General features: G+C 57.4%; 42 protein-coding genes, 1 pseudogene and 1 riboswitch (1 of these 44 running past the window's edge). Of the genes and pseudogenes, 34 read left to right on the forward strand and 9 right to left on the reverse strand.

The features are described from left to right. The coding region (locus FE784_RS23680; RefSeq protein WP_139604738.1) for an FIMAH domain-containing protein at positions 1-2892 on the forward strand (2892 nt) is incomplete at its 5' end. Positions 2893-2990: 98 nt separating this feature from the next. Here FE784_RS23680 and FE784_RS23685 read toward each other — a convergent pair. Next, entirely contained in the window at positions 2991-4043 is a 1053-nt protein-coding gene (locus tag FE784_RS23685) for a response regulator (protein ID WP_139604739.1), read from the reverse strand. After that, positions 4036-5634: a sensor histidine kinase gene (locus tag FE784_RS23690; RefSeq protein ID WP_139604740.1), complete on the reverse strand. Its 1599-nt coding sequence runs from the start codon at positions 5632-5634 to the stop codon at positions 4036-4038. The genes FE784_RS23685 and FE784_RS23690 overlap by 8 nt, the downstream gene beginning before the upstream one ends. On the opposite strand from FE784_RS23690, the gene FE784_RS41080 reads away from it, so the two are divergent. The 16 genes and pseudogenes from FE784_RS41080 to FE784_RS42030 form a co-directional block, all read left to right on the forward strand. Further along, on the forward strand, positions 5629-5805 hold the full coding sequence (locus FE784_RS41080) for a hypothetical protein (RefSeq protein WP_176706464.1): 177 nt from the start codon (positions 5629-5631) through the stop codon (positions 5803-5805). The two genes, FE784_RS23690 and FE784_RS41080, sit on opposite strands and share 6 nt — an antisense overlap. Positions 5806-6074: 269 nt before the next feature. Further along, on the forward strand, positions 6075-7400 hold the full coding sequence (locus FE784_RS23695) for an extracellular solute-binding protein (RefSeq protein WP_176706465.1): 1326 nt from the start codon (positions 6075-6077) through the stop codon (positions 7398-7400). Beyond that, on the forward strand, positions 7358-7663 hold the full coding sequence (locus tag FE784_RS23700; protein ID WP_139604742.1) for a hypothetical protein: 306 nt from the start codon (positions 7358-7360) through the stop codon (positions 7661-7663). The genes FE784_RS23695 and FE784_RS23700 overlap by 43 nt, the downstream gene beginning before the upstream one ends. 121 nt (positions 7664-7784) lie before the next feature. After that, positions 7785-8684, forward strand: a complete 900-nt coding sequence (locus FE784_RS23705) for an ABC transporter permease (RefSeq protein ID WP_139604743.1) — start codon at positions 7785-7787, stop codon at positions 8682-8684. A 14-nt stretch (positions 8685-8698) separates the two neighbouring features. After that, entirely contained in the window at positions 8699-9571 is an 873-nt protein-coding gene (locus FE784_RS23710) for a carbohydrate ABC transporter permease (RefSeq protein WP_246132146.1), read from the forward strand. A 50-nt stretch (positions 9572-9621) separates the two neighbouring features. Beyond that, on the forward strand, positions 9622-10977 hold the full coding sequence (locus FE784_RS23715; RefSeq protein ID WP_139604744.1) for a neutral/alkaline non-lysosomal ceramidase N-terminal domain-containing protein: 1356 nt from the start codon (positions 9622-9624) through the stop codon (positions 10975-10977). Positions 10978-11717: 740 nt separating this feature from the next. Then, positions 11718-13460: a sensor histidine kinase gene (locus FE784_RS23720; RefSeq protein ID WP_176706466.1), complete on the forward strand. Its 1743-nt coding sequence runs from the start codon at positions 11718-11720 to the stop codon at positions 13458-13460. Next, on the forward strand, positions 13457-15028 hold the full coding sequence (locus tag FE784_RS23725) for a response regulator transcription factor (RefSeq protein ID WP_139604746.1): 1572 nt from the start codon (positions 13457-13459) through the stop codon (positions 15026-15028). Before FE784_RS23720 ends, FE784_RS23725 begins: the two co-directional genes overlap by 4 nt. A gap of 194 nt (positions 15029-15222) precedes the next feature. Next, on the forward strand, positions 15223-16113 hold the full coding sequence (locus FE784_RS23730) for a carbohydrate ABC transporter permease (protein ID WP_139604747.1): 891 nt from the start codon (positions 15223-15225) through the stop codon (positions 16111-16113). A 31-nt stretch (positions 16114-16144) separates the two neighbouring features. After that, positions 16145-16993, forward strand: a complete 849-nt coding sequence (locus FE784_RS23735) for a carbohydrate ABC transporter permease (RefSeq protein WP_246132147.1) — start codon at positions 16145-16147, stop codon at positions 16991-16993. 24 nt (positions 16994-17017) lie between these two features. After that, entirely contained in the window at positions 17018-18370 is a 1353-nt protein-coding gene (locus FE784_RS23740) for an ABC transporter substrate-binding protein (protein WP_139604748.1), read from the forward strand. A 13-nt stretch (positions 18371-18383) separates the two neighbouring features. Beyond that, positions 18384-19781: an FAD-dependent oxidoreductase gene (locus tag FE784_RS23745; protein WP_218103799.1), complete on the forward strand. Its 1398-nt coding sequence runs from the start codon at positions 18384-18386 to the stop codon at positions 19779-19781. Between the two features lie 112 nt (positions 19782-19893). Beyond that, positions 19894-21171 (forward strand): nickel pincer cofactor-dependent isomerase, group 22, encoded by a 1278-nt coding sequence (locus FE784_RS23750; protein WP_139604750.1) that lies wholly within the window; start codon positions 19894-19896, stop codon positions 21169-21171. Between the two features lie 89 nt (positions 21172-21260). Further along, positions 21261-22235 (forward strand): 4-hydroxythreonine-4-phosphate dehydrogenase PdxA, encoded by a 975-nt coding sequence (gene pdxA / locus FE784_RS23755; protein WP_176706472.1) that lies wholly within the window; start codon positions 21261-21263, stop codon positions 22233-22235. A 181-nt stretch (positions 22236-22416) separates the two neighbouring features. Further along, a complete protein-coding gene (locus tag FE784_RS23760) occupies positions 22417-23973 on the forward strand; it encodes a four-carbon acid sugar kinase family protein (RefSeq protein WP_139604752.1) in 1557 nt (518 codons plus the stop codon). Further along, positions 23951-24049 (forward strand): annotated as a pseudogene (locus FE784_RS42030) (DUF1304 family protein); the annotation flags it as partial. The gene FE784_RS23760 and the pseudogene FE784_RS42030, both read left to right, overlap by 23 nt. 898 nt (positions 24050-24947) lie before the next feature. Here the strand turns inward: FE784_RS42030 and FE784_RS42450 are convergent. Beyond that, positions 24948-25076, reverse strand: coding sequence for a hypothetical protein (locus FE784_RS42450; protein WP_281287150.1), 129 nt, complete (start codon positions 25074-25076; stop codon positions 24948-24950). Positions 25077-25750: 674 nt separating this feature from the next. Next, positions 25751-25888: riboswitch (glycine riboswitch) on the forward strand. 349 nt (positions 25889-26237) lie between these two features. On the opposite strand from FE784_RS42450, the gene gcvT reads away from it, so the two are divergent. From gcvT to FE784_RS23785, 4 genes are all read left to right on the forward strand, one after another. Beyond that, entirely contained in the window at positions 26238-27341 is a 1104-nt protein-coding gene (gcvT, locus tag FE784_RS23770; protein ID WP_139604753.1) for a glycine cleavage system aminomethyltransferase GcvT, read from the forward strand. A gap of 150 nt (positions 27342-27491) precedes the next feature. After that, a complete protein-coding gene (gene gcvPA, locus FE784_RS23775; protein WP_139604754.1) occupies positions 27492-28844 on the forward strand; it encodes an aminomethyl-transferring glycine dehydrogenase subunit GcvPA in 1353 nt (450 codons plus the stop codon). A gap of 56 nt (positions 28845-28900) precedes the next feature. Then, entirely contained in the window at positions 28901-30358 is a 1458-nt protein-coding gene (gene gcvPB, locus FE784_RS23780) for an aminomethyl-transferring glycine dehydrogenase subunit GcvPB (RefSeq protein ID WP_139604801.1), read from the forward strand. A gap of 148 nt (positions 30359-30506) precedes the next feature. Continuing rightward, positions 30507-31358 carry a lipoate--protein ligase family protein gene (locus FE784_RS23785; RefSeq protein WP_139604755.1) on the forward strand — a complete coding sequence of 284 codons (852 nt, stop codon included), beginning with the start codon at positions 30507-30509 and terminating at the stop codon, positions 31356-31358. 428 nt (positions 31359-31786) lie between these two features. On the opposite strand, the gene FE784_RS23790 is transcribed toward FE784_RS23785, so the two are convergent. Further along, positions 31787-33652, reverse strand: coding sequence for an alpha-galactosidase (locus FE784_RS23790; protein ID WP_139604756.1), 1866 nt, complete (start codon positions 33650-33652; stop codon positions 31787-31789). Positions 33653-33925: 273 nt separating this feature from the next. On the opposite strand from FE784_RS23790, the gene FE784_RS23795 reads away from it, so the two are divergent. Next, a complete protein-coding gene (locus FE784_RS23795) occupies positions 33926-34810 on the forward strand; it encodes an AraC family transcriptional regulator (protein ID WP_139604757.1) in 885 nt (294 codons plus the stop codon). Positions 34811-35797: 987 nt separating this feature from the next. On the opposite strand, the gene FE784_RS23800 is transcribed toward FE784_RS23795, so the two are convergent. Further along, on the reverse strand, positions 35798-37165 hold the full coding sequence (locus FE784_RS23800; RefSeq protein ID WP_176706468.1) for an extracellular solute-binding protein: 1368 nt from the start codon (positions 37163-37165) through the stop codon (positions 35798-35800). 740 nt (positions 37166-37905) lie between these two features. Between FE784_RS23800 and FE784_RS23805 the strand changes: the two genes are divergently transcribed. From FE784_RS23805 to FE784_RS23830, 6 genes are all read left to right on the forward strand, one after another. Beyond that, the gene (locus tag FE784_RS23805) at positions 37906-39207 is read left to right on the forward strand and encodes an ABC transporter substrate-binding protein (RefSeq protein WP_176706469.1); all 1302 of its coding nucleotides are present in this window, start codon (positions 37906-37908) and stop codon (positions 39205-39207) included. 155 nt (positions 39208-39362) lie between these two features. Then, positions 39363-40349: a hydroxyacid dehydrogenase gene (locus tag FE784_RS23810; protein ID WP_139604760.1), complete on the forward strand. Its 987-nt coding sequence runs from the start codon at positions 39363-39365 to the stop codon at positions 40347-40349. A gap of 23 nt (positions 40350-40372) precedes the next feature. After that, positions 40373-41698, forward strand: a complete 1326-nt coding sequence (locus FE784_RS23815) for a Gfo/Idh/MocA family protein (RefSeq protein WP_139604761.1) — start codon at positions 40373-40375, stop codon at positions 41696-41698. 108 nt (positions 41699-41806) lie between these two features. Next, positions 41807-43690 (forward strand): glycosyl hydrolase family 28-related protein, encoded by a 1884-nt coding sequence (locus tag FE784_RS23820; RefSeq protein ID WP_218103800.1) that lies wholly within the window; start codon positions 41807-41809, stop codon positions 43688-43690. A 61-nt stretch (positions 43691-43751) separates the two neighbouring features. Next, positions 43752-44732: a hypothetical protein gene (locus FE784_RS23825; protein ID WP_139604763.1), complete on the forward strand. Its 981-nt coding sequence runs from the start codon at positions 43752-43754 to the stop codon at positions 44730-44732. A gap of 48 nt (positions 44733-44780) precedes the next feature. Continuing rightward, positions 44781-45926 (forward strand): SGNH/GDSL hydrolase family protein, encoded by a 1146-nt coding sequence (locus tag FE784_RS23830; RefSeq protein ID WP_139604764.1) that lies wholly within the window; start codon positions 44781-44783, stop codon positions 45924-45926. Positions 45927-46055: 129 nt separating this feature from the next. Here FE784_RS23830 and FE784_RS23835 read toward each other — a convergent pair whose 3' ends face one another. Together FE784_RS23835 and FE784_RS23840 are read right to left on the reverse strand one after the other, a co-directional pair. Further along, complete coding sequence (locus FE784_RS23835) at positions 46056-46814, reverse strand: spermidine synthase (protein ID WP_246132148.1); 759 nt, start codon at positions 46812-46814, stop codon at positions 46056-46058. A 135-nt stretch (positions 46815-46949) separates the two neighbouring features. Next, positions 46950-47897: an AraC family transcriptional regulator gene (locus FE784_RS23840; protein WP_139604766.1), complete on the reverse strand. Its 948-nt coding sequence runs from the start codon at positions 47895-47897 to the stop codon at positions 46950-46952. Between the two features lie 901 nt (positions 47898-48798). Between FE784_RS23840 and FE784_RS23845 the strand changes: the two genes are divergently transcribed. The 5 genes from FE784_RS23845 (at position 48799) to FE784_RS23860 (ending at position 53369) form a co-directional block, all read left to right on the forward strand. Further along, the gene (locus FE784_RS23845; protein WP_139604767.1) at positions 48799-49782 is read left to right on the forward strand and encodes a sialidase family protein; all 984 of its coding nucleotides are present in this window, start codon (positions 48799-48801) and stop codon (positions 49780-49782) included. Between the two features lie 91 nt (positions 49783-49873). Further along, entirely contained in the window at positions 49874-50047 is a 174-nt protein-coding gene (locus tag FE784_RS41085) for a hypothetical protein (protein ID WP_176706470.1), read from the forward strand. A gap of 212 nt (positions 50048-50259) precedes the next feature. Beyond that, on the forward strand, positions 50260-51597 hold the full coding sequence (locus FE784_RS23850; RefSeq protein ID WP_139604768.1) for an ABC transporter substrate-binding protein: 1338 nt from the start codon (positions 50260-50262) through the stop codon (positions 51595-51597). A gap of 758 nt (positions 51598-52355) precedes the next feature. After that, entirely contained in the window at positions 52356-52868 is a 513-nt protein-coding gene (locus FE784_RS23855) for a hypothetical protein (RefSeq protein WP_139604769.1), read from the forward strand. 69 nt (positions 52869-52937) lie between these two features. After that, positions 52938-53369 carry a hypothetical protein gene (locus FE784_RS23860; protein ID WP_139604770.1) on the forward strand — a complete coding sequence of 144 codons (432 nt, stop codon included), beginning with the start codon at positions 52938-52940 and terminating at the stop codon, positions 53367-53369. Positions 53370-53402: 33 nt separating this feature from the next. Here FE784_RS23860 and FE784_RS23865 read toward each other — a convergent pair whose 3' ends face one another. Together FE784_RS23865 and dat are read right to left on the reverse strand one after the other, a co-directional pair. Beyond that, positions 53403-53756 carry an MmcQ/YjbR family DNA-binding protein gene (locus FE784_RS23865; RefSeq protein WP_139604771.1) on the reverse strand — a complete coding sequence of 118 codons (354 nt, stop codon included), beginning with the start codon at positions 53754-53756 and terminating at the stop codon, positions 53403-53405. A 41-nt stretch (positions 53757-53797) separates the two neighbouring features. After that, a complete protein-coding gene (dat, locus tag FE784_RS23870; RefSeq protein ID WP_246132149.1) occupies positions 53798-54628 on the reverse strand; it encodes a D-amino-acid transaminase in 831 nt (276 codons plus the stop codon). Positions 54629-55176: 548 nt separating this feature from the next. Between dat and FE784_RS23875 the strand changes: the two genes are divergently transcribed. Beyond that, positions 55177-57671, forward strand: the 5' portion of a protein-coding gene (locus tag FE784_RS23875) for an adenosylcobalamin-dependent ribonucleoside-diphosphate reductase (protein WP_425465563.1). It continues 58 nt past the right edge of the window; only the first 2495 of its 2553 coding nucleotides appear in the window; the start codon lies at positions 55177-55179; the stop codon falls past the right edge of the window.

Below are 57671 nucleotides of genomic sequence, written 5' to 3' on the forward strand. Positions count from 1 at the left end.
AATTTGTCGGGGATTTCCGGAGAAATCGATCAGGCGACCGTCCGGCTCCGGCTTACCGGCAATATGACGGTGGCCGGCATGACGAACGAGGCGGAGTGGATCGAGGACGACAGTTGGTCGGAGTCGGCCATAACGTGGAACAACAAACCGCCCGGTAGCGGCGTAGTGTTGGGAGAGTGGCGGATTCCGACTTCTCCGCGGCTGCTGACCGGAGGCGGCGTCTTGCAGTCGCTCGTCGATTTGGTGGACCGCGATGGCAACGGGAACGAAGGGGCGCCGGGGTACAATCGGCTCTGGCTGGATCATTTCATCGACGCGGCCGATGTATTGGACGGCTATGACTTGTATCCGGTCGCCGATCTGTACCAAAACGTCAAGTTCCGCAAGCTGTTTTCCGGGTTGTATCCGCTGTTGCTCAGCGAAATCTATACGCCGACGATCGGCGATTACGGGAAAACCGGCAATCCGGCCAGGGAAGTGAAGCTGAATACGATGGTCAAGGCGTTTGAGCATTTTGGCGATCCGATTTTCGCGCAGGTCGCCTATATGTTGAACAACCACAGTACGGCCGGGCTTCACGGGGACATTTGGTCGAGCGATCCCGACGGACTGGCGGATCAAATCGCCGACCGGATCGAGCAATACGGACCGCTGAACCTGCCAAGCGTGAATATGACCGGCTACGGCTTCAGCGCCTTGCGGGACGGCGACAACCCGACCGGCTCATATGGTCTGGTGTACAAATTCCCGGCGCTTGACATCGTACAGCAGAGCGCAAGCGTCAAGCTTTTCGAAGACTCAGGGACCGTGCAATTCGAGGCGACCGCTCCGGGAGAGACGCTGACGTTTTCGTTTGACGTGGCCGCGGCGGATGAATACGAGCTGGCGATATTGCCGTTCAAAGCTGCCTCTTACGGGATCTATCGCATTTCGGTCGACGGGTCCGCCATTGGCCAGCTGGATTTTTACGGTGGCAACGGCACCGGACCGGAAACGATCTCCACCTTGTGGCTGACGGCGGGCAGCCATACGATCTCTTTTGAAGGCATCGGCAAGCAGCCGTCCGCCACCAACTACAAGATGGGGGTCAAGGATCTGATTTTGCTGGACGAGGCCGCCCGGCATCAACGCGACGAGCAGCAGTCGGCGGAAAATACGCTGCGCGATCTGTGGATGTATTACGGCCGGACCGTGTACCACGGTCATCGGGACACGCTCAATCTGGGCTTGCACGCCTTCGGTCTGGATCTCGCGCCAGATCTGGGTTACCCGGAGTTCGCCAACGATGCGGACCCGCATCGTCATCAATGGGTCAATAATACGGTGAGTCATAACACCGTTGTCGTGGACAAAACGAAGCAGCGCAGTCAGTGGGTGGCGACGCCACGGCACTTCGACGACAGCGGGCAAGTCAAGCTGATCGACGTCGAGGCGCCGCAGGTTTACCCGGGCACGGAGCTATATCGGCGTTCGACCGCGATGATCCGGGTCGACGAGGCGAATTCGTACGCGGTTGATTTTTTCCGCGTCGAAGGGGGGAGCGACCATCATTTCAGCTTCCACGGACCGGATGCCGCAGTGACGACGGAAAACCTGAACCTGACGCCGCAGCCGACGGGAACGTACGCCGGAGAGACGGTCGGGTACGGCGAATGCCCGGGCTGCGCCACCGGGAACTATACGGGCAGCGGATTCCACTATTTGAAGCAGGTGCGTCGGGATAACAATCCGGCGGCGGTAAGCATCGACTGGCAGGCCAAGGATACGTGGAACGTGCTGGGGAACGGAGCCGGCGCGCAGACGGACGTCCATCTGAGGCTGACGATGCTTGGGGAAACGGATTCAGTGACGTTGGCCGCAGGCGTGCCGCCGCAAAACAAGCCGGGCAATCCCCCGTCATTGACCTATATGCTGGCGCACCGGCAAGGCGCGAACCTGAAAAGCGCGTTTACTTCCGTGCTGGAGCCGTACAAGGGGACGCCATTCGTTCAAGCTGTCGAGGCGGTTCCCGTCAAGGCGGCCGGCGTGCTGATCGACGAGACGGACGATATCCGGGTGCGGGCGGTGAAGGTATCGTTGGCGAACGGCAGGGTCGATTACATCGTCAGCGCGCTCGACCCTACGGTGGAGTATACGGTGGACGACAAGCTGGCGTTCAAAGGATTTTTTGGCGTATATGCCGAAAAGCAAGGACAGCGGGTGTTCGGCTATGTGCATGACGGCTCGTATATCGCTCCCTTGTCGTCCGCGCCGGTTGACGCAACGGGGCGGCTGGAAGGCGCGATCGTCGACTTCACCCGGGAGCTTGCGCTGCAAAACCATCTGGATGTGTCGTTCGCCACATACGGGCCCGCGGCGAGTACGCTGGCCGGCCGGTGGATCTATGTGCAGAACGACGGGGTTCGCAACGCGGCCTATGAAATCCGCGGAGCGGAGACGCTCGGCGGCGGCATTGTCCGGCTTCAACTGGGGGATGCGACGCTCGTTCGCCAGTTTGTCGACGCCGCCGATTTTGCGCAAGGGTATGTGTACGATGTAGGGGTTGGACAACCGTTTTATATCCCGCTGACCGTAAGCGAGGGTACGGCGTCCGAGTCCGAAAGTCCGAACGGAGAGCCGGAGGCGTTATGGAGAGCGCTTGAGGCGCTGGTGCCGAGCTTGCGGGAAAGCGGCGAGCTCGAAGAGACGCTGAGCCGGCAGTTGGTTTACCGGCTTGGCATTATTGGCCTATTGAAGCAGCAGGGGGCCGGGCAATCCGCCATCGCCTACCTGGAGGATTTTACGGCCTATATACAAGCGCCGGCCTTGCTGCAGCAAGGGCTGATCGGCGTACAGGCGGTAGCGGAGCTGAATGCCGCCGCGGCAAAATTGCTGGCAAGCTGGCGGAGCTAGGAAAACCCGGTAGCGCGGCTTCGCCATAGTCATGTACGGAAACGAAAGCGTATCGCAGCCCAGCTTGTCCGGAAAGCGTCGGACAAGCCGGGCTGCTGTCATTCCTCCGAACGGCCGGCCAACCCCCGGGTTTGCCCGGGCGAGAAGCCGTATTTCTTTTTGAACAGCTTGGTAAAATGGGAATAGTCGCCGTATCCGACCTGCTGCGCGACCTCGTACACTTTGGCGGACGGGTCCCGCAACAGCCGCACCGCGCGCTCCATGCGCAGCTCGGTCAAATAGTCGGTGTAGCTCACGCCCAGCTCCGCCTTGAAGCATTTGCTGAAATGCGAAGGAGAGACGCCGACATGCTCGGCGATTTCCGACAAGGACAACGTTTCCTCCGTATAACGGTCGTCGATGTAAGCGACCGCTTTCATGACGAGGTGGTGCACACCGAAGTTGCGCGAGCTTCGGAAGGCGTCGATCAGTTCGCGCACATGGCCCTGCCAATCCGTTCTGTCGGCCTGTCCGGGAAGGGGCGCCCGCGCTTGAACGGGCTCCCATTGCCCCTCGGCCAGGCGAGCCAACTCGGCATGAAGGCTCATCATCAGGGCCGTCATGTATGGCCTCGTCCGGTTTTCGGCTCCGCGCGGGGAAGGCACATCGCGCTCCAGCTCGGCCAGCAGTCCGAACGACCGCTCCTCTTGCAGCATCCAGACGGCATGAGCCAAATGGCCGATCCGGCTTCGCTGCGCGATCAGCCACCCGTTGATGTCCAGCGCCTCTTGCCGGGCGAGGCGTATTTTGTCGCCGGTCCGGCCCAGGGCGGCGACCACATCGGCGGGAACGAGCGGCTTCAGCAAGTAGTCGACGACACCGAAGCGAAGCGCTTGCCTGGCATATTGGAATTGATCGTGGCCCGACACGATCAACAGCTCGATCGCGTCTCCGCGCGCTCGCAAAGCTTGCGCCAGCTCCAGGCCGTCCATGACCGGCATGCGGATATCCGTGATGACCAGATCGGGCCGCAGCTCGCCGATCCGCTCCAGTCCTTGCGCGCCATCCTCCGCCTCGCCGATGACGGCAAAGCCGGGGGCTTTGCTTTCTATAATTTTTCGCAAGCTTCGTTTGACCGTTTCTTCATCGTCGATCAGCAGCACGTTAAACATGTTCCCGCCTCCAAGGCAATTTGATTTCCACTTCCGTGCCGTCTGCGTCGGACCGTCGAATCAGCAGCCCGTATGGCTCGCCGAACGTCAGCCGCAGCCGCGTGTGGACATTCCACAAGCCGATGCTTTTCCCCTCGGAACGGTTTTCCTTCGCAATGTCCTCCGTCGTCATGGTCGTAAACATCCGGTTGTACGCTTGCATCGTATCGGGCGGCATTCCTTTCCCTTTATCGACGATCGTCAACACATACAGGCCGTCGCGCCGTTCGCCGAACAGGCCGACATAGCCGGGCTTTAGCCGATGCTCCTCGTAGCCCCGCGAGTACGCATTTTCCACGATCGGCTGCACCGTCAAGCGGACGGCGTCCACGGCGGACAAATCCGCTTCGCGGATACGAATATCCGGCCGGAGGTAAGGATAACGCTCCTGCTGGATGTTCAAGTAAAGCGCGACGTGATTCATTTCGTCGCGCAGCGAGACGATTTTGTGCGGATCGCCCGCGCTGTAGCGGAACATGCCGGCAATGGAAGCGATCATATGGCTGACGTCGTCGGCTTCCGCTTCGATCGCCCGGCTGTTGACCGCCTCCAGCGCGTTGTAAAGAAAATGGGGCGTAATTTGCGTTTGCAGCGCGAGCAGCGTCGCTTCCATATGTTTGATGGTCAATTGCTTTTCCTTCAGCTCGGCAATGTGCACCACCTCGATCAGCCGTTTCAGCTCCGCCACCATCGTGTTGAAGCTGCGGTTGAGGCTGCCGATCTCGCCGGCTTTTCCGTCGGGGGCCCGCACGTCCAGGTCGCCCTGCTCCGCGCGGTTCAGCAGCTTCTTGAGCAGCAGCAGGGAGCGGGTGATCGAAACGGTAAAGCTTCCGATCGTCGCGGCCGCCAGTCCGATCAGGAGCAGGCCGATCACGACCGTCGCCTGGCGCAGCCGGGAGAAGTCGCCGGTCAGTTCCTCCACCGGCACCTCCATCAGCAGCGTCCAGTCCGTAACCGGCGAGTAATCGTAGACGAGCAGCTTGTCCGTTCCGGAGGAGCTGTCGGTGAAATGCCCGCTTTGCTTGCCGGCAAGAACGGTGGGAAACGGCTTTGGCGCCTGCGTGCCCCATCTGGCCGCATCCGGATGGTATACGATCTCGCCAGGCGCGTTCATCGCCCAGACGAAGTGGGTCGGACTGAGCGTCCCATTGTCCAGCATGTCCGAAATCGCCCGGTATTTGAGATCGATAATGAGCATGCCGCTTGTTTTGTAGTCCGACATGTCGATAAACCGGCGGGCGACGGACAGCACGGGCGTCGAGTCGATCCAGCGGATGCCCATGATCCTGAAGTTGTTGTCATGAAATGGCACGTTCCGGTACAGCTCGTATCCTTCTATCGCCACATTTTTTTGAAAGGAGGTGGCCACCTTTCCGCTCGCCGAGACGATGGAGACGCCGGACAGATCGGAACGGCCGTACAGCAAGTTCGGGAAAATTTCGTTGGACATGCGCTGGGTCAATGCATATTCGTCGTAAGGGTCCATCGTGTCGACCTTCAAGAAGCTTTGGATCAGCGGGTGTACGGCCAGCGGGAAGGTCGCATTTTGCAAATCGATGAAATAGTTGTCCAGCCTGTCGTTGATTTTTGCCCGATCATTTTCGCGCTGTACCGGATCGCGCTTTTTTCCATCGCCGCCGTCGATTCGTCATACCAGAGCGTGCCGAACACGGCCAGCGGGGCGCATATGAACAGCATCGCCAAAACGACGAGCCGGGTATGAATCGACAAGCGGGCAAGCAGGTTGCTCACGGGTCTTGCCGGAACGGGCAAAACGATTGTCGGTCAGGGTGGCAATTCCGTTGCTGTTCCTTACTATTCGTCATAAAGGCGCCCATTCCTTGACCGCGGCTGAAAGCGCTTAACGGTTTCCCATGAAACCCCGCACGCGAACAGCAAAAACCATATTCAAGGCCGGACGGTTCCTTTATGATAAAGCTGACCCGAAGTGCTAGCCTTCCGTGTCGACCAGAACAAGGGGGAACGATTGCCATGCAAATCAATCAACGGGGTTGGCGGGCGACGGCCGGCGCGGCTGCGGTTTTGGCCGCGGCCACGCTGCTGGCCGGCTGCGGCGGCGAAGTCGATTCGCAAAGCTCGCCGGATGCCAAGCCGACGGAGAAGGAACCGAGAGTCATCACGTTTCTGATGAGCGATCTGCAGAACGCCTACGCCAAGGACATGCAGCCCGGCGATCCGTATGTCAAGGAGCTTTCCCGGCTGTCCGGCTATTCGCTGAAGTATGAATTTCTCGACCATAACAGCTACAGCCAGCAATTGACGCTGCGCTTCGCCTCCGGCCAGTTGCCGGACGTCATCTTTACCGCTTCGATCGATAATCCGAGCCATCCCAATGCGGTGGAGAACGGCATTTTTACCGAACTCGGCCCGTTGATCGACAAGTACGGCCCCAACCTGAAAAAGCATATTCCGAAGGAGGCGTGGGATAGCCCGAACGTCAGCAAGGACGGTAAAATATATGCCATTCCTTCCTTCTCGGCGGCTTATCCTTCCTCCCGCGTCATCTATACCCGTCAGGATTGGTTGGATAAGCTGGGCATGAAGACGCCAAAAAGCTTGGACGATTTTCTCGCTTACTTCGAGGCGGTCAAGCAAAACGACGTGAACGGAAACGGCGACCCGAACGATGAAATTCCGTTCTACGCGAGGGAAAACCTCGGCTACAGCGAAGCGTTTTTCGGCTACTTCGGCGTCTTTCCCGGCATATGGACTTACAAGGACGGCCAAATGAGGCCGGATCTGATCGATCCGCGCATGAAGGACGCGGTCTCCTTTTACAAGCTGCTTTACGACAAAGGGTACATGAACCGCGACGTGTTCACCACCAAGTCGGGCGACTGGTTTAACAATATTAGCGCCGGCAAGGCGGGCATGTGGCTGCATGACGTGCAAAATTTCATGTCCTCCTTCAATCCGGACACCAAGTTTCCGAACCAGTCCGGCGTCAAGCTCGATATGCTGGGCGGGCCGGTTCGCGCGGACGGCAAAAGCTACCTGTATCCGGAATCGACCGGCATCAAAAACGTATTTGTCATTCCGTCTTCGGTCAAGCATCCGGAGGAAATGATTCAATTTTTCGACTGGGCGTGGTCGGACGATGCGCAGAAGGAGAAGTTTTTCTCTTTCGGCATCAAGGACGTCAATTATACGGAGAAGGACGGCCAGGTGAGTGGGATTCGGCGGCGCCCGTCAACGCGGATAAAAACGCGATCAGCATCTACCAGCTTGTGCTCAATCCGGTGGGGGACGCCAGGTTGTCCGATCAGCTTATTTCGATCAACCGGTACAAGGATTTGATTGCCAAAGGGAAAAAGCTGGCCAACGACGACGCCATGGCGAACGACGCCCTGCACATGCCGGTGTTGAACACGATGAAAACCCACCCCGAGCTTGGCGCGGGCGGCGGGTCACTGTTTATGGACATGGTCGCCAAGGTCGTAACGGGCAAGGAGGAGGCCGGCCGGGCATTCGACACGTTTGTCGCCGAGTGGAAACGGCGCGGCGGAGACGAAGCGATCAAGGAAGCGACGGCCTGGTACGAATCGTTCAACGGCAAATAGCTCGCGGCGCAGGCCACACATACGTTCGATCTCATTCGAAAGCCAGGTGAACACGGCGGGGGAGGAAAGCGCTGCCGACGGCCCGCTTCACCGGGCTTTCGCACATAAGGAAGTGGGGAATATGCCGTTCAAACCGGGGACGCAAACGTCCCGGGCGCTGCTTGTGATCGCGCTGCCGGCCATTTTGCATTTGCTGCTGTTCAAATATATCCCGTTACTCGGCAATGTGATCGTCTTTCAGGATTACAACATTTTTCAAGGGATTCGCGGCAGCGATTGGGTGGGACTCAAGCATTTTGTCAATATGTTCACCTATCCGGAGTTTTATCATATTTTGCGCAATACGCTGCTGCTCAGTTTGTATTCGATCGCCTTCGGATTTCCTGCTCCTTTGATTTTGGCTTTGCTGCTCAACGAAATCCGCTCGTCGCGGTTTAAAAAACCGATTCAGACGGTTTTGTATTTGCCGCATTTTTTATCATGGGTGATCGTGGGCGGGCTGTTTCTCCAATTGCTTCATTATGACGGACTCGTCAACCGGATGGCGAACGGGCTCGGCTTCGCATCGGTCGATTACTTCACGGAGCCCGTCTATTTCCGCGGCCTGCTCGTCTCGATCGGGATTTGGAAAGAAATCGGCTGGGGCATGATTATTTACTTGGCCGCGCTGGCCGGAATCAACCCGAATTTGTATGAGGCCGCCATGGTGGACGGAGCCGGACGGTTTCGCCAAATGTGGAGCATCACGCTGCCTTCGCTGCTGCCCGCCATCGTCGTGCTGCTGCTGCTCCGCGCCGGGCAAGTGCTCGATGCGAACGTCGAGCAACTGTTGGCGTTTTTGAACCCGCTTGTGCGCGATGTCGGCGAGGTCGTGGATACGTACGTCTATCGTGCCGGTTTGCTCGGGGCCCAGTTCAGCTATACGACGGCGATCGGCGTGTTCAAATCGGTTATCGGTTTCATTCTGATCGTGGGGCTTAATTATATAAGCAGAAAATCGACCGGGGAAAGCATTTATTAGGGGTGTGGACGCAAGTGACGGCTGCAAGCGGGAAGGACCGATGGTTTCCGATTTTGAATCATACGTTTTTTGTGGTTGTCGGGCTGGCGATGGTGGCGCCGATGATTCATTTGCTGGCGGTTTCTTTCAGTTCCACGGAATTTGTCAATGCGAAGCAGGTTTATTTTTGGCCGAGGGGCTTGAATTTCCAAGTATACGATTCCATTTTCCAACAAAAAAAGCTGTGGAAATCGCTTGGGGTGAGCGTCTATATTACGGCGCTCGGGACATTGATTGCGCTTTTTTTTACGTCGACGATCGCTTATGCGCTGTCCCGGCCGCAGATGCCGGCCCGAAAGCTGATTTTGCGGGCGGTTGTGCTGACGTTCGTTTTTTCCGTCCCGCTGATTCCGTCCTATTTGCTCGTACGGACGCTGCAGATGGACAATACGTTGTGGGCGCTGATGATTCCGGGAGCGCTCGGGGCGTTCAACATTATTATTATGAAAACCTTTTTTCAGGGCTTGTCCGCGGAGCTGTTTGACGCGGCGCAGATGGACGGCTGCAGCGAATACGGCATTTTTGCCCGGATTGCCATTCCGCTTTCGATGCCCGTCATCGCCACGATTGCGTTATTCCATGCCGTTGGCCAGTGGAATTCGTATTTCTCCGCGCTGATCTATATTCGCACGAAGGACATGTACCCGTTGCAGGTGCTTTTGCGCAATATGGTCATGGAGGGGCAGGTGCAGGACTCGATGTCGGCGTCCGAGATGGCGAGCTCGTTTACGCCCGAGCAAATGAAAGCGGGGGTCGTGTTGTTTGCGACTTTGCCGATTGTGGTCGTATATCCGCTGCTTCAGCGCCATTTTGTCAAGGGTGCGATGCTCGGCTCTTTGAAGGAGTAGACGGGCCGGAAACAAAAAGCGACGATCTGAACGCGGGAGGAGAGAGAGGTATGAAATTTGCCGTTGCCAAACAAAGCATTACCCCGTCCCGGCCGGTGTTTATGGCCGGCTTCGGCGGGAGAACGCATAAAAGCGAAGGGGTGCTCGACGACTTGTTCGTCAAGACGGTATTGCTGTCGGCGGGGCGGGACTTGCTGATCGTCGCTTTCGACGCGCTGGGAGCGGACCGGGGGTTCGTCCGCGGGCTGAAGCGGGAGCTGCGCGAGCGGTTCGGGCTGGAGGAGGCCGATGTGATGCTGCATTTCTCGCATACGCACGCTTCGCTGTATTTGACCGGCGAGGAGGCGGAGGCGCGCCGGGGCAACTACAGCATGGGCCAGGACGACTGGCAGGAGGATTCGGCGGCGATCGATTATACCGAGGATGTTGCTTATTATCGTTGGATCAGGGAGACGACTGTTGCGCTGGTCGAGCGATGTTATGCCGAACTGCGGCCGGGCCGCCTGAAGCTGGCCGCGGGTCGGACCCGGGCGGCGGTCAGCCGGCGACGCCTGACGAGCGAAGGGGTGAAGTGGGCGCCGGCGCCTGAGGCGGAAATGGACGACGAATTGGCCGTGCTGACCTTAACCGACGAGCGGGAGCGGCTGCAGGCGGTATTGTTCCAGTTGGGCTGCCACCCGACGGCGATGGGGGCGGACAACTACCTGCTGTCCGCCGAGTTCGTCGGGCAGGCGTGCGCGCGGCTGGAGGAGGCGCTGCCGGGGACGGTCGCCGTGTTTTTGCAAGGCTGCGCCGGCGATTTGAAGCCGCGGCACAGCGCGGACGGCGACCGGTTCAAGTCGTGCACGGCGGAGCAGATGCGGACCGCCGGCGACGAATTGGCCAGGGAGGTACGCCGGGTGTTGAGCGGAGGCGCGTTCGCCGAACTGGCCGGTCCGTTCCGGTCGGCGCTCGCCAGCATCGATTTGGCCGTGGCGCCTGACGATGACGAGCATATGGCCAGGCTGCTTGGAGGCGCGGCCGGCGAATATTACCGCCGCGCGGCGCAGCGAACGATCCGGGCAGAGCAAAACGGCACGGTCAAGACGAAGCTGCCGCTGTACGTGCAGACATGGAGGCTGGCGGAGCGGGTGGCGTTGATCGCGCTGGAAAGCGAAATTCCGACCGGCTATTCACTCAGGCTCAAGCGCGATTACCCGGGCTTCCGGCTGCTCGTGCTCGGCTATACCAATGGCGTGTATTCGTATATCCCGACCCGGAACATATTGGAGGAGGGCGGCTACGAGGCCGACCATCCGTTCACGATCGGCTTCAAGGGCCGGTTCGCGCCGGAGACGGAGGATTGCATCTTGGACGAAATCGGCCGGCAAATGGAGACCGTCGGAAGGCCGCCGGAAGACGAATGACACGGCTTTCATCTAAAAAAGAAGAAGCTGTTTTCTAAACTGGTACCCATAGTCTGGACACTTTGAAAAAAGGTGTTTAGGCTGTGTGCTGAGGGGGCGACTTATCGCCTCCTTTTTCCCGATTTGCTGACAACAAAATAAGGGGTGCGCGCGTATACACTGCAAGGCCAAACCGTCAACCTACAGAAAAGGCGTGGATCAGAAGTGAAAAAATGGATGCTGGGGCCGATAAGCGGAGCCGTTCTTATGGTGTCTACCGCTGCGGTGCCTTCCGAGAATATAGTAAAAATTGTCGAGGGACACGAACTTGGATGCATTGGAATCCGCGTAGATCGCGGATTTTTTAATTTAAGGATATAGGTTCTTGTCCTGGGCCCAGGACAAGAACCTATATCCTTAACCGTATGGGGACAACAACTTATATGCATTGCCGTATCAATATTGGCGTATGAGAGTCAATGCCGGTTATGCTGAAGCTGAAGGCGCTCCTTTACTTCGTTCGGGATGACGTCTCGGGGGAGCAGCGCTCGTGCTGTATAGAGTGAAGGCTGAGCGACCCACCTTTTTGACGGAATGGTGCTTGGTGCTGTTTTGAGGACCAGAGTGTGGTTCGTCGACCCGTTGCTCAGCAAGCCGATCATAGTAGTTGAGGAGCTGCGGCGCGCCCTCGAACAAGCATTCTTGCGCAAAGTGGTATACTATGAGCATAGATGCCTTTCCGAAGAAAGCGAGGTTGCCCCATGCGTTTCATCAGCCTGCGGACCAAATTGATAGCGGCTTCGCTGTGCTTCGTGCTGCTGCCGATTATCGGCATTGGCGCATACGCCTATAACGAATTCGAAAACATATTGAGCGCGAAAATCGCCGAGGCGACGTCCGATCGGCTACTGCAGGTGAACCGCAATATCGTGCAGGAGCTGACGATGATGGTGAACGCCTCCCGATCGATCGTGCTGGACGAAAACGTACTTGCGGTGCTCGCACGTTCGCCTGACACGAGCCGGGACAAGTTGGACAACGTCGGGCGGATGGACAAGAAATTTCTGGAGGTGTCGACGGCGATCTTGACCGACTCCCCCCTGTTCACTCTGGTCGACAACGACGGATTCGTCTACACGAATTGGGGCCAGACGCCGCAAGCGCTGGCTCAACTGCGGCAATCGGACTGGTACCGGCAAGCCGAGGCGGAAAAAGGGTACATGGTGTGGAAGCTGAACCACGACAGCTATATCAAGCCGGCGGAAGGCAAGCTGGTGACGCTGGCGCTGGCGATCCGCGACAAAGATTTGCAAAACGTGATCGGGATGCTCGTCATCAGCCGACCCGCCGACCAGTTTTTGCGCATGTTGGCGGCTAAAAGCGAAGGCGTGCTCGGGTTTATGGTCGACGAGGACGGGCAGCTGCTGGGGGAGCACACGCCGGAGCTCGACGCGCTGTATCCGCGCATCGCCGACGGGCTGGCCCGGCATGTAAACGGATTTACTGCCGGAGTGGGGGACAACCGCTTCGAGATCGTCGCTGACACCGTGCCGATCGCCGACTGGCGCGTCGTGCAGGCGGTGTCGTACAATGACATGCTGAAGCCGGTCGCGCAAATCCGTCAAGTCGTATTTGTGCTGCTCGCAATCAGCATGGTATTGTTTATGTCGATCATTGTCGTCCTTTCCTCGATGGTCACCCGACCGCTGCGCCGGCTGGGCGGCCTGATGAAGCAGGTCCAGTCGGGACGGTTGGACGTCGCCTTTGAAATCCGCTCGCGCGACGAGGTCGGGCTGCTCGGAATGACGTTCAACCAGATGCTGCTCAAGCTGAGCGATCATCTGGACCGGGAAATCGAGCTGGAACGCAGCAAGGAGCAGGCCAAGCTGGAAGCGCTGCAGGCGCAGATCAACCCGCATTTTTTGCATAACACGCTGAACACGATCAAATGGATGTCGATCATGCGCGGGGCGAAGGATATTACCGACATGCTGCTGTCGCTCGGCAACCTGCTGAACATGAGCATTAACCGGGGGCAGGAAGCGATCCGGCTGGCGGAGGAAATTGAAAACGTGCGCAGCTTCCTGACGATTCAAAAATACCGGTTTGGTGACACGATACGGGTTGTGGAGAGCTTCGGGACGGAAACGCTGGACGGCTATGTGCCGAAGCTGTCGCTGCAGCCTCTGGTAGAAAATGTGTACCGTCACGGCTTGTTCATCGACGGAGGGCAAATGACGTTATGCTCACGCCTGGACGGGGACGAGCTGCTGCTGCGGGTGGCGGACAACGGCGCGCCGCCCGCCCCCGAGCGGCTGCAGGCGATCGAGGAGCGGCTGGCGGCTGACGAAAACGGATCGTTTTCCGGAATCGGCATCGCCAACGTGCACCGCCGCATTCAGCTCATGTTCGGCTCCGCGTACGGCTTGCGTTTCGAACGCGACGAGGCGGAGGGCACGAACGTGTTTACGATTCATATACCGTTTCGGAGGGATGGGGTATGAGAATTCGAATGGCCGTCATTGACGACGAGGTGTTTGTCCGCAAGGGCATTATTTCCAGTGTCGACTGGGACCGCCACGGCGTCGACATCGCCGGGGAGGCGACGGACGGGATCAGCGGCATGGAATTGGTCCGGCGCACCCGGCCCCATATCGTGCTGACGGATATCCGCATGCCGCATGTCGACGGCCTGGAGCTGATCCGGATGATCAAAAGCGAGCTCCCGTCCTCGCGGATATTGATCCTGAGCGTTCTCGAAGATTTTCAAACCGTTCGCGAGGCGTTGAGACTTGGCGTGGTCGATTACGTGCAAAAGCTGCTGATGACGCCGGAGGCGCTGCTCGCGGCCGTGCTGCAAATCAAGCAAAGCATCGTGGCGGAGCCTCTGCCGTCCGCAGCCGCGCCGGAAGGCGGACTCGGCGAATGGCTATCCGGGGCCGACACCGCGCCGTTCGACAGCTTGTTTGCGGACGTGACATCGTGCATACTCGGTAAAATTGTGCTGAGCGAGCGCAAAGACTCGGCACATGCCGACCCCGAGTTTTCCCCCGACCGTGGAGACGATGACTGCAAGACGGTGCGGGAATGGCTGAGGCGGTCGCCGGAGCCGGCGCTGAACGCCGCCCGGATCGTGCCGGACAAGGACGGCGCTTGCTGGGCGCTTATCCCCCGGCACGACGACGGCCTCTCCCGCGAGCGGGTGGTGCGCGCCCTGAGGCAGCTCGCCGAGGCGTGCGCGGAGGCCGGATTGGCGCTGACAGCCGGATTGAGCCTGCCTTTCGCCGAGCCAAAGGGTCGCCTGGCGGCTCGCGATCAAGCGAATGCCGCGTTGCGGCGGCGGTTTTATAAGGGCGACGGCGGCGTCTTCGTGTACCGGGAGGAGGATCGTCAGCCGAAGCGCGACGGTCATTTCATCTCGAACGAGTTGCTGAAGTCGTATGCGAACGGCTTGCGCATCGACGGCGACGAAGCTTCCCTGCTTGCCTGGAGTCGGCTGTTTCCGGAGGAGGCGGACGAGTCGTTTTCGGTAGAGGCGATTCGCGAAGCGATCTATTTGTGGCTGTCCTCGGTCATGCTCGCCCTCGAGGAAAGAGGCGAGCAGTTGGCGTCCGATCCGGCCGAACCGTCCCTGTTCGAGCAGGTTCGGCTCATCGATACGTATCCTCGGCTGCGGGAATGGTGCCTGCGCCTGCACGAGGCGGTCCGGCTGACGTTCGGCAAGGCGCAGCCGCAGCATCGTGACGAAATCCGCAGGGCGATGGAATACACCCGCAGCCATTACCGGGAGCCGATCAAGGTGAAGGATGTCGCCGATTGGGTCAATTTGAGCGAAAACTACTTCAGCTATTTGTTCGCCAAGGAAACGGGAAAGCCGTTCGTCCAATATTTGCAGGAGACGCGAATCGAGCAGGCGAAGGAATGGCTGCGGGACGGCAAGCTGAAATGGTACGAGGTGACGGAGAAGATCGGCTTCGAAAGCCCGAAATATTTCACCAAGGTGTTTAAAAAATACAACGGGATCACCCCGATGCAGTACGCCCGGGAAAACCGCTCGGGGACGACCAATTGAACAATAGGTTAGCCTCGCATCCAAGAAACGGGCACGCTTTCGTAGAATCGGACACGAAATGAAAACGTTTTTATCAACTTCGGAGAATCGGCGCCCTTCCTCACAGGAACGGGTGTTTTTTTTCGTGAAGCGTTTTCATATGATGAAGAGGCGACAAGATACAACAAACTTTGACGAAGGAGGGGCAAAATGAAATGAAGTTAAAGCATCATCAGTCGGAGATGCTTGCGGGGTGGCTGTTTATCGGGCCGAGCTTGCTGGGCTTCGGCGTTCTCACCTTGATCCCGATCGTATTTTCGCTGGCGATGAGCTTCACGGATTGGAACTTCTTGGACGGGATTAAGGGCTTTCGCTTCGTCGGGCTCGACAATTTTATTTCGATGTGGCACGATCGGTGGTTTACCGACAGTCTGAAGAACAACCTGATCTTCGTGGCGGCGACCGTGCCGGCCATTATGATCCTGTCGCTGCTGACGGCCGTCGGCCTGAATAACGGCGCATTTCTCAAGACGCCGATTCGGCTGATGGTGTTCATGCCATACGTGTCGAGCGTCGTCGCCGTGTCGGTCGTCTGGGGCGTGCTGTACAATCCGTCGCAGGGCCCGATCAATGGTTTTCTGCAGAGCATCGGCATCGATAACCCGCCGGGTTGGCTGGCCAGCACGAAATGGGCGCTGCCCGCGGTGATTGTGATGAACATTTGGTCGAGCATCGGCTACAACATGGTCATTTATTTGGCCGGGCTGCAAAACATCCCGAAAGATTTGTACGAGGCGGCCAAAATCGACGGGGCGGGGCCGGTCGCCGGATTTTTCCGCGTCACCGTGCCGCTGCTGTCGCCAACGACCTTTTTTATTTTAATCATGAGCATCATTCATTCGTTCCAGGTGTTCGTGGCGGTATTCGTCATGACGCAAGGCGGACCCGGCACGTCGACCAGCGTGCTGACGTTTTACATTTACCAGGCGGGCTTCAGCTTTTACAAGATGGGCTACGCGTCGGCGATGGCCTGGGTGCTGTTTATTTTCATTTTCATCATAACGGCGATTCAGTGGCAGGGACAGAAGAAGTGGGTCAATTATTGAAGGACAAGCCGGAAGGAGAGGAGGAAGGGGTTTGGCCGGACAGGCGAAAAGCGTAAATAGGGCGTTATGGCCGCGTCTGATTGTGACCGTCGTGCTGCTCGCCTTTGCGGTGACGATGGTGCTGCCGTTTTTGTGGATGTTGTCCACCTCGCTGAAAAGGCCGCTGGAGGTGTTCGATTATCCGATTCAATGGATTCCTTCCGCGTTCGTATGGGAAAACTATAAAGAGGTTTGGTTCGGGGCCAATCCGTTTTGGCTCTATTACTTGAATTCGATCAAGGTGACGGGCGTTTCGGTGATCGGTACGGTGCTGATCAGCTCGCTCGCGGCATACGGCTTCGCGCGCATCGATTTCAAAGGCAGGGATACGGTGTTTTTCGTCTACCTGGCCACCTTGATGGTGCCCGACCAGGTCACGCTGATCCCGCGTTTTATTGTGTTCAATTATTTGGGACTTTACAACACGCATTGGGCGCTCATTTTGCCGGGAGTGTTTACGGCATTCGGCACGTTCATGCTCCGCCAGTTCTACTTGGGGATCCCGAAGGAGCTGTCGGAGGCCGGACGGATGGAAGGCGCTAACCATTTCCACATTTGGAGCCGGATCGTGTTTCCGCTATCCAAGGCGACGGTCGTGTCGCTGATCATTTTAAGCTTTACGCAGCATTGGAACGAATTCGTCAATCCGCTCGTGTTTTTGACTGACGACAAGCTGTTCACCGTTCCGCTTGGGCTGACCCATTTTATCGACGAGATGGGCACGCAGTATACGCTGATGATGGCGGCTTCGGTCAGCGCAATCTTGCCGGTGATTTTACTATTTCTCGCTTGTCAGCGCTTTTTTATCGAAGGCGTCATTTCGAGCGGCGTAAAAGGATAGATCAGAAGAGAGGGGTATCGAACGATGAAGAAATGGGTGTTGGGTTCGATGGCGGTCGGCTTGGCCATGACGGGAGTGCTGGCGGGCTGCTCCGGTAAATCCGAAGAAAACGAGGCGGGCGGCGCCGCCGGATCGGACAAGGTTGTCACCTTGAAGTTGTGGGGCGCGGTTCCGCCGGAATCCGGCCCGGCGAAGGTCGTCGAGAACTGGAACAAAACGCATCCGAACATTCAGGTGGAATATACCCGCTACGTCAACGACGACGTCGGCAACACGAAGCTGGAAACGGCCCTGCTCGCCAATGGCCAGGTCGACCTGTTCGTCTCGTACCGGACGGACCGCGCGGTTAAGCGGGTGGAGGCCGGAATGACGCAGCCGCTGGACGAATATGTTGCCAAAGACAACATCAACCTGACCGAAAACTTCGGTGAGAAAGCGATTACTCGATTCGGCGGCAAGGTGCATTACATTCCCGCCATCATCCTGAACGATTTCGTCTCGCTGAACAAGAAGAAGCTGGATGCCGCCGGTTTGCCTGTGCCCCAGTCGTGGACCTGGGACGATTATACGAAATATGCGCAAAAGATGACGAGCGGCGAAGGCCCGAACAAAGTGTGGGGCTCCTACATCGGCGGGCCGACGCCGAAAATTTACGAATACATTGTCGACCGCGGCGTCAAGGTGGCGCTTGGTCCGGACATTTTGTACAAGAGCGACGGCACGAGCAATTTCGACAACCCGGCATTCAAACAAATACTAGATCATCAGGTCAATCTGGAAAACAACTTGAAGGTGCAAATGCCGTACGCCGAAGCGAAGGCGAGCAAAACGCAAGGGGATCAAATTTTCTTGTCGGAAAAATCGGCGATGCTTTGGTGGACGTCGGCGGTGATCCGCAGCATCAAGGATACGAAAAATTTCCCGCACGATTTTATTACCGCGTTCGCTCCGGCGCCGAAGCTGCACGCGGACGACAAGTTCATTACCGGAGGCACCGGCTACCTCGATTTCGTCTCGATCAACTCCCGCTCCAAGGAGAAGGAAGCGGCGTGGCAGTTTCTCAAATGGTATGTGATGGAGGGCAACGAACCGATGATTCCCGACGGGCGCGTGCCTTCGTGGAAAAAGGCGGACGTGAACAAGGTGGTAAGCCAAATTTTGGGGGACCAGGCGGAGAAGCTGTTCGACGTGGAATCGTTCAAACGTTCGTTGTTTTTGGATAAAGAATTTATCGTCGACACCAAGTTCGACAAAATACCGGAACTGCAAAAAATCGTCGAGGAGGAAGCGCAGCGCGCGCTGATCGGCGAGCAGACGACGCAGCAGGCAGTAGACAATATGAAAAAACGGTCCGATGCGGAATTAAAACAAAAATAAGGAGATGACGACATTGACGAATTTCGCGGAAACGGTGAATGTTAGTCGCAAGACCGCCATTGCGGCCGAGGCGGACGTGCTGGTCGTCGGCGGCGGGCCGGCCGGCATCGGGGCGGCGATCGCGGCCGCGCGCAAAGGAGCGCGGACGGTGCTCGTCGAGCGTTACGGCTTCCTGGGCGGCAACGCGACGGCGAGCCTCGTCGGGCCGTTTATGACCTCGTTCAGCGACGACGGACAGACGCAGCTGATCAAGGGCGTGTTCGACGAGTTGGTGCGCCGGATGGAGCGGCTGGACGGCGCGGTTCACCCGGAGAAGGTGCGAAATCTGACCGCTTACGCCGGTTACCGCAAGCATGGTCACGATCACGTGACGCCGTTCGATCCCGAGGTCATGAAGCTGGTGGCGATGGAGATGATGGAAGAAGCGGGCGTGAGGTTGTTCCTGCACACGTTCCTGGTCGATGCGATTCGCGAGGGAGACCGGGTGGCGGGCGTGCTGATTGCCAGCAAATCCGGGCTTCAGGCAATCCGGGCAAACGTGGTGGTGGATTGCAGCGCGGACGGCGACGTCGCCTATCGTGCCGGCGTGCCGATGAAGACGGGGAGAGCGTCGGACGGCCTGACGCAGCCGATGACGCTGTTTTTCCGGATGGCGAATATCGACGACGACGCGGTGGACGCCTACCGTGCCGAGCACCCCGAGGAAGGGGAGCGGCTGTTCGCCGGCATTATCGACCGCAAGCGGGAAAGCGGCGAGTGGACGGTGGCGCGCGACAAGGTGGCGATGTACAAAACGCCGCAAGACGGCGTGTGGCGGTTCAACATTACGCGCATCCAGCAGCTGGACGGTACCAGCGTCGAGGATTTGACCCGCGCCGAGCTGGACGGGCGGCGCCAAGTATTTCAGTTGGTGCGGTTTTTCCGAGACTGCTTGCCGGGCTTTGAGCGGGCGATTCTGATCGATACGGCGGCCCAGGTCGGCGTGCGGGAGACGCGGCGCATTACCGGCGAATATGAGCTGACGCTGGACGATCTGATCGCGCCGACCGCGTTTCCGGACGTCATCGCGCTGTGCGGCTATCCGGTCGATATCCACAGCCCGACCGGAGCGGGCGGCGGCTGCACGGACGAGTTTCCGACCGCGAACGCCTACGAGATTCCATATCGCTCGCTCGTTCCGGTCGGGCTGGACAATCTGCTCGTCGCCGGCCGCTGTATATCGGCCACGCACGAGGCGCTGAGCGCCGTGCGCGTCATGCCGCCGTGCTTCGCCATGGGGCAGGCCGCGGGCGTGGCGGCCGCTCTATGCGCCGAACGGGGGACGGCGCCGCGGAGAGTCGATGTGAACGAGCTGCAGAGCGAGCTGTTGAAGCAGAATGCATATTTGGGCGCACGATTCGCGGCCGTGTAAAGCGTAGGCGAAGAAGGAAGCGGGGCATTCGGAACTTGTCGCGAGCCGGCGCCCCGCGTTTCGAGGGTGGAAGCATTAGGAGGCCGGATGACGGCTGGAGGGAGACTGGCGAATGGACACGGGATTTCCCCGCATGGTGAAAATCAGGCAGCGTTTCAGCGGACCGAAGGTGGACGATTTGGAGGGAGCAATGGCAGAACAGCTTAGTCGGGTCGGTCTGGCTCGGCTCGTGAAGCCCGGCATGAGAGTGGCGATCACCGCCGGCAGCAGGGGCGTCGCGAACATCCCCGTCCTGATCCGCTCCGTCGTGCGCGAGCTGAAGAAGCTCGGGGCGGAGCCGTTTATCGTGCCGACAATGGGCAGCCACGGAGGAGCGACAGCGGAAGGACAAGTCGAGGTGCTGCATGGCCTCGGTGTGACGGAGCGGGCTTGCGAAGCGCCGATCGTCTCCTCGATGGAGGTCGTGCAAATCGGCGAGACGCCGGACGGCATGCCCGTCTATATGGACAAGCATGCCCATGAGGCGGACGGGGTCGTACTGATGGGACGGGTGAAGGTGCATACCGACTTCAAATCGCCGATCGGCATCGAAAGCGGCCTGATGAAGATGGCGGCGATCGGCATGGGCAAGCATAAGCAGGCGCTGCTCGTCCACAGCTACGGCGTGCAGGGCATTCGCGACAAGATGCCGGAGGTGGCAAAGGTCGTGCTGGATCGGGCGAATATATTCTGCGGCGTGGCAATCATCGAAAACGCCTTCGAGCAAACCGCGTTGCTCGAAGCGATCGCCAAGGAAGACATTATGCGCCGCGAGGCGGAACTGCTCGATTTTTCCGCTTCGCTAATGCCGAAGCTGCCTGTCGACGAGATCGATGTATTGGTCGTCGACGAAATCGGCAAAAACTACAGCGGCACCGGCATGGACACGAATATTATCGGCCGCATGCGCATTCTGGGCGTGGAGGAGCCGGCGAGCCCGCGGATCAAATACGTAATCGCCAGCGACCTGAGCGAGGCTTCGCACGGCAACGGGCTCGGGATCGGATTGGCCGACCTGACGACGCGACGGCTGTTCGACAAGCTCGATTTGCCGGTTATGAATGAAAATGTGATCACCAGCTCGTTCCTGCACCGGGCGATGATTCCGCTCATCGCCGGCAGCGACCGCGAGGCGCTGTCCGCCTCGCTGCGCTGCAATTGGGGCGTCCGTCCCGAAGCGGCGCGGATCGTGCGCATTCCGAACACGCTGCATCTCGAACACTTGTACGTGTCGGAAACGCTGCTGCCGGAAATCGGTTCGTTGCCTCACATCGAAGTAATCGGGGAAGCGGCCGAATTTGAATTTGACGCGGACGGTTACTTGCACAAAAGCGATTTTTCGCACGCTTGAACGCGGAGCGATAGGCGCAGCACGATTGGACCAAGACAGATCGGGAGGTGTTACGTTTGCCGTTCGAAAAACCGGTAATCGGTATTACGATGGGCGATGGCGCCGGGGTTGGACCGGAAATTATTATGAAAGCTTTGCGGGACGAAGCGGTTTACGACGCATGCGTTCCGCTCGTGATCGGCGACGCCGCCCTGCTGGATCGGGCCGGACGTATTGTCGGGGCGGACCTGCGGGTACGCGCCGTGTCCGGGCCGACGGAAGCCGGGGGCGAATACGGCGTCGTCGATTGCCTCGATCTCGCCCTGCTTCCGGCCGACCTGCCGTTCGGGCAAATTTCGGCGAAAGCCGGCAACGCGGCGTACCGCTATTTGGAGAAGGCGATCCGGCTGGCCAACGGAGGCGAGCTTGACGCCATATGCACCGCTCCGTTAAACAAGGAAGCACTGCACAAGGGCGGCCACCTGTATCCGGGGCATACGGAAATATTGGCTTCTCTGACTGGCACCGAAGATTACGCAATGATGTTGAGCGCTCCCCGCTTGAAGGTCATCCATGTGACGACGCACATCGGGATTATCGACGCGATTCGCAGCATCCAGCCGGACCGGGTGTACGAGGTCATACGACTAGCCGACGAGACGCTGAAAAAAGCAGGTTATGCCAAGCCGCGCATCGCCGTATGCGGCATCAACCCGCATGCCGGCGAAAACGGCTTGTTCGGCTACGGCGAGGAAGAGGAAAAAGTCGTTCCCGCCGTCGAGCGGGCCCGGCGTGAAGGCATCGAGGCGGTCGGTCCGCTTCCGGCCGACACGCTGTTTTTCCGCGCGACGCGCGGCGATTTCGATATCGTCGTGGCGATGTATCACGATCAGGGCCACGGACCGATCAAGGTGCTCGGGCTGGACGCCGGCGTGAACATCACCGTCGGCTTGCCGATCATCCGCACGAGCGTGGACCATGGCACGGCATTCGATATTGCCGGCAAAGGCGTGGCCGACGAAGCGAGCCTGAAGGAGGCGCTGCGCCAGGCGGTTGAGCTGGCGCCTAAGCGGGCGGGGCGATAAGCGGCACGGAGGCCGCCTTTTTGGAATGGCGTGTCTATAAAAGAATGGAGTTCCGCTGTTTCTCGCATTCAGTCTTGGGGAGGCGGCTCGGACGGACTTAACGGAATAGGATTCCGTGAATCCATGGACGAAACGAAACCGGAATCGAAAAGCGGTTATACGAAAGCGGAGGCGATGCTTCATGGAACGTTTGGCAATTATCGCCGATGACTTGACGGGTGCTGCCGACGCGGGCGTTCGTTTTGCCCGGCAAGGGCTAACGACGATCGTGACCTGGGGGGCGGAAGCATTGGCGCCGTCCCTGTCGCACCCGCGTCCGCTCCCGGACGCGGACGTGATAGTGTTTAATACGGACAGCCGCGCCTTGACGGCGGAAGAGGCGTACGCCTGCGCGAAAGCGGCTGCCTTGCGGTTGAAGGCGTCCGGCTACCGGCAAGTGTACAAAAAGATCGATTCCACGCTGCGCGGCCAGTGGGGGGCGGAGGTCGACGCCGTGATGGACGTGTTCGACTGCGAACTGGCGGTAGTCGCCCCGGCCTTCCCACGTTTGGGGCGCACGACGGCGGCGGGCGTCCACTATTTGCACGGCGTACCGGTTGCCGAAACGGAAATCGCCCGCGACCCGAAATGTCCGGTCGGCGACTCCAACCTGGTTCGATTGCTGTCCGCTCAAACGCAGCGATCGGTCGGCCTTGTCCACCGTGACCCGGCAAGTGGGACAGAGTCGCCGGCCGGCGCGACGGCGATAAACGAGCAGGTGGAGCGACTGACGTCGCGGGGCGTCCGGCTTCTCGTTTGCGACGCGCAAACGGAAGACGATCTGGCGCGCATCGCCGGCGCATTTGCCGGCCGCTCGTATGCCGCGCTTTGGGTCGGCTCGGCCGGCCTCGCGGAGTATTGGCCGGCGCCGACGGTTGCCGCCCCTGACGAGGGGGCGGCGGGCAGCTTCCCGTGCCAAGCCGAGCCGGACGGTTCGGCGGTTCCAGTCGATCGACGCGATGCGATCACTTTGACCGGAGCCCCAAGCGCGCAGAGCGCTTCGCACATCGCTCCGGGTGAACGTGCCGCCTCGCCCTCGTCGCCTTTCACCCCAGCCGCCGATCTTCGGCCCGTTCCGTCGATCGGCGACGCGGTCATGCTCGTTGCGGGCAGCATGTCCGGCGTCTCGTTCGGACAGATCGCCCGCATGAAGCTGGAGCCGAATGTAATCGGCGTCGATTTCGATCCGTCGGCGGTGGCTCGAGGTTCGGACACCGCCGCCATAGAAATCGATCGTTGCCGCGGGGAGATCGGGCGGGCCATTGCCCTCGGGCTTGATGTGGCGTTTCATGTCGCCGTCACTCCCGCCTCAGTCGCCGCTTCTCGGGCGGCCGCCGTGGCCCGAGACGTTTCGCCTATGGAGCTGGCAGCGGCCATTTCGAACGCCTTGGGCGAGGTCGCCGCCGCAATCGTCGGCGGGCATCGGATCGCGGGGCTGATCCTGACCGGCGGCGACACCGCGATCGCCGTCTGCCGGGCGCTGTCGGCCGACGGACTGCGTCTCGTCGCCGAACTGGAGCCGGGAATTCCACTTGGTGCCATTGCCGGAGGCGATGCCGACGGTTTGCCCGTAGTCACGAAGGCAGGGGCGTTCGGCAGCGCGGACACATTCGTACACGCGCTTGATGCATTGAAGGGAAGGCGTGGTATTGAGTCTCCACGGCGGCCCAATATAATCGTTCGGCACGACGAAGACTGAATCGACCAAGGAGCTGGCCGCTAACCAGGGCTTGTACAACGGCTTTTTGGCGGGGTCTGGGCTCGTTCATCCGGACGAGAACGGTCAGGACTATGGATGGCACGGTACATTTCACTTGGTTGTGAGGCCGAGATCGAGAAGGAGCTCTTTTCGTTCTGGACCGTGCTCTCGCCGCGGTTCGGCCGCGACTACGCGATCCGGGTGCCGCGAAGGGAAGAAGCGCAGCCGTCTTAACCGGGGCTGCTCGACAAAACGTACCGCCGCGATCGTATGATTGCGGCGGTCTGTTTTTTGTTGCGGCGAAACGTCGCTATTCGAGAGGCTTCATCGAGCGAGCCTTCTGCTCGTCAGGGGTGAAGAATAGCGTCTTTTGCTTATAAGGACAGAAGGTTGTAATAGGAACCCATGTAGCTGTCGTTATGACATTGATCATTGGACACTTTGACCGTCAATACAACGGATGAAATTCGATGAAGAAGTGCTAATTGAAACTGAGAGATTATGGAAGTCCTGCGTGATTTAATTCAGTGTAATGATATTTATCATCGCACTAACGGTACGATAGTTGAATCCTAGCAAGGCCGCCGATTACTTCGACGGCCCTTTGTCTGCTTCTGTCTCTGCAGGGTGATGTAACATCATAAAAATTTATATGTGCCAAAATACTTTACAGAATGTCCCCTCTTCCTTTCGAATTCAGGTTAGGCGTTGTTCTCAACGTATTTCCAAGGACGTTGGTCCGATAACCGGACTATTCTTTCTGCGTACGACATGGCGCACGGTTTTCCTTCATCCGGCTTTCCGATGTTCTTCTTTCTTCCGCGTTACGGTAATTTCCTAGCTAGCGAGTTTCTTTAATCCCACAAGCTGTGCCGCGATGGCCGCTTGGCGAGACTTGCCGTGTTTTCTACGACGATTGCGCTTCTTATTCCAGAACAGCGTGAGGCGCTTTCGGATGTACCAGTCGATTTTGTTCAGGAATTTGTCGGGTAAGGAATCGATCCCGTATAGAGGAACAGCTTGTCGCCGGCGCGGTCATCGAGCACCCGCTTCTTCACCTCGATCGTCTCGCCGCGGAGAGTTGTTTGGTCTACAAGCAACATGCAGTATTGATCATTAGTTTCCAGAGTCTTTAATACTTTAACGCGATACTTCTCAAAATTGCGGATTTTGTACATATGTCTGAATTACAAAAAAAAGCCCCATTAGGGCTTTTGATTATTAGTATTTTCTAAGTTGTATTATTATGTTTTCCATACTTACACTATAATATACTTCCGACTCAATCATCTTAGTCCTCATTATTAAGCAAGTCAGATATTCTCTTTTGTGTGTTTGTTACTGCTTTTTCAATTTGGGTATATGCCCGAATGACTTCTAATCGATAGAACATACCTGAGATATTATTCTCACGATCCTTACCTTTCACGGCATATTCCAAAAAGTTATCTATTGCATTCTGATGAGTCTGCACGTCTTCAGCTAAGTCAATTTTATGATAAATATTTTGCAAAAGTTCCTTAGAGTATTGAGTAATTTGATCTAGAACATTCTTCTTTTCTTTTAAAAATAAGCATTGTCAACAGAGAAAATACTAACAATGATGTTAATAAGGCAATAGTTAATATTCTACTCTTGATCATTAATTTTATTCCTGAATTGTATTCACTTGTGTTCACCAATATTATACAACAGATAGGAGTCGGAAAAATTCCCCTTTCCCCGGCGGCTCGAATCATGTAAAATGATGTAGGTAATCGACAACCGAATACGGCGGATGAAGGTTCAAGGAGAGATTGCCTCGCCCCGGATATTTCCGATCAGGATATCGGATATTGGGGAGGGACGGCGGCGCCGAAGGAGTAAGCCGCTGGATGGCGGTGAATCTCTCAGGCAAAAGGACTTGACCCGGACGCGACTCTGGAGAGCGTTCGACCCACCCGGCGCGCAAGCGGCGGAGCGAGGGGAGCGGACCACCCACGGGGTAACTTTGCGACGGCGGAAACAGCGGTATTCGGCGCTTGGGGAACTCTCAGGTACAAGGACAGGGCAAAAGGACGTAAGCTTACCACATCGGTAAGCCTGCTTCGTTTTGCCGTGTCCTTTTTGCGCTTATGCGCATGCCCGGAGTGAAAGCTGCCGTTTTGAGGAAAACTAGTCCCAAATTCCCGGGTTGTTGAAAAGGCAATGTTGCAGATTTTCAAAAACCTGAGCTTCCCCCGGCTTGCGGGGCGGCATCTTAACATTCCAATCGAGGTGAACGTATGACGTCCTTGAAACAAACACCGCTTTACCCCGTATACGCGAAGCATGGCGCGAAAACGATCGATTTCGGCGGCTGGGATTTGCCGGTGCAATTCGGCGGAATCCAGAACGAGCATGACGCGGTGCGGGAGCGCGCCGGTCTGTTCGACGTATCGCACATGGGCGAATTTTGGGTTACCGGCGCTGACGCGGAAGCGTTTCTGCAGCGGGTTACGACCAATGACGTGTCCAAGCTGGAGACGAACCAGGCGCAGTATAGCCTGCTGTGTTATCCGGACGGCGGAGTGGTGGACGATCTGCTCGTATACAAGCTGGCCGGAGATCGGTTCATGCTGGTAGTCAACGCATCGAACATCGACAAAGACTTCGCGTGGCTGGAGAAGCATGTCCAAGGGAACGTGAAGCTCGAGAACGTTTCCGACGATACGTCTCTTCTGGCGCTGCAAGGACCGCTTGCGGGAGTCGTATTATCCAAGCTGACCGAAGCGCCGATCGGCGAATTGAAGGGCTTCCGGTTTCTGCCCGACGTGAACGTTGGCGGCGTGCACGCTCTCGTGTCGCGTACCGGGTATACGGGAGAGGACGGCTTCGAGCTGTATGCAAGCGCCAAGGAAGTGATCCGGCTGTGGGATTTGCTGCTGGAAGCGGGCAAAGAGCATGGCTTGGAGCCGATAGGCTTGGGCGCGCGCGATACGCTGCGCTTCGAAGCGCGCCTGCCGCTGTACGGCCAGGAGCTGTCCGCCGACATCAGCCCGCTGGAAGCGGGGCTCGGCTTCTTCGTCAAGCTGGATAAAGGCGACTTTATCGGCCGCGACGCGTTGGCCGGGCAGAAGGCGCAAGGGCTGCCGCGAAAATCAGTCGGCATCGAGATGATCGACCGGGGCATCCCGCGCTCGCATTATCCGGTGTACTCGCTGGACGATCGCCGGATCGGCGAGGTGACGACCGGCACCCAGTCGCCGACGTTCAAGCGCAACGTAGGTTTGGCTCTTATCGAGACGGCTTATACAGCCAACGACACCGAGGTGCTCGTCGAGATCCGCGGCAAGAAGCTGCGGGCGAAAGTCGTGCCGACGCCATTTTACAAACGGCCGAAGGCTTGAGTCGGGCGTTCCGAACGGAATGCCCCGGCTGCCACCGTGCTTGCCGTATAGGTACCGCATACCGGGTTGTCGTCAATGGAAGACGAGCGTTTTACCGCATGAACAAATAGATTGCCACAGCAGCCCCATATCCGAAAGGAGCATCAAGCGATGAAACACCGCTACTTACCGATGACCGAGCAGGACCGCAAGGACATGCTCGCGGCTGTCGGCGTCGCCTCCGTCGACGAGCTGTTCGCCGACATACCGGCGTCCGTCCGTTTTCAAGGCGAACTCAACATTTCCGAAGCGCTGAACGAGCAGGCGATGCTGCGCCATATGCGCACGCTATCCGGCCGCAACGCCGATTTTGACCGGTACGCCAGCTTTCTGGGAGCCGGCATGTACGACCATCATTTGCCCGTTGTCGTCAATCATGTCATTTCCCGTTCCGAATTTTATACGGCTTACACGCCTTATCAGCCGGAAATTTCGCAAGGCGAGCTTCAAGCCATCTTCGAATTCCAATCCTACATTTGCGAATTGACCGGCATGGCGGTAGCGAACGCTTCGATGTATGACGGCGCGACGGCGCTGGCCGAAGCCGGCGCATTGGCGCATGGCGCGACCAAACGCCGGCAAATCGTCGTATCGCGCGCCGTACATCCGGAAGCGCGGGCTATTTTGCGGACGTCTGCCCGGGGATTGAACCTCGACGTCATCGAGGTCGGATATGCCGACGGCGTAACGAACGTCGAAGAGCTCAAGTCCGCCGTCGGCGCCGATACCGCCGCGGTTATCGTGCAATCGCCGAATTTCTTCGGCTGTATCGAGGATGTAGCGGCGATCGAGCCGATCATTCACGGCGCGGGCGGACTGCTCGTGGTCAGCTGCAACCCGCTGTCGCTGGGCTTGCTCGAGCCTCCCGGCAAGCTGGGCGCCGACATCGTCGTCGGCGATACGCAGCCGTTCGGCATTCCCGCTTCGTTCGGCGGCCCGTCTTGCGGTTACTTCGCTGTCGCCGACGCGTGGATGCGCCGCATGCCCGGCCGGATCGTCGGCCAGACGGTCGACCGCGACGGCAAGCGCGGCTTCGTGCTGACGCTGCAGGCGCGGGAGCAGCACATCCGACGCGAGAAGGCGACATCGAACATATGCTCCAACCAGGCGCTGCTCGCCTTGTGCGCTTCCGTCTATTTATCGACATTGGGCAAGCAAGGCATCCGTGACGTAGCCGGACTGAACGTTCAAAAAGCGCATTTCGCGGCCAAAGCGATCGGCTCTCGCAATAAGCTGAAGGTTGCTTTCGCATCGCCGTTCTTCAACGAATTCACGGTGAAGCTGGGTGAAGGCGCGGATGTGGGCGCGATCAACTCCAAGCTGCTGGAGCACGGCTTTATCGGCGGCTACGATCTCGGTCGAGACTACCCCGAGCTGAAGGGCCATATGCTGATTGCCGTAACGGAGCAGCGCACGAAGGAAGACATCGAACAGTTTGCCGACAGATTGGAGGAGCTGCTATGAGCACGACGAGCCAAACGGAAACGATACAGGCGGGCGAAGCCCAGCAGTCGCAGCCGGTGAAGCACGACAAGGCGTTGATTTTCGAATTGAGCAAGCCGGGCCGCGTAGCTTATTCGCTGCCGGAATGCGACGTGCCCGAGACGCCTGTGGAGGAGCTGATCCCGCAGAAGCTGCTGCGCACGAAGCCGGCCGAGCTGCCGGAAGTATACGAGGTCGACGTCATGCGCCACTACACGGCGTTGTCGCGCCGCAACTTCGGAATCGATAACGGCTTCTACCCTCTCGGTTCCTGTACGATGAAATATAACCCGAAAATCAACGAAGACGTGGCACGGTTTGCGGGAATGGCGAAAATTCATCCGTACCAGCCGGAGGAATCGATCCAAGGGGCATTGGAGCTGCTGTATACGCTGCAAAACGACTTGGCCGAGATTACCGGCATGGACCGCGTTACGCTTCAGCCGGCTGCGGGAGCCCACGGCGAATGGACCGGTCTGATGCTGATCCGCGCCTATCACGAGAGCCGCGGCGAGAAACGGACGAAGGTCATCGTACCCGATTCGTCGCACGGCACGAACCCGGCCAGCGCTACGGTCGCGGGCTTCGACACGATTACGATCAAATCCGACGACAGAGGGCTTGTCGATCTCGACGCGCTCCGCGCGGCGGTAGGCTCCGACACGGCGGCTCTCATGCTGACGAACCCGAATACGCTGGGCTTGTTCGAGGAGCAAATCGTGGAAATCGCGCGAATCGTCCATGAGGCGGGCGGCCTGCTCTACTACGACGGTGCGAATTCGAACGCCATTCTCGGCATCGCGCGTCCGGGCGACATGGGCTTCGACGTCGTTCACTTGAATTTGCACAAAACGATGAGCACTCCTCACGGCGGCGGCGGCCCCGGCGCGGGTCCGGTAGGCGTGAAGCAGAAGCTAGTTCCGTTTCTGCCGGCTCCGAACGTGGCGCGCAGGGCGGACGGCACTTATTATCTCGATACCGATTATCCGCAATCGATCGGCCGCGTCAAAGCGTTTTACGGAAACTTCGGCATCCTTGTTCGCGCTTATACGTACATTCGCACGCTCGGCGGCAAAGGCTTGCGTCAAGTATCCGAGAACGCCGTCCTGAACGCCAACTATATGATGAGACGGCTTGCCTCCCATTACGACGTGCCGTTCGACCGTCCGTGCAAGCACGAATTCGTCATGTCGGGCAAGCGGCAGAAGAAGCTGGGCGTACGCACGCTGGATATCGCCAAGCGGCTGCTCGACTTCGGCTACCATCCGCCGACGATCTACTTCCCGTTGAACGTGGAAGAGTGCATCATGATCGAGCCGACGGAAACGGAGAGCAAGGAAACGCTCGACGCTTTCATCGACACGATGATCCAAATCGCCAAGGAAGCCGAAGACAATCCGGAGCTCGTCGTAAACGCTCCGTACACGACCGTCGTCAAGCGGCTGGACGAAGCGCAAGCGGCACGCAAGCCGGTGCTGAACTGCACTTGCGGCTGAAGCCGAAGCGGCATTCCGTACACAGCCGTGGGTCGGACTTTTGTAATTCCGGACAAAACGTAGTACGATAAAATAGAACAGCTTGCTTGTACGAAGGAGTACCCGCGGGATTGTCCGCGGGGCTTCTTTTTTTGAGGGGGACGAAACGATGCCGGAATCGGTCTGGAGATTTATAAAATCGGGAAACGGAACGCCCGCCGACAATATGGCGATCGACGAAGCGATGCTGATCGCGCACAGCGAAGGGAAGACGCCGCCGACAGTGCGCTTCTATGGATGGGACCCGGCCACGCTATCCATCGGTTACTTTCAGAGGGCGGAGGATGAGGTCGATTTCGAGGAGCTGCGCAAGCAGGGAATCGGCTTCGTCAGACGGCCGACGGGGGGGCGGGCGGTGCTGCACGACCGCGAGCTTACCTACAGCATGATCGTCTCGGAGGACTACCCGGACATGCCGACGACGGTTAACGAAGCGTACCGCGTATTAAGCGAAGGACTTCTGCACGGATTCCGCAACTTGGGACTGCGCGCGGAGATGGTCAATCTGGGAGCGGAAGAGGAGAAGGCGAAATACGCCTCGACCGCGGGATCGGCCGCCTGCTTCGATTCCCCTTCCTGGTATGAGCTCGTCGTGGAAGGGCGGAAAATCGCCGGAAGCGCCCAGACCAGATCGCGGGGCGTCATTTTGCAGCACGGCTCGATATTGCTCGAGATGGACGTGGACCAGCTGTTCTCGCTGCTGCGCTTCTCCAACGAGCGCGTGAAGGAGAGGCTGAAGCAATCGTTTCATACGAAGGCGGTATCGATCGGCGACATATGCCGGGCTATGGGGAGACCGGCCATCACTTATTCGCAGGCGGAGGCGGCGTTCCGTGACGGAATCGGCGAAGGCTTGGGCGTCCTTCTCGCGGAAGGGGAGCTGACACATTACGAGAAGGAGCTGGCCGCCCAGCTGGCCGCGGAAAAATACGGGAGCAGCGACTGGAGTCACAGACGCTGAGATCGATGCGAATCCGATAAAGCTCTGCGGCATATTCCGCAGAGCTTTTTTTCTCAGCGCAAGCATAATGCGCGTTCAGAAGAGTATGCATCGTATGATCGGTGAAGGCTTTCCGCCTGTGCCGGCGCTCGCGTGACCGATAATCCAGACAATAGCGGAACTGGCGTCTCTTATTGACCCCACAGCCCGTGTCAGTCGCAAAATAACGGAAAACAGCTCCGCTATTCCGCTGTTCCCTACACCTTTTCACCCCGAAAGTTCCAATTAACGGAAGCCTGTGCCGTTATATTCAGGAGTGCCATGAAATCTGGACAATAACGGAAATCAGTTCCTTTATTTATGGCAGCATGTTGCACCGCTTCATTAAAAGGCTTCCAGGTTGTATCGAACTATGCACCCGCCGGCCTTCTCCTTGAATCGGACACGGTCTAAATCCACCAAGCTTGAGCGCTGCGCGGAGATAGCGCGACTTCGTCGCCCGGGGGCATCTCGCATGGGTCCCCGCTCCAGAATTCGGTCCAACGGGCCGCTTTCCCGCGAAATGGCTCGGGCAGCTTCTGCACGCGAAAGTCGTCGCCGAGATTGAACAGGACTAGCAGCTTCCGGCCGCTGCTCTCGGCAACCACGATCGGCAGCTCGTCGCCGTCATGCTCGAACATGTTGACCGGTTTTCCCGGAGCTACATCAGCCTCCAGCAGACGGCCGAGCAGCCCGGTGCCGACGGCATTCAGCTTGCCGAGCGCATCTCCGAGAATGAGATCTCCGCCGCTTACGAGACAGGCGAGCGTCAGCGTCTTGGCCTCCTCGAGATTCATCTCGCGGCCGCTGCCCCAGTTCGCGCCAGCTCTCCACGGGTTTTGTCCCTGCCGCCGGTTGAAGGCGGGATCGTCCGACGTTTCCTTGCAGCGGACGATAGCGAAGTCGGGGTCGGTATTGCCGAACGTCCCCTGCATCCACCATCGCGCCATCATCGAACGGATGTTTTGGCGGATATGGCTCCAATAGTTATGGATGTCTCCCGTCGTCCGATGGGCGTCCGCTACCCCGGCAACCGCCTCGTACGGGGCTCCGCAGGCCAGTAGATAGGAATCGCCGATGGCGGTCCGAATCGTCTCGAACAGTTTGCGCAGCATGCCCGCATGCGAAAGGTCATTGACCGCGAACGACGATGCGCCGAGAAGCATCTGCGCAAAGTCGCATTTGAAATAAGTAAACCCGTCCCGGCGCAGCCTGGCGAATTGTTCTCCGATATGCCGGACGACCTCGTGGTGGGTAATATCGAGCTGCGCCATGCTGCCGTAGCTGAAGTTTTTCACATAGACGTTGCCCTGTCCGTCGCCGACGAACCAGTCGGGGTGATCCCGGTATAACGGCGTATAGACGCTGACCATCAGCGGAGCCGTCCATATGCCCGGCTCATAGCCGGTTTTACGGATTTGCGAGCACAGCCCGGTCAAACTGTCGGGAAATTTCCAACCGCCTTCCCATACTCCCCATTGGCATTCGTAGCCTTCGTCCACGACCATGTACTGAAGCGCATCGCCGTATGTATTGCGCGCCTCGTGGGCATTGGCGAGAACGTCGTCGCTGCTGACGGCGCCCGCATAATAATCCCATGAGTTCCATCCGGCGACGCGCTTCCTGAAACGCAGCGAACCGTCCAGCCTTTCGCGGACCAGCCCGGCATACCGCCCGAGCAATTCGGTCCCATCCGGGCCCTCCAGCACGATCAGATGGGCCAGCGTTTCCGAGCGACCCGGGGCGAACTGTCTCGGCGACTGCAAATGAATGCCGACGCCGAAGGCGCCGTCGCGATGAGGCTTATCGTGCAGCACGGGAAAGTCCGCGAAGCAATCGCCGTAAGGCGGCAAAGCGCCGATCAGAACCGCGCTGCCTCCGCTTCTGCGGGAAAATACAGTAACCATCGCCGAAGCATCCGCTGGCTCCGACCATTCGTTCGGGCGATGTACGGGACGAACGCCGGAAAGCTTGGAAAAATCCCGAGAATGATACAGCTGCATATAGTCCCTGGCATCGAGAACGGGAGTAAACCGCCCCGCAGGCCACTCGATACAGATGCGCTGAAGGTGGAGAGGGAACGGGCCGTCATTCCGGAGCGAGACGGCATATACGCCCTTGTCGCCGCGATCCAAAGATAAGGACACCGAGTCCCAACGGTAAACGGTTCCGTGCTCCGACGATTCCTCCGATGCTTCGCTGCCGCGATATGAGCGGCCCGAGCAAACGATTTTTACGACTGCTTTGCCGAACTGGATCGATTGTAGGAAATTCATGGGCACACCATCCGTTTGGGAAATTGGACTATGCCCGGGTCTGGCCCTCCGCGGGTTAGTCTACGCGAAGCATACGTCATATTGCGGCAAGCGGCCATAGAATATGGTGACTTGGACATGGAGAAATGTAACTTGACGGAACGGGATACCCGGAAGGAGGAGGCTGCAACTGTCGTACTCCCGGCCGTACGCAAAATGAGCGGTCCACATATACGGCCGCACGTTGTACAATGAAAGCGAATCGAAGTCAGGAACGGGAGGGGCTGAGCCTATATGAGTGCGGAGCAATACGGAGTCTCCATCAATCCGTTCCCCAGACCGGGGGAGCTGACGGTGCTGTTCGCCGGAAGCAATCAAACCGCGCCTTTGCATCAAGTTGGCCCCCATGCGCTGGACTATCATTTGGTGCATTTGATCGTTTCGGGCAAAGGCAGCTTTACGTGGAGAGGGCAACGGCGCGAGTTGAAGGCGGGGGATTGCTTTTTCATTTACCCGGGCGAGCTGACCGGTTACTCGTCCGACGGTGCGGACCCGTGGAGCTATAGCTGGATCGGCTTTCGGGGAACCGAAGCGGATAAATTGCTCAAGGAAGCGGGAATCAGTCCGGATAGTCCGGTTGCGGTCGGGTCGGCGGAATCGGGAAGCCGCCTCTTGCGAACCTTGTTCGGCCGGACGCAGCAAACGCTTCGTTCGGGAAAGGCCGGCAGCGATTTGAGGGCGGGAGCGTACTTGAGGCACATTTTCGGCGAATTCGTCGATCGTATAGCGGCGCCGCCCGAGGAAGCCGGGGAGCATCCTTCGGAAGCCGAGCTGCGGCGACGCATCGGTCTGGCGATCCGTTGGCTCGCCCTGCAATACCATAGGCCGGTTTCCATCGAGGAGCTGGCCAAGGAGTCCGGGTACCATCGCGCCTATTTGACGAGAATGTTCAAAAAAGCGACGGGGCTAAGCCCCGCCCGATATTTGCTGAAGCTGCGCATGGAGCGCGCCCTGCTGCTGCTTCGGGAGCCGCTGACCGTCTCGCAGATTGCGGCTTCGGTAGGGTACGCAGATCCTTTCCACTTCTCCAAGCAGTTCAAGAAGTGGCACGGCCGGTCCCCGACCGAGCTGCGGGGCATCCGTCCCGGGATGGAGCACTTTCAGCCGAGGGAGGAGTAAATATAGCGCAGCTTGTATCGGCCACGATAGGCCGAATTGCCCTAAGGCCAAACCTCTTTAGGCCGAACCGCGCTAGAGCTTGAACCGTGCTGGAGCTTGAACCGTGCTGGGGCTTGAATCGCGCTGGGGCTTGAATCGCGCTGGGGCTTGAATCGCGCTAAGTCTTGAATCGCGCTGGGGCTTGAACCGCACTAAGACTTGAACCGCACAAGAGCTTAAACCGCCCTAGTGCTTGAATCGCCCTAGGGCTTGAACCGCTCTTAGGATCGAACCTCCACGACATCGCCCCGCGGCATTACGGGACTTGTACCTACGTGGAGATAAATGTCAAGTTGTCGAGCCTTGCGACGCGTCGTGCGCGGCTTTTGAGAAAGAGGGACGAGATGGAGGGCCACGAAAATTCAACAGCCATGCATGAACTGTAAAAGATGCCGTTAATTTTTGTAATCATGCGATATTCGTCGAATTAAATGGAAAATATGCAGGTAAATAGCACTTTAGCCGCCATATGGTCGGAAACGAACGAAATAACGGGACATTTTCCAGCTAATTATGCGCAACCGACAACTCATCCCTCAACTAACTGCATGTTTTACAGTTCATTCGCATATTCCACGACCCTTTGGAAGAAATGTGCAATCTGACACTTTTCCGGCACGCTTATGTAAGCAAATAGCCGTCTCTAGCAGCTCTTATATGCCGTAAAGATTAGCGGGAGCTGGAAATAGTGGATGTTCGGAGCTCTTACATCGGGGCGAGTTGGGCGAAAACGGGACATTGCCCCCAAGTAAAAGCCCCAAACATCTCTTAACGTCCGGAAATTTCGGGTTATATCCAAAATAAGGTGCAAAGGACCTCTATGCGTTTTATTCCTCTCCGGGAGACGAACTGCGTAAAGCTCTATGCGTTTTATTCCTCTCCGGGAGACGAACTGCGTAAAGCTCTATGCGTTTTATTCCTCTCCGGGAGGCGAACTGCGTAAAGCCCCTACAGCTTCTCCTCCAGCCGTTCGAGAACGGTGTCCAAATCCTCCAGCTTGGACCAGTAGTAGCGCATTTCGTTGCGGATGGTCATCATCTCGCTCGTAGTCCAGTTCAAATCCGAATACAGCCGGAACGTATGGATCAGCTCGCGGTACATGTGAAACCGATAAGGGCGCCCTTTCTCCGGCTCGTCGCCGACCCATTCGGCAGCCCTCTTCAAGCTCGGCAAATTCAGCGTATTTCGGCGAATGCGGAGCTGGGTGTCGTAGGAGAGCAAATAGTCGACGAACCGTTTCGCCTCTTGTTTGCGCATCGACGTTTTGTTGATGGCAAGACCGATGACGACGAGCAGCGTGCGAAGCTCCTTCAAATGGGGGAGCGGCGCGATGTCGTACTCGAAGTCCGCTTCTTTCAGCGCGTTCAGGTTGGAATAGCTGGCCATGATGATCGACGCTTTCCCGCGCAAAAATAACGACAAGACGTCGAAATCGTTTTCCGATAGGTGCGACGGAAAATGCTTGTTGACGATGTCCATACACGTTTGGAACGCCTCCCGGACAAGCGGAGCGCGCATATCGTAACGCCCTTCCGCGTCTCGTTCGAAGCGGACTCCGTTTTGCAGCAGGAAGATCGGCCAGCGGTTTTCCGACATGAGGTGGAAATAAAAGCCGAGCCGGTCATTTCCCGCCGACAGCTTATCCGCGGCGGCGCTCAAATCGTCCCAGGTCCAGCCGCTGTCCGGCTCCGCAAGCTCGGCCTCGCGAAAATGCTCCTTGTTGTAGCACAATACGACCGGCGTGAACACGAACGGGAGGACGTACTGCCGCCCGCCTGACGAGAAAGGCGCGTTAAGGAACGGAAACAAATCTTCGCGGGCATCGAGCGGCTCGAGCATGCTTTTCTCGGGAGACTCGCTGCGGATGTACTCGTAATTGTACAGATTGACGGTCATGACGTCGAAGACCATGCCTTCGCTCAAATATTTGCCCACCGCTTCCTGATTCCGGGGATAGCCTACCGGGATCGGCTCGACCCGGATGTCCGGATTGTCCTCGTTGAACCGGTCGACCAGCTCCAGCAGCTGTACCTCCATATCGAGCGTCGGGTAATAACCGAACCGCAGCACCTCGCCCGAGCTTTGCTTTTTGCGGATAATGCGGGCGCCGATCCGCGGCACTTTCTCGATGTATCCGTCCGCGACCAGCCGGTCCAATCCTTTGCGCACCGTATTTTTACTGAGCGAATACAACTCCCCGAGATCCAGCTCGGAGGGAAGGAACTCCCCTTCCGCCCGTTTCCCCGTCAGGATGTCCTCCTGTAGCGTAGCTACCATGTCGTCGAGCCGATTTCTTGAAGACGTCCGTTTTGACATAACCGTTGCTCCTCCTGCAATGCTGCCATTGTGCCTGCTTCCAATAACGACGTAAAAAAATCGATTGGTATACTTATAGTCAAAAATAGTTCGGATTCGATAGATGTCATCTCTGTAATTATAGCTTATTTGGCTCATTTCGTCACTTTAATACGAGAACGATTCGGAAATTGGCCCTGAAAAATCCCGTTGACAGAAATGGGAACGAAAAATATAATCAAAAGTGAACCAGTTTTGAATTGAATTTTAATTAATACTATCGTTCGAATACAATTGGTTCACTTATAGTTAATATTTATTCGGAAAAGATTGGCTTGCGAAGCAAATGCAACCGCTTCCCGGCCGGACGGGGCGATCGGGACGCATAAGCGATATTCGGTTTTGATTCGCCGCCAAGTCGGGATTGCTTCGCGATTTGTCCGGGAATGAGGCTGACGTCGGAAACGGCTTTCGGCCATGTCCATATCGTTTTATAAAGGGGAACGACCATTCCGAAGGCGAAGGGGGCGCGAGCAGGCTGTCCGAGCACGGCTAACGGCTGTGCTTCGGATTGGCCGGAACGGAAGAAAAGAAAAGTAAAGGTAAAGTAAAGTAAAGTAAAGTAAAGTAAAGGAACGGAAAGGAAAGTGAAGGAAAAAAGTAAAAAAACGTAAAGAAAGGAAAGAAAAGGAAATAAAAGGAAAGGAAATCTATGTCTGCAACAACGCATGGAAACAAATGACGAGAAGGGATTGAAGAACATGAAGAAAGCGGTTACATATTCGGTTTTGTCGGCTTTTCTGCTGCTGGCCGGATGCGGGGGCGGTAATACGGGAGAAACGAAAGGCAAAGAAGGCGAGGCGGCCAAAGAGACGAAGCCTGTAGAGAAAGCGACCGAACCGGTTACGTTGTACATGTACGACGTGCAAGTATTTACGGATGATGATTTCAAACGCCTGATCACGGACCCGGTCAAGAAGAAGTACCCGCACATTACGGTCGAGCGGCTGAACAAGCAAAACAACGCGATCGACAACGTCATCGCGACGAAGCAGCAGCTGGATTTGGTCACTTTATGGCACGGCGGGATGCCGGCGCAAAACCTGCTCGACTATTTGGAGGATATGACGCCTCTGATCCAGACGCACAAGTTCGATTTGAACCGCTTTGACCCGAAAGCGCTCGATGCGGTTCGGAAAGTATCGAACGGCGGCTTGTTCGGCATCCCGTACAATGTCAATTTCAATGCGCTTTACTACAACAAAGACATCTTCGACAAATTCGGCGTCGCTTATCCGAAGGACGGCATGACTTGGGACGAGACGATCGAGCTGGCGAAGAAGCTGACGCGCAACGAGGGCGGCGTCCAGTACAAAGGGCTCGACCCGGACGGCCACGTCCGAATGATGTTCCCGCTCTCGCTCAATCTCGTCGATCCGAAAACGAGTACGGCGAATATCAACGCGAACGATTTATTGAAGCGGGTTTTCGAGATGGGCAAAGCGATCAACGACATTCCCGGCAATGCGCAGCAGGGCTCCTTCTTGAACGTTTTTCCGAAGGACCGTACGATCGCGATGCTCGCGACGAGCAATTTTACTTCGTTTTTCCGCGACGCCCTCGGCTTGAACTGGGACATGGCTCAATATCCGAGCTATAAGGACCGGCCGAACGTATACGGCATGTACGACCTGCACGTCATGGCCGTGCCGAAGACGAGCAAGCACAAGGACGACGCCTTCAAGGTGGTCGAGGTGCTGATGTCCGACGACGTGCAGATGGAATCGGTCAAGGTGACCGGCCGGGTGTCGCCGCTGAAGGACCAGAAGCTCAAAGACAATTTCGGCGCGGATCAAGCCGGATTGAAAGGTAAAAACATCCAAGCCATTTTCAAGAGCAAGCCTGCCGACGCGCCGGAGTTTTCCAGATTTTATACGGATGCGAACGCGGTCGTGCTGGCCGAATACAAAGAGCTGCTGGCCGGCAAAAAAGATGTCAACAGCGCGCTGCGCGATGCGGAGGAAAAAATTAATCAAGCGATCAAGGCGAAGCTGGGCAAATAGTCGAGCCGGGTCAAGCGCCGGAGTCGGTTCCCGGCAAGCAGTCCGGCTCGGACGACTTGATCCGACTTACTGTGCCGGCAACATCGCTGTCGGAGGCGCAGGCGGTTGGAAGGCCACAGCCTTCAACACCTTACATAAATCGGAGGAGAACGGACATGAGAATCGTGCTGCTGCAAGGAAAAGAACAGAGAGAGCGGATATTTCGGGATAGCCATTTGGATCGGCTGCGCCAACTCGGCGAGGTCGTCGTCAACGGGCAGCGGGGTGTTCCGAGCGAGGAGCTTCTGCGGACGCTGATCGATGGCGCGGACGTGGCGATCACGTCTTGGGGATGCGGACCGTTGACCGCACGCGTGCTGGAGAAAGCGCCGAACTTGAAGCTCGTTCTTCATGCCGCCGGGACGGTGAAGCCGATCGCGACGCCGGAGCTGTGGGAACGCGGCATCCGCGTATCGAATGCGACGGAAGCGCTCGGCAAAGGCGTCGCGGAAACGGCGCTTGGGTATACGATCGTTTCGCTCAAGGACATGTGGAGGCTCGCCGCGCAGACGCGGGCGGGCGGCTGGGGGCCGGTATCGCGCGTTCGGGAAGTATACGGGGTAACGGTAGGCGTAGTCGGCGCAGGCCGGGCGGGGTCGCACTATATCAAGCTTTTGCGCAATTTCGACGTTCGCATCGCTTTGTATGATCCGTTCGTCAGCGAAATCAGGGCGAAGGAGCTGGGCGCGGAGAAGGTGACGTTCGAGAGGCTGCTCGCGGAAAGCGATGCCATCTCGATCCACGTGCCGTCGCTTCCCGAGACGCGCCATATGTTCAATGCCGCGGCTTTCGCCCGGATGAAGGACGATTGCGTGCTGATCAATACGGCTAGAGGCTCTCTCATCGACGAGACCGCGCTTGCGGCCGAGCTGGAAAAGGGACGCTTCTTCGCTTGTCTCGACGTAACCGATCCGGAGCCGCCCGCCTCCGATCATCCGTTCCGCAAGCTGTCCAATGTCGTGCTCACCCCCCATATCGCGGGGGCGGTTAACAACGGGCTGGAACGGATCGCCCAATTCGTCATCGACGATTTGTCGGCGTACGCAAGCGGACGTCCGATGGCCGGCGAAGTATGGGCCGAGCAGATGAATCAGCTTGCCTGAAGAAAAGGAGAGCTCTCGAAATCATGAACATGCAACCGACAAACGAATGGCAATGCGATCGTCCCGTCACCGTTATTATCGTGGGGGCCGGCAACCGGAGCATGAAATACGCCGCTTACGCCTTGCGCCATCCGGAACGGATGCGGGTGGTCGGAGTCGTCGACCCCGATTCGCTCCGCAGGCATAATACGGCCGAGAAATACGGGCTAACCGAAGAGATGTGCTTCGAAAGCGTAGAGCGGCTCGTCGGCCTTCCAAAGCTGGCGGACGCCGTCATTAACGGTACGATGGACCTTATGCACGTGCCGACGAGCTTGCCCCTGCTGCGCAAAGGCTACGACCTTATGCTGGAGAAGCCGATCGGCGTATCGGAGGCGGAGGTGCTCGAGCTGTACGACACGGCGACCGCCCACGGCTGCAAAGTGATGGTTTGCCACGTATTGCGGTACGCGCCGTTTTATGCGGAAATTCAGAAGGTCGTCGCGGAAGGCGGAATCGGCGATATCGTGCATATACAGACCGAGGAGAACGTGAGCTACCATCATATGGCTACCGCATTCGTCCGCGGCAAATGGGGAAATACGGAGATAGGCGGCTCCTCGTTCCTGATGGCGAAATGCTGCCACGATCTCGACCTGCTCACCTGGTTCAAGTCGGGTTCGCGCCCGTTGAAAGTGAGCAGCTTCGGCCGCCGTTCGCAGTTCCGCGCCGATAAAGCTCCCGCAGGAGCGGGTACGCGCTGTCTGACCGATTGCAAGATCGAGGAGAGCTGCACGTACTCGGCCAAGAAGCTGTATCTGGATCAGCCGCTATGGAGCGGGTATGTATGGCCGGATCATATTCACGGCGTCAGGCTCGATCCGGAGCAGAAACGGAAGCTGATCGAAACCGACAGCCCGTACGGGCGGTGCGTCTGGAAATGCGACAACGATATCGTGGACCATCAGGCGGTCCTCATCGAATTCGCCGACGGCTCCACCGCTGTCCACAATCTGGTCGGCGGCACGGCCAAGCCGAGCCGGACGATCCACATCATCGGTACGAAGGGCGAGATCGAGGGGGAAATGGAGTCGGGCGAGTTCATCATCCGCACGCCGGACCCGAGACCGAATCGCGAATACGAAGTGAAGCGGATCAAGCTGAACGTGTCCAAGGATATGCACGGCGGAGGCGACGTGCGGATCGTCGAGGATTTCGTCAATGTCGTGCGCGGCGCCGCCGATTCCCGGTTTGCCACGTCGCTCGACAATTCCATACTCGGCCATTTGTGCGGTTTTAGGGCGGATGCCTCCCGTCTGGAGGGCCGGACGATGACGATCGGCTGGAAGGAGGCGATGCCGAGGCCGTAACGGTCTCATGAACGGTTTCATGACGGTTGCGTTTTGGTTGCGGCAGTGCCCGAACGGCAGTCCGAATATCCCGTTCGTTACATTTCGGGAAAGCGGGGATGCAGTATGATGGACAACGGCTCGAACAATAAAGCAAGCGCCGAGAAAGCGGAGGGACGGCACGTAAGCCGTCGCAAGGCGCTGGCCGCGCTCGGCGCCGGCACGATCGCCGCGGCGGGGGCGGCGATGCTGCTGCCCAAAGGGATCGTCTTCGGCGAGACCGTATCGGAGTCCGTGTACGGCGAGGGCGACGGCTGCTGCGGGGCGATTCCCGTCACGATAGCCGAGCTGCGGTCGGATTCCGCCACGGCGGTCGTCGGTACGGTTTACTATGTAACGGATGCCGGCCGCGAGGGCGAGCTTTATTACGATCCGGCCGATACCGGTACGGTGGACGATAACGGCACCGTGTTCGTCTCGGTTTCAGGCAAGCGGTTCAAACGGTCGACGGGTCGGTTTCCCGCCAATCTGTACAATGTCAGATGGTTCGGCGCGAAGGGCGACAATACGGCCGACGACAGCGCGGCGTTCCAGGCGGCGATCGACAAGGCGCAGCAAAATTACGCGGTCGACAAAACCGGAGGCACGGTCTATGTTCCCCCCGGCAAATATAAGGTGTCGGGATTGACGGTGCGAGAGCCCTATATTACGATTAAGGGCGACGGCTACGGCGCTTCCATTCTGATGAATCATTCCACTTCCGCCGCGGTGCTCGACATCCAGCGGGAGACGGGCGTGACAAGCTCGATGAACAGTTTCGAGCTGCGCGATCTGATGATCAAAAATAATGTCAACCGGCTGGCCGGAGACTATCCGCTTGTCAGTGCGAGGCAGCTCGTCTCCTCGCGGTTCACGAATGTCGTCTTCCGCAATTCGAATGCCTTCGAGGGCGGAAACGGGTACAACGGCTCGGGACTGAAAATTTTGAACGGCTTCGAGCTGACGTTTACGAACTGCGCGTTCAGCCATTTCCTGAAAGGCTACGCCGTAGATTTGCCCAGCCAGAGCCTGAACGTCGGAAACGTCCATTTCCTCGATTGCCTGTGGATGTATTGCGCGCACGGTCTGCTCATCGGCCGGGGAACCAGCTCCATGCATAATTCGACGCTCCTCTCCAATCCGAAATTCGTCGGCTGGCAAGGCGGGAATTACGTGAAGGAAGGCAAAGTGAAATATGCCCAGACGACGGTCGTCTCCACGCCTGCCGCCAATCAGGTTACGCTTGCCGACCCGACCCGCTTCGAGAGCGGGCAGGTCGTGCTTGTCGGCAGCGAGAGCCGGCTTGCGCCTGCGCTTATTACGGCCGTGAGCGGCAGCACGATTACGTTGGACCGCAGCGTCTCTCCCGCTCCCGCGGCAGGCGATACGGTGCTGCAAGGGACGGTAGCCGTGCTCAGCGGATGGTGCGCTCAGGAGGTCAAGCTGAATATCGGACACTTCGAGGGCTATGACGTCGGACTGCTGGCGAGCAATCATCTGGGCTTGATTACGTTGGACGGCGTTCATGCCGGCAACAGCTCCAACATCGTCGTCATCGACGATGAGGTAAAAAGCTTGACGCTGCAGAACAGCCGCGTCTTTGCGACCGATACGGCGGGCCTGTGGCCGAACTGGTTCACCGCGATCCGGATTACGAAGCTCGACAGCAACGACAATATGATCATGCTCGACAACAACATCATCGAGGGCGGCGGCGCGTATGTTTCGTATGCCGGACGGGAGATTGTCAACCAGACGAATTTCGAGCCGAAGGTGCGTATTCGGGACAGACGGAACGGGGCGGTCTATTCGGGAGCGTTCGACCAGTCGTTCAGCGGCAACGTGACGATCGGAGGGACATGGAACGGTCCTCATCTGATCATGGGAACTTATCATTTATGGATCGACGCGACCGGAGCATTGCGCACGAAAAACGGGGTGCCGACAGGCGACCTGGACGGCAATCCCGTCTGACGGCGACTCGGGGAGGAAGATGCCCGATCGCCGATATTAAAGGTATAAAGGATTGGGTGTCATGAACCGACAACAGATCGGCTCGCTTCCCCGCGCCATGCGAATCGCTTTTGCGGGAGACAGCATTACTTGGGTGGACGGCATGCTGGACGACGGCTTCGTCGGAGAAGCCGACCTTTTCCTTCGCGAGACATTCGCGGAGACGATCATGCACGACCGGTTGACGATCTTCGGCCATGCGGAGACGATCCGCAGCCGGAAGTTCTACGGAGAGAGCGGCGTTCGGCTGACCGGGCAGGGCAGCGGAGCGGCGTTCGAATTGGGCGGCGATGAATTGAGCGTCGTACAAGCGTTGGAGCGGGGCAACGAGTCGGCGGCGCTAATCGACCTGTACGTGGACGGGGAGCTGTACGACACGTTTACGAACCGGAACGATTCGCCGTCGGGTGAACATAAAGTCAGTTTCATCGGGGACGGCGTCAAGCATACGTTTGATTTGGGACGTCCGTTTACATATGGGCACCGTGTCACGGTGGATGGAGCGGAAGTGGCGGGCGAGCTGAACAGCCGCGGCTACGGCGCCGCATTTCCCGCGAGCCTCGATTACAGAATTATCCGCCAATATGAGCCCGGACCGGATGGCGAACCGGAAGTGCGCCACGTGCTCCGTTTTCGCGAGCCGGTGTCCGAGGGCGCGGTGATCGAAGTGACCTATCGGTTCGGGGAAACGATCGCGTATGCGAAGACGACTATAGGAGAGACGGGGGAGCGTATCGGCTCGCCGCTGGAAAGCCGTTACGGCGAAGGCGGAGTCGCCTTCGACCCGGCCCGTCCGGTATCGGTGAGCAGCGGACTCGATTTTCGCTCGACCGACGAGCGGGCAGTCCGGACATGGCGGTTCCCGCATGCCGCGCGGCGTACGTTCGAGCTCAAAATCCGCGGCTTCGATCCGCATGGCGGGGGCGAGGGAGAGCCGTATGTTCTGCTCAACTTCGTGACGAACCGGTTCCATCATGTCATGAACGCGGGAATCGGCGGCTAGACGGCCAATTTGTTCAACAACGACCAAGGCTTGCGGAGCACGGGCCATTTGACGGCGTGGAAGCCGGATATCGTCTTCATCGGCTTGGGCACGAACGACGACTGGGAGGCGGGCAACGGATTTGTCGCCAGCAGGCGGGTCGAAGGGCTGAAGGAAGAGGACGTCCGGCGGCTGCCGGTGCTGTTCGTGAGAAATTGCCGCTGCGATGGACCGGACCGTTACAGCATCGATACGGCTGACCTTGTCGTATCGGCGGCAACCGAATATAGCGTATCGATAGACGGGGACGGAGCCGAGCTCGGCGACGTGAAGCCCGGCGATCTTGTCATCGTCGGCGACTATTTCGGTGATAATCGGAACGTGCAGAGCCGCATTATCGGGAGCTGGGACCCGCTGACCCGTACCGCCCGGTTCGACGAACCGCTCGCGCCTACGGTCATTACGCCTAATGTCGGCCGGTACGTCGGGCAGGCGATCCGGATCAAGCGGGTCGACGGCTATGCCGCCGCCCTGGAGCGGATGATCGGAACGCTGAAGCGGGACTGCCCGCAGGCGCGTCTGGCTTTGTTCGAGACCGGGCTGAGCAACTTCCATACGCGGCTGTTGACCGGATATCCCGAAATGATCCGGCGCATAGCCGAGCGGAACGGCCTCGAACGGGTGGACATATACCGTCCGTTGTTCGAGTGGCAATATAGTCAGCCGTGCGACAAACGTGCCTATATCGGCCCGGACGAAGCCGTCTTCTCGACAGGCGCGGCCGAGTACCCGCTGCTCTCCTCCTCCGGCAAGGACATCGGGGAAGAAGCGGGGTACCAGCTGCGCAATTGGTCCGTCCGAGTAGACGGGCGGGAGCGTTTCGGAGACGGCTGCCGCATCGAAGGCGGCTATGCGATCGCATTCCGCAACGATCTGGCGGCCGACGGATTGACGATCGAGGAGTGGAACGGCAGGTCCCGCAATCCGAAGGTGGCGTACCGGTTCATTCCATCCAGGCTCGTATTTGCTCAAGACGTCCCCGAGCGGGGAGCCGCCATCGAGGTGAGCGTATCGTCGGGCAAGTGGAGCTTGGACGATGCCCATCTCAACTTGCCTGGAGGCAAAGCCGTATACGGCCGGCAGGTGAAGGAGACGCTGCGGCGTATGGTGGCGCAGGCTTCACCGGAGCAGCAGTCGGACGCGTCCGGATCATGATCGGTTTGCAGCCTGCAAGTCACTGGGAATAGCGAAAGCCCCTTCTGTGCAAGCTTCGGAGTATTCCGCAGCCTGAGGAGGGGCTTTTTCCCTGTGTGTATTTTTATCGCAGTCGCAGTACCGCTTTTGTCATTTTGCAGCTTCTCCAACCCCGTCCAAGATCAAATGTCCCGGACCCGGAGCGAACTCCGCGAAGCCGGCCATGTGGCGAGCCTGAAACCGGATCGGTTTGCCGCTGCCCATCATAATGATATTTTTCGCATCCGTTATCCGATTGGAGGGCATGGAGAACGAGACGGTATGCGGAAAATGCTCGCTAAGCGTCGTATGAACGGCGTTGATCAGCCGGTCGTTGTCGCCTCTTCCGATCAGGTTCATTAGGATTGAGCCGCCTGCATGGAGCTTGTCCCGGGCGATGCGGAAAAACTCGCTGGAGATCAGGTGCCGTGGAGTGCCTTGTGCGTTGAAGGCGTCCAAAACAATATAATCGTACGTATCCGGCTTCTCCATGCAGAGAAGCTGCCGTCCGTCACCGATCACGACATGATCGCCGCTGCAGCCGAACCAGGCTTTGCTTATCTCCACGACTTTATCGTCCAGCTCCGCGACCTTGAATCGCTTCTCCGCAAAATAGCCGGCGATCGTCCCGATCCCGTGCCCGATCGCAAAGACGTCCTCGAACGCCGGATCGTTCTGCTTCATCAAATGAATAATCGCTCTCGGATATTCGAACACGATACGCTCCGGACGCTCCAGATCCATCGCCCCCTGAACCGCTTCGCCCGAAAATTGCATGATCCGGAAGCTTCCCTTCTCGCCGTACAATTCCGATGTGTCATAGATCTCGATGCCCGCATTCGGGCCGGATGTTTTATACCTCAATTGCAAGCGATCGTACTCCTTTGACGCGCAAGTAATAGTCGTGCCGGTAGTTATCCTTTCCATCGTGCCGGCGCGCCTCGGCCTTGTCGTCTACGCCCCTTTCCAATCGGGACATTCGGCGGCCAAAGATGTCCGGTTCACTCACCTTTTGTCTGCTATACTAACCCCAAGATGGCCATGATGGACCCGGTATTGCTCTGGCGTCATTCCGGTTCTCTGCACGAACAGCTGACGGAAATGCGGCGTCGCCCGATAGCCGACTTCCTCCGAGATTTGCTGCACGGACATCCCGCTCATGCGCAGCAGCTCTTTGGATACTTCGATCCGGTTGTCGAGCAGCTTCTGTTTAAAGGACATGTTGTAATATTGCTTCAGTACGCGATTGGCCTGTTTCGTGCTCAAGTTCAATTGTTCGGCCAACATTTCTATGGTCAAGCTTTGCCTGTAATGGCTGAAAAACAAATCGATGATGCGAAATCGCATCTCGTCATGGATGCGTTGAGGGAAAGGGCTCGATTCGTTCCTCTTCCCGTCCGGATGGAGCAGGCGCACGACTTGGACGATCAATTGCGAGAACAGGCTCTGCACGTTCGCATAAGCGCCGGTTGACGGCGTTTCGATCTCCGAGCGGATTTCCTCCATCAGCAGGATGATCTTCCGATTGCTGTCGACGTCGCGGAATTGCCTGTAGGTTACGTTCGAGAGCGAATCGGCAATTTGCTCCGACTCCGACCGGGGATACCAGGCATCGGACAAAGGCGAAGAGTGGAACGAAAACTTCATCGTCGAGCGGACGAAAGAGGCGCCCTCGTCCGGTCTGAACGAGTGGAACACGTTCGGTCCGATCAAATGCAGCGAGCCGGGAAGCATGTCGAACTCGCTGTCTCCGATCGCCAATACGCCCGCACCCGAAATGATCGCATGCATTTCAAACGCCGAATGCTTGTGGCTCGTCAAATTGCGTTCCACCCGGTTGGGCACAAACGTGGCGTCCAGCATAATATCGAATTGGAGCGAGCCGATCCGGATTTTGATGTTCAGCTGCTCCCAGAAGCTTCTGCGAAGAGTACGGTTGTCCAGGTAGACCAATGTCAGATTCCTCCTCTTATGTCGGGACTGACTGGTACAAACATGACGGCGATCCGCACCCAATAGGCGCGCACGCAGCTTACACCGAGAGATAGTGGGCGTTAGATGGAAAATACGCCGTTATTCTCGACACGAATGCGAAATACCGGCTTTGGAATGGAAAATATGCAGTTAATTACGCACGTATCGGACATATCCGGCCGCATACTTGGAAATAGCTGTACTTTTTCCAGTTACCGTCGGCAACAAACCTCCCTCATCCCAAATAGCTGTACTTTTTCCAGTTGCCCACGGTAACGGGGCAGCTATCCATGTAAATAACGGTATGTTTTGAGGCGGTTGAAAAAGTCTGCAAAGAGAGGAAGCGCCGGAGACAAGAGGTGGGAGAAGGCGCTCCATATATCCGTTAAAATCGTGTTGTTTTTAAGACTTTAGGTGGTTACAACACGATTTTAAAGTCAACCGCTTCGCTTTCCGCACACTTCCCCCATCTTTTTGTATGACAATTCTCTCTTTTTGACTTTTTCAACAACCATATTTTTCCGGTTCGACACCCGCACCTTCAAAGAAGCAGAACGTTCAACGTATATCGCTTCGAACGGCGAGAATCAGCCAAACAAAGCGGGACACGGGATTATCCATGGCTTGTACTAGTATACTATCATCCCGCTATGACATTGCCAATACGGTTGATGGCTGCGGAACGACATGGCGGTTCGGTACCGCGCATTTTGCCTTTGCACAGAGAGGAGGTGATCTTTCTTAACGACCGACGCGAAGTGCCTGATTCTTTCTCGAGATGCATGAAAATGCGCCTTGCGATCGCTGATCGAGCAATGATCAAAAGTAGCGGAAAGTCGTCAGAGGGCGGGAATCGATTTCAAAAAGGGGAGGGTGTAAGATGGAAACCTATATCGCAATCGACAATGTATGCGCTTGGCCGAATTTGACGCTGCTGCCGGACGGTACGATCGCGGCGGTACTGTTCAACAAGCCGAATCACAGTTTGGCCGAAGGCGAAGTGGAGTGCTGGGTCAGCTCCGACGGCGGACGCTTGTGGCGGAAGCAAGGGGTGCCTGTTTCCAGTCAGCCTGGAGACAACAGGATGAATCATGCTGCCGGATTGGCTCATAACGGCGATTTGATCGTGTTGTGCTCGGGATGGACCCCGGCGCAGCCGCCGAGAAAGGTGCTGGAGCCGGTCGTATGCCGCTCTCGCGACGGCGGCTGCACTTGGGTGCAGGAAGGAGACGTCGGGAAGCCGGAACAATCCGCGAGCATGATTCCTTACGGGGATATTGTCCGAGGCGGCGACGGCTTGCTCGGGGCAAGCTTTTACTCCTACAACGAAAGCAACGGCCAGATGTTCAACTATTTTTTGCGGAGCTACGATGACGGCAGAACATGGGTCGAACCGGTGCGGATCGGTCAGAAAAACGACGGAACTCCGATTCCGGGCAATGAGACCGCGCTGTTGTGCATCGACGGGAAGCGGCTGGTCGCCGCCGGCCGGACGAAAAAGGAAAGAAATCTGGAGCTGTACGCTTCGGAGGATTTCGGCAAGACGTGGACCCATCAAGGCGCCCTGACGCTGGGCAATCAGCACCCGGCCCACCTTCTCATGCTGGAGGACGGCAGACTGCTGCTCACTTACGGCATGCGCAACAAAGGGTTTTACGGCATAGGCGCAAGAGTCAGCCGAGATTTAGGGGCAAGCTGGGACTTCCCGATTCATCTGGTCCGTTTCGAAATCGCGACGGACGGGGGATATCCGTCGAGCGTGCAGTTGGACGACGGCACGATTGTCACCGCCTACTACAGCGATAAAGTCCCGTTTCATCACCGGTATCATATGGGAGTGGCGCGTTGGAAACCGGACATGTAGGAGCCGGCGATTCAGTTCCTCATCAATGATTTGGCGCTGCGGAAATAGTTCCAACATCAACCGGTTCCGCCTCCAATACGATGACGGGGGTGTGACGTACTCCTCCTCCTGCTGTCCCGATGTGGTGAAAGACCGGCAAAGCCGGATATTTTTCATCGGGGTAATCAACGACGACAATTCGAACGGGAATTTGCCGCGTTATCCGTTGAGCATCGCCCGATTGGATACCGATTCGCTGTCGATCGTCAGAACCGGGTCGCGGTAATCGATGCCGTACGCTCGTGGCACGCAGTCGATAGCGAGAGAACTGCCCGCTATCCGGTAGATTATTCCACCCATTAGCCTATTTGGATGCAAGCGGGGAAAAATCGTCGTGCCTGCGCCATATCGGGCCGATCTCGATCAATTTGAAACCGTTATCAACAAATAGGAGATCCAATTGCATTGTTAATCGAATATCCGAAGGGGGAATCTCACGTGTTCGCGACAAAAATGAATACAATGATTGCCGTAATGGCTGCGTGTCTTTTGGCGACGGGGTGTACGGGTGGGAGCGGGAGAGGAGAGACCGCGGAATCGGAGCGCGGTCCGACCGAACAAAAGGCCGATCCGAGGAAGATAGAGGAAACGCCGACCGAGCTTACCTTCACGCAGCCCGGTCTGTCGGAGGAGCTGTTCAACCAGCGATACGGCGACCAGCTCCGCAAAAAATTTCCTAACTTCAAAATTACGTATATATCGACGACCGCAGCCAACTTTGCCGATACGATTGCCAGCATCCCGACGCTCGATGTAATGTTCGCCTCCGCCTCGGGCATGCCGCAATATTTGACCGGCTATAGGCTGGAGAACGATATAAGCGACCTGATCAAGAAATACAAGTACGACGTATCCAAGCTGCAGCCCGTGCCGATCGATGTGCAGCGGACGCTGAGCGGCGGGAGCATATACGGATTTCCGACGCATATCGGTACGCTTGTATTTTTGTACAACAAAGATTTGTTCGACAAATTCGGGATCGCTTATCCGAAGGACGGCATGACTTGGGACGAAATATACGAACTCGCCCGCAGAATGACGCGGAGCGACGGCGGCATCCAGTACAAGGGGCTGAGCATGGCATGGGAGCATGTGGTCGGCTGGAATCAGCTGTCCGCCCTTTATTTTGATCCGCAGACGGAAAAAGCGCAATATACGAATGACGGCGTGAAGCGGGTGTTCGAGAATGCCGCAAGGTTCTGGACGATCCCGGGCAACGAGCCGCCGAACCGAAAGTACGGCTTGGGCGCGATCCGCGACTGGTTTCTCAAGGACCAGACGACGGCCATGTATTTGGATGCGGACGGCTTGATCCGGATGACCGCCGATGCATTGAAAAATTGGGATTTGGCGCGATACCCCGTCTTCTCCGACAATCGGGACACGGGACCGGCGCCGAATCCGACGTTCGGTTTTATTACCGGCAAGAGCAAGCAGCGGGATGCGGCGTTTCTGGCGCTCGCCTATTTGACCTCCGAGCAATATCAGGAATGGGCGGCCAAAACGTTGGGCTCCCTGCCGTCCTTGCGCAATGCGGAGCCGTTGATCAAAAATTTCGGGGAGAGCATCCCGAACTTTGCGGGCAAAAACGTCCAAGCGCTGCTGTTTCCGAAGAGCGCGCAAATGCAGCAGACGTCCCCGTACTATAATTCCGTAGGCGTCAGGGAAATAACGACCGCGATCAACGATTATTTGGCCGGCAAAGACGCCAACACCGTATTGCGGGAAGCTTCCGAGCGGGCCGACAAAAAAGTGGCCGAGGAGAAGGCGAAATAACATGGCGGCCGGAGCGGTCGCCGGTCCAAATGGAGTATAGGTTCGGGAATCGGCTGCCTGAAGCATCATCCGGGCAGCTTTTGTTTTGCCTTGCGGTAACGATAACGACGGCTTGGCTGCTGCGTAACCCCGAACAGTCCTTTTTTGCCATTCGTATCCGGTCATGAACGGTTTCTTCAACGAAAATCGGCGGAATTCTGCAACTAAACGGCACCATCCGTTCGTCTAATGGGAGAAGGGTTCTTCCAAGACCGGTGAATAAGTCGATCAAACTGGAAAACATGCATTTATTTTAGGGGAGAGCGTCATTTTTCTGTTGTTAACTGGAAAAACTCCAGCTATTTTCTCGTGTTTCGACCATTTAGCGATTTGGCGGCGAAATAACTGCAGAATTTCCATTTATTTCGGCGAGTACAGCCTGATTCCTGAGATTAACTGCATCAATTCAGGTTGTTGAAAAGTCAAAAAGAGAGATTTGGAATACAAAAAGAGATGGGGGAAATGTGCGGAAAGCGAAGCGGTTGACTTTAAAATCGTGTTGTAACCGCTAAAATCTTACAAACAACACGATGTTAACGGATGTGGAGCGCATTCCCCCACCTCTTGTCTCCGGCGCTTCCTCTCTTTGCAGACTTTTTCAACAGCTTCATCAATTACAGTTAGTACGCGGAGGGCAGACTTCTAATTGTCCGCCGTCGGCCCTTGCAGGACGCTCCGCAAATTCATTCTCCGGACTATCCGGAAAGGGGAAGGAACCCATGAAACAAACGATCTTCGCAATGGTATCGCTCTTCCTCCTCCTCCTCGTTTCGACGGTCCCGGCCTACGGACTATCGTGCGCACAGCCGTCGCGGGCAAGCGAAGAGTTTGACACGAGCGAATCGGTGTTCCGGGGAACGGTGACCGGCAAAAAGCGGACGGCGTCCGGTACGGCGGTTACGTTCAAAGTACACGAAGTTTGGAAAGGCTCGCCTGCCCGGGCGGCTGAATTGTTGGAGAGCGATATGTGGCTGACCTTCGAGAAAGGCAAGCAATATTTGGTGTACGTCGATACGGACAAGGACGGCCGACGCGCCAATTTATGCGGGAACACGAAGCCGTGGGAGCTCGGCAGAACGGACGCGGCCACATTCGGCGCGTCTTCAATCGCGCTGTATGATGAAGAACGACCGGGATTCCCCGGCTGGGGAATCCCCGCTGTAGTCGGAGCGACAGCGATATCGGCCTATTTCGCGTTCAGGTTTTGGCGAGGCCGGGCATCGAGGCATTAGAACAAGCCGGGATCGACTTGCTTTCCTGGAGATGCGCTTGCCAAATAACCGACTTGGAAGGAGATGCGATTGGGACAAATGACCCGTTATTTGTTCATGTGGCTTGCGTTCGTCATTTTATACAGTGTCGCCGTTACAGGACTGGAAGTATGGGAAGGAAATAAAATTACGACGACCGAGTATTACGGCCTGCGCAATATCGGGCTTATTTACTTGGCCGTAACAGTCTTGCCGGCCATCGGACTGTATCCTGTAACGTTGCTGCCCTTGTCCGTCTTGATCGGTAAAGTTATCAAACCGATGCCGGTTCGGCTGCTCTTATATTGTGCGGCGGGATGTTTCGGCGGAATATGGATATTCCGCAGCCTGTACGACGATTATTTCGTCAAAGGATACGGCTTGAACATAAGCAGCGCCGTATTGGTCTTCGGTGCGTTCGGCCTCGCCTATGCGCTGGCCGATCACTATATCGCGTCGAGACACCCGTCGGAAAGACGGTGATTTGAAGCGAAGCTTGCGAAGAATGCAAGTTCTTTACAGGCCCAATGATTGTTTCTCCGCTCTCGTCAATTTACGGGCGACAAGCGCGTACGAATGGTCGATCATGGCGCGGATTTCTTCGTCGGGTACCGTTCCGTCCATTACGACGGTGTTCCAATGCTGTTTGTTCAAATGGTAGCCCGGTTTGACCGCGGCGTACTGCTGACGGAGCAAATAGGCCGTCTCCGGCTCGCATTTCAAGGCAATGTTGTCGAAGCCGCCTTCGTCGGAGATGAGGGCGAACATTTTGGAGGCGACCTTCATGACGAGCGGGTCCGGGCCGAACGGATAATCTTCCCTGGCGCCTGTTTGGGTCAAGCAATGGGCGGCGAGCTCCTTTTTGTTCATCGGCGACTAACGCCTCCTAGTCCGGAATTCGTACACTTGCTCTATGACGGAATGGTCGCTTCGAAAGACTGCTGCAGCCGGCGCGTGACCGGACCGGGTTCTCCGACGCCTACAGGCAATCCGTCGATTTGGACGATCGGAACGATCTCCATCGTCGTGCCGGTCAAAAATGCTTCGTCAGCAGCCCGGAGTTCCTCGAGCGTAAAAGCCCGCTCCCGCGCGTGGATGCCTTGCTCCCCGGCGAGCCGCAGCACGACTGCTCTTGTAATGCCGTGCAAAATAAGATGATCGGCCGGATGCGTCAGTACGGCGCCATCCTTGACGATCATCAGGTTGGAGGCGCTACATTCGGTGACAATCCCGTCGCGGTGCAAAATGACGTCGCCGGCTCCTTGGTCGGCAGCCTCTTGCTTGGCCAGGACGCTTCCGAGCAGGTTCAGCGTCTTCAGATCGCAGCGCAGCCAACGGATATCGGGCCGGGTAACGGCGGAGATCCCCGTTTGCATCATATGTATGGGGCGGGCCGCATCGCTGCAATAGGCCAGCATGACGGGCTTCGCATCGGCGGGAAACGGGTGCGACCTCGGTGCGACGCCGCGCGTAACCTGCATATAGACAGTGCCGTTTTGCACATGTTCCCGTTCCAACAGCAGACGGAGTATATCGTCGATTTCTGTTCTCGCATAAGGCAGCCCGAGTCCGATTTCCCGGGCGCTTCGTTCGAGTCGATCGTAATGAGCATCAGCCTCATACAGATGTCCGCCGTATACGCGGAATACTTCATAGATGCCGTCGCCGAAATAGTAGCCCCGGTCCGAATAAGAAACGGAAGCCTCCGATTCGGGAACTAAGCGGTCGTCGAGCCATATCACGGGCAAGCACCTCGGTTCGCGGAATAACATTGCATGCAATCTGGTATGCTACGAAATATAGTATCAATCCGAGAGCCTGAAGTCAAAAAACAATCCGCCAAAATCGAAGTTTAAATCCAGTCGCTCATACGGAATGAAAACGTTTTCCGCATCCGCCTAACGGACTGTTTTTACGCTGCAAACCGTTGCCGAAATACAAGGAATAATCGGAATTTGTCGACAACTCGTGGCGGTCCCTTTCTCTGAAAAAAGGAGATCGATAGAGAAAAACGCAGATTTCGCGAAGCTAGTCCGATTTTTCCGCCCATTTCCGATCCTATCCCGATAGATGCACAACATGTAGTATTGTATAATGAAAATCTCACCAATATATTGTGGTGAATGCGGGGCAAACGCACACGAGTTGCGAACAGCTTTACATAGCATGCAGTATACGTTATTCGCACTTATGCGCCTGAATTTCTAATCCGGGAGGGCTACCATTGGAGACGGTTCAAGTGAAGCGACTGGAAGGACTCAGCGAAAAAATATTTCTCGATCGGTACGCGATGAAAGACGCCGATACGGAAAATACGGTCGTGGGCGATATGGTTCTCGTCCTGACGAAGGACGATCCGAAATTTCCGAGCAAGGAAGTCGGGGAAGTCATCGCTCGCACAGGCAGACAAGTAACGATCCGGCTCCGCAGTGGAGAGCTGTTCGAATCAAGCATAGAGAAGTTGACGCTGACGAAGGAGAAGACGCCGGATCAGCTGTGGGACCGTTTGGCTGCCGCAATGGCATCCGTCGAGGCTACTCCGGAGAAGCAGAAGGAATGGAAAGACAAATTCCGCTACATTTTGGACGACTGGAGGCTCGTTCCGGGAGGGCGGATTGCGGCAGGCGCCGGCGCAAGCGACGAGCTGACGCTGTTCAACTGCTACGTCATTCCTTCGCCGCACGACAGCCGCGGTGGCATCATGTCCACGCTGTCGGAGATGACCGAGATCATGTCGCGCGGAGGCGGCGTCGGGATCAATTTGTCGTCTTTGCGTCCGCGTCGCTCCGTTGTCAGAGGAGTTAGCGGCTCTTCGAGCGGTGCCGTTTCCTGGGGCGGGCTGTTCAGCTATACGACCGGACTGATCGAGCAGGGAGGCAGCCGCCGCGGCGCTCTCATGCTCATGATCAACGACTGGCATCCGGACCTGCTCGACTTCATCACCGTCAAGTCGACGATGGGCCAAATTACGAACGCCAATCTGTCCGTTTGCGTCAGCAACGGGTTTATGAAAGCCGTGAAGGAAGATCTCGACTGGGAGCTTGTGTTCCCGGATACGACCGATCCGGAATACGACGAAATTTGGGACGGCAACCTTGACAATTGGAAGGCGCTGGGCAAAAAAGTAAAGGAGTACCGCACCGTCAAAGCACGCGAGGTGTGGCACACGATCATCGAATCCGCATGGCGTTCCGCCGAACCGGGCGTCGTGTTCATGGAATATTACAACCAGATGTCCAACAGCTGGTACTTCAATCCGATCATTTGTACGAACCCGTGCGGAGAGCAAGGGCTGCCGGCATGGGGCGTGTGCAACCTGTCCGCGATCAACCTGTCGAAGTTTTATGACGAGGAGAAGCATGACGTCGCCTGGGACGATTTGGGCAAGACGGTCCGCTATTCCGTCCGTTTCCTGGACAACGTCATCGACAAGACGCCTTATCATTTCGAGGAAAACGAGAAAAACCAGAAGAGCGAACGCCGCGTAGGCTTGGGTACGATGGGACTTGCCGAGCTGATGATCAAGCTGAAGGTTCGGTACGGCAGCGCGGAATCGCTCGTGTTCCTCGATAAATTGTACGGATTCATGGCGAAGGAAGCTTACTTGTCTTCGGCGGATATCGCCGGGGAGAAAGGCTCGTTCACCCAATTCGACGCCGACAAATTTCTTCAGAGCGGCTTCATGAAGCAGATGACCAAGACATTCCCCGAAGTCGGCACGTCGATCCGGAAAAAAGGAATGCGCAACGTTACGGTCATTACGCAAGCGCCGACGGGAAGCACCGGTACGATGGTCGGTACCTCGACCGGCATCGAGCCGTACTTCGCCTTCGAATATTTCCGTCAAAGCCGGCTCGGCTACGACAAGCAATATGTGCCGATCGCGCAGGAGTACAAGGACCAGCATCCGAACGAGGAGCTGCCGGACTACTTCGTAACGTCGATGAGCTTGTCGGCGGAAGACCATATCCGCGTGCAGGCCGCCATCCAAACGTGGGTCGACAGCTCGATTTCCAAGACGGCCAACTGTCCGTCCGATTTCACCGTCGAAGAAACGAAGAACCTGTATGAGCTCGCGTTCGACCTCGGCTGCAAAGGCGTGACGATCTATCGTGACGGAAGCCGGGACGTGCAGGTGCTGTCGACCGAGAAGAAAGAGGAGAAGAAGGAAGAGGCCAAGCCGGAGAACGCGAAGGATGAAGCGGTTCAGACGATCAAAGAGCAACCGGCCGCCGGAGCCGGGGACTCCACGGCGCTGACTCAGCTGTCCGAAACGCTGTCTACGGGCATCGACCAGCAGACGAAGCAAGTATTCGACAAGCAATATAAAAAACGTCCGCAAACGCTCCGCGGAGCGACCTATAAATTCAATACGCCGTTCGGCATGGCGTACATTACGATCAACGATATGAACGGCACGCCGAGCGAAATATTCATGAACGTTGGCAAAGCCGGCTCCGACGTGTTCGCAATGTCCGAAGCGCTCGGCCGCGTCTGCTCCTTGTTCCTGCGTTACGGCGACCACGGCGACAAGGTGCAGCTGCTCGTCAAGCACCTGAAGGGCATCGGCGGCTCCGGCGCCATCGGCTTCGGCGCCAACCGCGTCGAGTCGATCGCCGACGCCGTCGCCAAAGCGCTCGAAATGCACAGCGGCGACGAATCCGAGCCGTACATTACGGCGACCCAGGAAATCACCGCAACCGTCGAGAGTGCGCCCGTGAAGCCTCACGTCCACTCCGGCAGCATCTCGACCGACCTGTGCCCATCGTGCGGCACCGCCTCGCT

The organism is Paenibacillus hemerocallicola (assembly GCF_006265175.1).
Classification (GTDB): Bacteria; Bacillota; Bacilli; order Paenibacillales; family NBRC-103111; genus Paenibacillus_AB; species Paenibacillus_AB hemerocallicola.

Bases quoted from the DNA above. Each gene is read 5' to 3' on its own strand.
- FE784_RS23685 (WP_139604739.1), bottom strand. From the start codon at position 4,043: ATGTTTAACGTGCTGCTGATCGACGATGAAGAAACGGTCAAACGAAGC.
- FE784_RS23695 (WP_176706465.1), top strand. From the start codon at position 6,075: ATGCAAATCAATCAACGGGGTTGGCGGGCGACGGCCGGCGCGGCTGCG.
- FE784_RS23705 (WP_139604743.1), top strand. From the start codon at position 7,785: ATGCCGTTCAAACCGGGGACGCAAACGTCCCGGGCGCTGCTTGTGATC.
- FE784_RS23715 (WP_139604744.1), top strand. From the start codon at position 9,622: ATGAAATTTGCCGTTGCCAAACAAAGCATTACCCCGTCCCGGCCGGTG.
- FE784_RS23720 (WP_176706466.1), top strand. From the start codon at position 11,718: ATGCGTTTCATCAGCCTGCGGACCAAATTGATAGCGGCTTCGCTGTGC.
- FE784_RS23725 (WP_139604746.1), top strand. From the start codon at position 13,457: ATGAGAATTCGAATGGCCGTCATTGACGACGAGGTGTTTGTCCGCAAG.
- FE784_RS23730 (WP_139604747.1), top strand. From the start codon at position 15,223: ATGAAGTTAAAGCATCATCAGTCGGAGATGCTTGCGGGGTGGCTGTTT.
- FE784_RS23740 (WP_139604748.1), top strand. From the start codon at position 17,018: ATGAAGAAATGGGTGTTGGGTTCGATGGCGGTCGGCTTGGCCATGACG.
- FE784_RS23750 (WP_139604750.1), top strand. From the start codon at position 19,894: ATGGACACGGGATTTCCCCGCATGGTGAAAATCAGGCAGCGTTTCAGC.
- pdxA (WP_176706472.1), top strand. From the start codon at position 21,261: ATGGGCGATGGCGCCGGGGTTGGACCGGAAATTATTATGAAAGCTTTG.
- FE784_RS23760 (WP_139604752.1), top strand. From the start codon at position 22,417: ATGGAACGTTTGGCAATTATCGCCGATGACTTGACGGGTGCTGCCGAC.
- FE784_RS42450 (WP_281287150.1), bottom strand. From the start codon at position 25,076: ATGTTGCTTGTAGACCAAACAACTCTCCGCGGCGAGACGATCGAGGTG.
- gcvT (WP_139604753.1), top strand. From the start codon at position 26,238: ATGACGTCCTTGAAACAAACACCGCTTTACCCCGTATACGCGAAGCAT.
- gcvPA (WP_139604754.1), top strand. From the start codon at position 27,492: ATGAAACACCGCTACTTACCGATGACCGAGCAGGACCGCAAGGACATG.
- FE784_RS23785 (WP_139604755.1), top strand. From the start codon at position 30,507: ATGCCGGAATCGGTCTGGAGATTTATAAAATCGGGAAACGGAACGCCC.
- FE784_RS23790 (WP_139604756.1), bottom strand. From the start codon at position 33,652: ATGAATTTCCTACAATCGATCCAGTTCGGCAAAGCAGTCGTAAAAATC.
- FE784_RS23795 (WP_139604757.1), top strand. From the start codon at position 33,926: ATGAGTGCGGAGCAATACGGAGTCTCCATCAATCCGTTCCCCAGACCG.
- FE784_RS23800 (WP_176706468.1), bottom strand. From the start codon at position 37,165: ATGTCAAAACGGACGTCTTCAAGAAATCGGCTCGACGACATGGTAGCT.
- FE784_RS23805 (WP_176706469.1), top strand. From the start codon at position 37,906: ATGAAGAAAGCGGTTACATATTCGGTTTTGTCGGCTTTTCTGCTGCTG.
- FE784_RS23810 (WP_139604760.1), top strand. From the start codon at position 39,363: ATGAGAATCGTGCTGCTGCAAGGAAAAGAACAGAGAGAGCGGATATTT.
- FE784_RS23815 (WP_139604761.1), top strand. From the start codon at position 40,373: ATGAACATGCAACCGACAAACGAATGGCAATGCGATCGTCCCGTCACC.
- FE784_RS23820 (WP_218103800.1), top strand. From the start codon at position 41,807: ATGGACAACGGCTCGAACAATAAAGCAAGCGCCGAGAAAGCGGAGGGA.
- FE784_RS23825 (WP_139604763.1), top strand. From the start codon at position 43,752: ATGAACCGACAACAGATCGGCTCGCTTCCCCGCGCCATGCGAATCGCT.
- FE784_RS23845 (WP_139604767.1), top strand. From the start codon at position 48,799: ATGGAAACCTATATCGCAATCGACAATGTATGCGCTTGGCCGAATTTG.
- FE784_RS23855 (WP_139604769.1), top strand. From the start codon at position 52,356: ATGAAACAAACGATCTTCGCAATGGTATCGCTCTTCCTCCTCCTCCTC.
- FE784_RS23865 (WP_139604771.1), bottom strand. From the start codon at position 53,756: ATGAACAAAAAGGAGCTCGCCGCCCATTGCTTGACCCAAACAGGCGCC.